Annotated in this window: 64 protein-coding genes and 1 pseudogene (1 of these 65 running past the window's edge); 26 read left to right on the forward strand and 39 right to left on the reverse strand. The window is 46.6% G+C overall.

What is annotated here, in order from left to right; genetic code table 11:
• Positions 1-1,272: 1,272 nt before the first annotated feature.
• The 11 genes from DUL71_RS29005 to DUL71_RS29055 are packed head-to-tail and all read right to left on the reverse strand — an operon-like array spanning position 1,273 to position 10,503.
• Positions 1,273-1,962: a MarR family winged helix-turn-helix transcriptional regulator gene (locus tag DUL71_RS29005; RefSeq protein WP_161964537.1), complete on the reverse strand. Its 690-nt coding sequence runs from the start codon at positions 1,960-1,962 to the stop codon at positions 1,273-1,275.
• Positions 1,963-1,999: 37 nt separating this feature from the next.
• Positions 2,000-3,067, reverse strand: coding sequence for an oxygenase MpaB family protein (locus DUL71_RS29010; RefSeq protein WP_114941324.1), 1,068 nt, complete (start codon positions 3,065-3,067; stop codon positions 2,000-2,002).
• Positions 3,067-4,314: an NAD(P)/FAD-dependent oxidoreductase gene (locus DUL71_RS29015; RefSeq protein ID WP_114941325.1), complete on the reverse strand. Its 1,248-nt coding sequence runs from the start codon at positions 4,312-4,314 to the stop codon at positions 3,067-3,069. Before DUL71_RS29015 ends, DUL71_RS29010 begins: the two co-directional genes overlap by 1 nt.
• Before the next feature lie 3 nt (positions 4,315-4,317).
• Positions 4,318-4,974, reverse strand: a complete 657-nt coding sequence (locus DUL71_RS29020; protein WP_114941326.1) for a flavin reductase family protein — start codon at positions 4,972-4,974, stop codon at positions 4,318-4,320.
• Position 4,975: 1 nt separating this feature from the next.
• The gene (locus DUL71_RS29025; RefSeq protein WP_114941327.1) at positions 4,976-5,692 is read right to left on the reverse strand and encodes an SDR family NAD(P)-dependent oxidoreductase; all 717 of its coding nucleotides are present in this window, start codon (positions 5,690-5,692) and stop codon (positions 4,976-4,978) included.
• Complete coding sequence (gene folE, locus DUL71_RS29030; RefSeq protein WP_114941328.1) at positions 5,689-6,372, reverse strand: GTP cyclohydrolase I FolE; 684 nt, start codon at positions 6,370-6,372, stop codon at positions 5,689-5,691. The genes DUL71_RS29025 and folE overlap by 4 nt, the downstream gene beginning before the upstream one ends.
• A complete protein-coding gene (locus DUL71_RS29035; protein ID WP_114941329.1) occupies positions 6,366-7,124 on the reverse strand; it encodes a lycopene cyclase domain-containing protein in 759 nt (252 codons plus the stop codon). Before DUL71_RS29035 ends, folE begins: the two co-directional genes overlap by 7 nt.
• Positions 7,121-7,591, reverse strand: a complete 471-nt coding sequence (locus DUL71_RS29040) for a sterol desaturase family protein (RefSeq protein WP_091221236.1) — start codon at positions 7,589-7,591, stop codon at positions 7,121-7,123. The genes DUL71_RS29035 and DUL71_RS29040 overlap by 4 nt, the downstream gene beginning before the upstream one ends.
• A gap of 1 nt (position 7,592) precedes the next feature.
• Positions 7,593-8,114 carry an isopentenyl-diphosphate Delta-isomerase gene (gene idi, locus DUL71_RS29045; protein WP_154402507.1) on the reverse strand — a complete coding sequence of 174 codons (522 nt, stop codon included), beginning with the start codon at positions 8,112-8,114 and terminating at the stop codon, positions 7,593-7,595.
• A gap of 38 nt (positions 8,115-8,152) precedes the next feature.
• Positions 8,153-8,989, reverse strand: a complete 837-nt coding sequence (locus DUL71_RS29050; RefSeq protein ID WP_114941330.1) for a phytoene/squalene synthase family protein — start codon at positions 8,987-8,989, stop codon at positions 8,153-8,155.
• Complete coding sequence (locus tag DUL71_RS29055; RefSeq protein ID WP_114941331.1) at positions 8,986-10,503, reverse strand: phytoene desaturase family protein; 1,518 nt, start codon at positions 10,501-10,503, stop codon at positions 8,986-8,988. Before DUL71_RS29055 ends, DUL71_RS29050 begins: the two co-directional genes overlap by 4 nt.
• A 527-nt stretch (positions 10,504-11,030) precedes the next feature.
• On the opposite strand from DUL71_RS29055, the gene DUL71_RS29060 reads away from it, so the two are divergent.
• The 10 genes from DUL71_RS29060 (at position 11,031) to DUL71_RS29105 (ending at position 17,992) form a co-directional block, all read left to right on the forward strand.
• Entirely contained in the window at positions 11,031-11,393 is a 363-nt protein-coding gene (locus DUL71_RS29060; RefSeq protein WP_114941332.1) for a response regulator, read from the forward strand.
• A 21-nt stretch (positions 11,394-11,414) separates the two neighbouring features.
• On the forward strand, positions 11,415-11,939 hold the full coding sequence (locus DUL71_RS29065) for a DUF892 family protein (protein ID WP_114941333.1): 525 nt from the start codon (positions 11,415-11,417) through the stop codon (positions 11,937-11,939).
• A 659-nt stretch (positions 11,940-12,598) separates the two neighbouring features.
• On the forward strand, positions 12,599-13,177 hold the full coding sequence (locus DUL71_RS29075) for a Crp/Fnr family transcriptional regulator (protein WP_114941335.1): 579 nt from the start codon (positions 12,599-12,601) through the stop codon (positions 13,175-13,177).
• 105 nt (positions 13,178-13,282) lie between these two features.
• A complete protein-coding gene (locus tag DUL71_RS29080) occupies positions 13,283-13,879 on the forward strand; it encodes an isochorismatase family protein (protein ID WP_114941336.1) in 597 nt (198 codons plus the stop codon).
• A 49-nt stretch (positions 13,880-13,928) separates the two neighbouring features.
• Entirely contained in the window at positions 13,929-14,666 is a 738-nt protein-coding gene (locus DUL71_RS29085) for a pirin family protein (RefSeq protein WP_114941478.1), read from the forward strand.
• A 5-nt stretch (positions 14,667-14,671) separates the two neighbouring features.
• On the forward strand, positions 14,672-14,989 hold the full coding sequence (locus DUL71_RS32460) for a cupin domain-containing protein (RefSeq protein WP_208645685.1): 318 nt from the start codon (positions 14,672-14,674) through the stop codon (positions 14,987-14,989).
• Positions 14,990-15,001: 12 nt separating this feature from the next.
• Positions 15,002-15,169 (forward strand): hypothetical protein, encoded by a 168-nt coding sequence (locus DUL71_RS32465; protein WP_208645686.1) that lies wholly within the window; start codon positions 15,002-15,004, stop codon positions 15,167-15,169.
• Positions 15,170-15,572: 403 nt separating this feature from the next.
• On the forward strand, positions 15,573-15,875 hold the full coding sequence (locus DUL71_RS29095; protein ID WP_114941337.1) for an ArsR/SmtB family transcription factor: 303 nt from the start codon (positions 15,573-15,575) through the stop codon (positions 15,873-15,875).
• A gap of 15 nt (positions 15,876-15,890) precedes the next feature.
• Positions 15,891-16,997, forward strand: coding sequence for an NADH:flavin oxidoreductase (locus DUL71_RS29100; protein WP_114941338.1), 1,107 nt, complete (start codon positions 15,891-15,893; stop codon positions 16,995-16,997).
• Positions 16,998-17,005: 8 nt separating this feature from the next.
• The gene (locus DUL71_RS29105) at positions 17,006-17,992 is read left to right on the forward strand and encodes an LLM class flavin-dependent oxidoreductase (protein ID WP_114941339.1); all 987 of its coding nucleotides are present in this window, start codon (positions 17,006-17,008) and stop codon (positions 17,990-17,992) included.
• Positions 17,993-19,529: 1,537 nt separating this feature from the next.
• Here DUL71_RS29105 and DUL71_RS29115 read toward each other — a convergent pair.
• Entirely contained in the window at positions 19,530-19,859 is a 330-nt protein-coding gene (locus DUL71_RS29115; RefSeq protein ID WP_114941341.1) for a hypothetical protein, read from the reverse strand.
• 133 nt (positions 19,860-19,992) lie between these two features.
• On the opposite strand from DUL71_RS29115, the gene DUL71_RS29120 reads away from it, so the two are divergent.
• From DUL71_RS29120 to DUL71_RS29135, 4 genes are all read left to right on the forward strand, one after another.
• On the forward strand, positions 19,993-20,151 hold the full coding sequence (locus DUL71_RS29120) for a lmo0937 family membrane protein (RefSeq protein WP_114941342.1): 159 nt from the start codon (positions 19,993-19,995) through the stop codon (positions 20,149-20,151).
• Between the two features lie 57 nt (positions 20,152-20,208).
• On the forward strand, positions 20,209-20,448 hold the full coding sequence (locus DUL71_RS29125) for a hypothetical protein (RefSeq protein ID WP_114941343.1): 240 nt from the start codon (positions 20,209-20,211) through the stop codon (positions 20,446-20,448).
• 193 nt (positions 20,449-20,641) lie between these two features.
• The gene (locus DUL71_RS29130) at positions 20,642-20,869 is read left to right on the forward strand and encodes a hypothetical protein (protein ID WP_114941344.1); all 228 of its coding nucleotides are present in this window, start codon (positions 20,642-20,644) and stop codon (positions 20,867-20,869) included.
• 32 nt (positions 20,870-20,901) lie between these two features.
• On the forward strand, positions 20,902-21,360 hold the full coding sequence (locus DUL71_RS29135; protein ID WP_114941345.1) for a hypothetical protein: 459 nt from the start codon (positions 20,902-20,904) through the stop codon (positions 21,358-21,360).
• Between the two features lie 841 nt (positions 21,361-22,201).
• Here DUL71_RS29135 and DUL71_RS29140 read toward each other — a convergent pair.
• The 4 genes from DUL71_RS29140 to DUL71_RS32220 all read right to left on the reverse strand — a co-directional run bounded on the left by DUL71_RS29140 (position 22,202) and on the right by DUL71_RS32220 (position 23,989).
• A complete protein-coding gene (locus tag DUL71_RS29140; RefSeq protein WP_114941346.1) occupies positions 22,202-22,453 on the reverse strand; it encodes a hypothetical protein in 252 nt (83 codons plus the stop codon).
• 73 nt (positions 22,454-22,526) lie between these two features.
• Positions 22,527-22,790 (reverse strand): helix-turn-helix domain-containing protein, encoded by a 264-nt coding sequence (locus DUL71_RS29145; protein ID WP_114941347.1) that lies wholly within the window; start codon positions 22,788-22,790, stop codon positions 22,527-22,529.
• A 418-nt stretch (positions 22,791-23,208) separates the two neighbouring features.
• Complete coding sequence (locus DUL71_RS29150) at positions 23,209-23,520, reverse strand: hypothetical protein (protein WP_208645687.1); 312 nt, start codon at positions 23,518-23,520, stop codon at positions 23,209-23,211.
• Between the two features lie 304 nt (positions 23,521-23,824).
• Positions 23,825-23,989 (reverse strand): hypothetical protein, encoded by a 165-nt coding sequence (locus DUL71_RS32220; RefSeq protein ID WP_161964538.1) that lies wholly within the window; start codon positions 23,987-23,989, stop codon positions 23,825-23,827.
• Positions 23,990-24,710: 721 nt separating this feature from the next.
• Here DUL71_RS32220 and tal point away from each other — a divergent pair.
• Positions 24,711-25,808: a transaldolase gene (gene tal / locus DUL71_RS29155; protein ID WP_114941348.1), complete on the forward strand. Its 1,098-nt coding sequence runs from the start codon at positions 24,711-24,713 to the stop codon at positions 25,806-25,808.
• Positions 25,809-25,860: 52 nt separating this feature from the next.
• Here tal and DUL71_RS29160 read toward each other — a convergent pair whose 3' ends face one another.
• The gene (locus DUL71_RS29160; RefSeq protein WP_114941349.1) at positions 25,861-26,550 is read right to left on the reverse strand and encodes a peroxiredoxin family protein; all 690 of its coding nucleotides are present in this window, start codon (positions 26,548-26,550) and stop codon (positions 25,861-25,863) included.
• Positions 26,551-26,651: 101 nt separating this feature from the next.
• On the opposite strand from DUL71_RS29160, the gene DUL71_RS29165 reads away from it, so the two are divergent.
• From DUL71_RS29165 to DUL71_RS29175, 3 genes are read left to right on the forward strand one after another with little or no spacing between them, the layout of a single operon-like run.
• Positions 26,652-28,010, forward strand: coding sequence for a sensor histidine kinase (locus DUL71_RS29165; RefSeq protein ID WP_154402508.1), 1,359 nt, complete (start codon positions 26,652-26,654; stop codon positions 28,008-28,010).
• A complete protein-coding gene (locus DUL71_RS29170) occupies positions 27,998-28,702 on the forward strand; it encodes a response regulator transcription factor (RefSeq protein ID WP_114941351.1) in 705 nt (234 codons plus the stop codon). Before DUL71_RS29165 ends, DUL71_RS29170 begins: the two co-directional genes overlap by 13 nt.
• 5 nt (positions 28,703-28,707) lie before the next feature.
• Complete coding sequence (locus DUL71_RS29175) at positions 28,708-29,304, forward strand: NADPH-dependent F420 reductase (RefSeq protein WP_114941352.1); 597 nt, start codon at positions 28,708-28,710, stop codon at positions 29,302-29,304.
• 88 nt (positions 29,305-29,392) lie between these two features.
• Here the strand turns inward: DUL71_RS29175 and DUL71_RS29180 are convergent, their stop codons facing one another.
• Entirely contained in the window at positions 29,393-29,812 is a 420-nt protein-coding gene (locus tag DUL71_RS29180) for a hypothetical protein (protein WP_154402509.1), read from the reverse strand.
• A 19-nt stretch (positions 29,813-29,831) separates the two neighbouring features.
• Between DUL71_RS29180 and DUL71_RS29185 the strand changes: the two genes are divergently transcribed.
• Positions 29,832-30,074: a DUF3253 domain-containing protein gene (locus DUL71_RS29185; protein WP_114941354.1), complete on the forward strand. Its 243-nt coding sequence runs from the start codon at positions 29,832-29,834 to the stop codon at positions 30,072-30,074.
• Between the two features lie 216 nt (positions 30,075-30,290).
• On the opposite strand, the gene DUL71_RS29190 is transcribed toward DUL71_RS29185, so the two are convergent.
• The 4 genes and pseudogenes from DUL71_RS29190 to DUL71_RS32825 all read right to left on the reverse strand — a co-directional run bounded on the left by DUL71_RS29190 (position 30,291) and on the right by DUL71_RS32825 (position 33,391).
• Positions 30,291-31,532 (reverse strand): cation:proton antiporter, encoded by a 1,242-nt coding sequence (locus tag DUL71_RS29190; protein ID WP_114941355.1) that lies wholly within the window; start codon positions 31,530-31,532, stop codon positions 30,291-30,293.
• A gap of 232 nt (positions 31,533-31,764) precedes the next feature.
• Entirely contained in the window at positions 31,765-32,220 is a 456-nt protein-coding gene (locus DUL71_RS29195) for a lipocalin family protein (RefSeq protein ID WP_114941356.1), read from the reverse strand.
• A gap of 555 nt (positions 32,221-32,775) precedes the next feature.
• A pseudogene (locus tag DUL71_RS32820) lies at positions 32,776-32,970 on the reverse strand (hypothetical protein); the annotation flags it as partial.
• A gap of 127 nt (positions 32,971-33,097) precedes the next feature.
• On the reverse strand, positions 33,098-33,391 hold the full coding sequence (locus tag DUL71_RS32825; RefSeq protein WP_114941480.1) for a PAS domain-containing protein: 294 nt from the start codon (positions 33,389-33,391) through the stop codon (positions 33,098-33,100).
• Positions 33,392-33,675: 284 nt separating this feature from the next.
• Between DUL71_RS32825 and DUL71_RS29210 the strand changes: the two genes are divergently transcribed.
• The 3 genes from DUL71_RS29210 to DUL71_RS29220 are packed head-to-tail and all read left to right on the forward strand — an operon-like array spanning position 33,676 to position 36,467.
• Positions 33,676-34,530, forward strand: coding sequence for a COG1470 family protein (locus DUL71_RS29210; RefSeq protein ID WP_114941358.1), 855 nt, complete (start codon positions 33,676-33,678; stop codon positions 34,528-34,530).
• Positions 34,517-35,518, forward strand: coding sequence for an ABC transporter ATP-binding protein (locus DUL71_RS29215; RefSeq protein WP_244228866.1), 1,002 nt, complete (start codon positions 34,517-34,519; stop codon positions 35,516-35,518). Before DUL71_RS29210 ends, DUL71_RS29215 begins: the two co-directional genes overlap by 14 nt.
• Complete coding sequence (locus DUL71_RS29220) at positions 35,463-36,467, forward strand: ABC transporter permease (protein ID WP_208645688.1); 1,005 nt, start codon at positions 35,463-35,465, stop codon at positions 36,465-36,467. The genes DUL71_RS29215 and DUL71_RS29220 overlap by 56 nt, the downstream gene beginning before the upstream one ends.
• Before the next feature lie 255 nt (positions 36,468-36,722).
• On the opposite strand, the gene DUL71_RS29225 is transcribed toward DUL71_RS29220, so the two are convergent.
• Together DUL71_RS29225 and DUL71_RS29230 are read right to left on the reverse strand one after the other, a co-directional pair.
• Positions 36,723-37,049 (reverse strand): single-stranded DNA-binding protein, encoded by a 327-nt coding sequence (locus DUL71_RS29225; RefSeq protein WP_114941359.1) that lies wholly within the window; start codon positions 37,047-37,049, stop codon positions 36,723-36,725.
• A gap of 329 nt (positions 37,050-37,378) precedes the next feature.
• A complete protein-coding gene (locus DUL71_RS29230) occupies positions 37,379-37,750 on the reverse strand; it encodes a response regulator (RefSeq protein ID WP_161964539.1) in 372 nt (123 codons plus the stop codon).
• An 816-nt stretch (positions 37,751-38,566) separates the two neighbouring features.
• Here DUL71_RS29230 and DUL71_RS29235 point away from each other — a divergent pair.
• The 4 genes from DUL71_RS29235 to DUL71_RS29255 all read left to right on the forward strand — a co-directional run bounded on the left by DUL71_RS29235 (position 38,567) and on the right by DUL71_RS29255 (position 41,218).
• A complete protein-coding gene (locus DUL71_RS29235) occupies positions 38,567-38,875 on the forward strand; it encodes a helix-turn-helix domain-containing protein (RefSeq protein ID WP_244228867.1) in 309 nt (102 codons plus the stop codon).
• Positions 38,876-39,868: 993 nt separating this feature from the next.
• Positions 39,869-40,231, forward strand: a complete 363-nt coding sequence (locus DUL71_RS29245) for a helix-turn-helix domain-containing protein (protein ID WP_114941362.1) — start codon at positions 39,869-39,871, stop codon at positions 40,229-40,231.
• Between the two features lie 62 nt (positions 40,232-40,293).
• A complete protein-coding gene (locus tag DUL71_RS29250) occupies positions 40,294-40,596 on the forward strand; it encodes a hypothetical protein (protein WP_114941363.1) in 303 nt (100 codons plus the stop codon).
• 388 nt (positions 40,597-40,984) lie between these two features.
• On the forward strand, positions 40,985-41,218 hold the full coding sequence (locus DUL71_RS29255) for a helix-turn-helix domain-containing protein (RefSeq protein WP_154402510.1): 234 nt from the start codon (positions 40,985-40,987) through the stop codon (positions 41,216-41,218).
• 201 nt (positions 41,219-41,419) lie between these two features.
• On the opposite strand, the gene DUL71_RS29260 is transcribed toward DUL71_RS29255, so the two are convergent.
• The 15 genes from DUL71_RS29260 to DUL71_RS29345 all read right to left on the reverse strand — a co-directional run.
• Positions 41,420-42,277 (reverse strand): phosphatase PAP2 family protein, encoded by an 858-nt coding sequence (locus DUL71_RS29260; RefSeq protein WP_114941365.1) that lies wholly within the window; start codon positions 42,275-42,277, stop codon positions 41,420-41,422.
• A 1,405-nt stretch (positions 42,278-43,682) separates the two neighbouring features.
• Positions 43,683-43,955 (reverse strand): helix-turn-helix domain-containing protein, encoded by a 273-nt coding sequence (locus DUL71_RS29280; protein WP_114941369.1) that lies wholly within the window; start codon positions 43,953-43,955, stop codon positions 43,683-43,685.
• Positions 43,956-44,162: 207 nt separating this feature from the next.
• Entirely contained in the window at positions 44,163-44,471 is a 309-nt protein-coding gene (locus tag DUL71_RS32225) for a hypothetical protein (protein WP_244228868.1), read from the reverse strand.
• A 2-nt stretch (positions 44,472-44,473) separates the two neighbouring features.
• Positions 44,474-46,246: a hypothetical protein gene (locus tag DUL71_RS29290; RefSeq protein WP_114941370.1), complete on the reverse strand. Its 1,773-nt coding sequence runs from the start codon at positions 46,244-46,246 to the stop codon at positions 44,474-44,476.
• Between the two features lie 10 nt (positions 46,247-46,256).
• A complete protein-coding gene (locus DUL71_RS29295; RefSeq protein WP_114941371.1) occupies positions 46,257-47,378 on the reverse strand; it encodes a conjugative transposon protein TraM in 1,122 nt (373 codons plus the stop codon).
• Between the two features lies 1 nt (position 47,379).
• Positions 47,380-47,997, reverse strand: coding sequence for a conjugative transposon protein TraK (gene traK / locus DUL71_RS29300; RefSeq protein ID WP_114941372.1), 618 nt, complete (start codon positions 47,995-47,997; stop codon positions 47,380-47,382).
• A gap of 2 nt (positions 47,998-47,999) precedes the next feature.
• Complete coding sequence (gene traJ, locus DUL71_RS29305) at positions 48,000-49,124, reverse strand: conjugative transposon protein TraJ (RefSeq protein WP_114941373.1); 1,125 nt, start codon at positions 49,122-49,124, stop codon at positions 48,000-48,002.
• 4 nt (positions 49,125-49,128) lie between these two features.
• Positions 49,129-49,776: a TerB family tellurite resistance protein gene (locus DUL71_RS29310; RefSeq protein WP_114941374.1), complete on the reverse strand. Its 648-nt coding sequence runs from the start codon at positions 49,774-49,776 to the stop codon at positions 49,129-49,131.
• A 33-nt stretch (positions 49,777-49,809) separates the two neighbouring features.
• On the reverse strand, positions 49,810-50,481 hold the full coding sequence (locus DUL71_RS29315) for a hypothetical protein (RefSeq protein WP_114941375.1): 672 nt from the start codon (positions 50,479-50,481) through the stop codon (positions 49,810-49,812).
• A gap of 11 nt (positions 50,482-50,492) precedes the next feature.
• The gene (locus DUL71_RS29320; RefSeq protein WP_114941376.1) at positions 50,493-51,167 is read right to left on the reverse strand and encodes a conjugal transfer protein TraI; all 675 of its coding nucleotides are present in this window, start codon (positions 51,165-51,167) and stop codon (positions 50,493-50,495) included.
• A complete protein-coding gene (locus DUL71_RS29325; RefSeq protein ID WP_114941377.1) occupies positions 51,164-53,617 on the reverse strand; it encodes a TraG family conjugative transposon ATPase in 2,454 nt (817 codons plus the stop codon). The genes DUL71_RS29320 and DUL71_RS29325 overlap by 4 nt, the downstream gene beginning before the upstream one ends.
• Positions 53,618-53,665: 48 nt before the next feature.
• The gene (locus tag DUL71_RS29330; protein ID WP_114941378.1) at positions 53,666-54,466 is read right to left on the reverse strand and encodes a hypothetical protein; all 801 of its coding nucleotides are present in this window, start codon (positions 54,464-54,466) and stop codon (positions 53,666-53,668) included.
• Complete coding sequence (locus DUL71_RS29335; RefSeq protein ID WP_341867754.1) at positions 54,456-54,860, reverse strand: DUF4133 domain-containing protein; 405 nt, start codon at positions 54,858-54,860, stop codon at positions 54,456-54,458. The genes DUL71_RS29330 and DUL71_RS29335 overlap by 11 nt, the downstream gene beginning before the upstream one ends.
• A gap of 42 nt (positions 54,861-54,902) precedes the next feature.
• Positions 54,903-55,121, reverse strand: coding sequence for a hypothetical protein (locus tag DUL71_RS29340; protein WP_114941379.1), 219 nt, complete (start codon positions 55,119-55,121; stop codon positions 54,903-54,905).
• 7 nt (positions 55,122-55,128) lie between these two features.
• Positions 55,129-55,274: the final stretch of a hypothetical protein gene (locus DUL71_RS29345; RefSeq protein ID WP_114941380.1), read on the reverse strand. It continues 301 nt past the right edge of the window; the window shows 146 of its 447 coding nt (coding positions 302-447); its start codon lies beyond the right edge, outside the window; its stop codon occupies positions 55,129-55,131.

Here is a 55,274-nt window from a genome sequence, read left to right on the forward strand (position 1 = left end):
ACCAGTCCGAACTAAGGGAGGGTTACACATATAGCACACATATTTGACATGCAAGTCATAGATATTATCAATTATAAGACGATGAAAGCATTTGACGAAGAGGCAGACAATGAAACGCTATTAGTCGGCTAAAGCGCTACTTATACCTTGAATTGTCGAGATCGTTAAAAGGGAGTTCAAGCTCTTTTTTTTAAAGCTTTAAGAAACAAGGATTCATAGTTATAAATAAGATGAAACCTGTCAATGGTCATCAATATGCATACCTTTTACCAGATGTCTTCACATTCAGGATAAGAATAATTTAAGCTTATGAGTACCTTCTGTGATTGTATCCATTTTTTAAGGTCGTAAAGATTGACGATCAGGTGTAATTGGAGGAAAGGATCAGCATTTGCACTAAGTCTGCAATTCAAGGACTAAAGGGTTTAAGGCATTTTAATTCGTCGCTATACTCTTTTGAGCGACGGACGGCGGATATATTAGCGAGAACTCTAAGACTGCCCTATTGTATTAAAGCTAATTGCGTGCAGAAATTACGTGGTAAATATTGATATTTTTAACATGTGCGTATCGAATGGCTTAGCGGATGAAGTCATGGGCTCCCGCTTCAGTGCGTTCCTTTTTCTCTCCCTGCTTGCAGAGATCACAAGCACGGGCGGTCCGTTCGTTTCCGATTTTTATGCTATGCGCGTTGTACCTGGTCACCATATAGACATCTATAAATCAAGAAGTATTGGCGTTGGATGCCGCTTGTCAGTAATCTCATAGAGCTGGAGGCTCTTTTTAGAGGTTTGTTTCAAAACCGTTTTTCTGAGCGGATGAGCTCAAGCGTATCCAGTAATCCGTCATCATCATAGATCAGTATCATTTTGTTAGTCATTGGGGCTCTTTTCATACTTAGGCAAAGTAAGCTAAAAGTTGAACCTTTTTCCCGGCTCGCTTTCAAAGCATTCCTCGGTAGTTTTTAATAGTCTGTTCGCAAACATACATTACGATACTTATTCCCGGGAACCGCTGCTGAACATCGGGCTCGAAAAGATAGTCAATTATAATGGAGTTGGCGGATTCGGCAACGCCGGCTACCAAAGCCTTTTCGGTCTCTCATTCGGGGCCCAGGTTTTCCTCTTCGGAAAACGGAAGCTGGACGAAATAAAAAGTGATCTGAAATAATCCGCCGATACGCTCGGACCGCCGGGTCTGCACTTTAATTTTCCATGAGGACACAAATGTATGATTGTTGCACTGTTATTGAAGTAAAGGTGCTTTGCTCTTTCATGATATGGCACCAACCTCCGCAGCAACCTTTTTGAGGTCTTCTTTATTAATTATTGTTTTTCTTTGGTAATGTTCCAAATGAAAGTTTTCGAGCTTTTGCAACAAATACTGTAATGTGAGTTTCTCAGCAAGGGTTAATTTGCCGGTGATGATCGTACCCACATAGCTGGTGTGCTCAAAGATCTCGAACAGTAAAGACCTGCCCTTTTCGGTTATCGCGATTAGCTTGCTTCTTTTGTCCTTTTCATCGTCCCACTGTTTCACCAGGCCGGAGGCAACGAGACGTCTGATAACTTCTGTACCAGATGCTTTTTCCTGTAAATTATGGCTGATCAATTCACTTTTTGACAGAAATTGGTGGGTTAACAATATCGCTAATGCCGTAAAATCCTCGGCGGTTTGCAGTGGTGTGCCTTCCAGTGCTTTTTTTATATAAGATTTCGCGTAGCGGCTCATAAAAACAAACAAGCGGCCGATATTATTATCGAGCTGATAGGCAATATTCAAAGCGGTGCTGTCATTGTCGCCAAATCTAACTTCAGTACTATGATTATTATCGGCAGGCTCACCAACTTTATTCAACAGAAAACCTGTAAAATCCTGTAAAGACGCTTCCCGTCCCTGGTTTTCTTTTTCCAGTTCGGCTACAAGATCGATCAGTTGGTGAATAAGTTGGTATGATTTCATGTTTTTATAAAATTGAGCAGCCAGACAATTTTCAAATTTAGTTCCTTTTACTGAGTTCCGGGTTTTGGTTTTTGAATGCTGCATAAGCTGCAAGGTAATTTTGCTTAGCATCTCCCTGCGGCTTAAAGCTTCTCAGCAGGTTCAGTATTCTGATCAGCCTCAATTTATAAGCGGGCAATTCAGGAGCATTAATCGCCAGCATATCAGCCATTTCTTTTCCAAGCAGGTAACGCATTAAGCCCAGGATATCGTTGGCAGTCGCCTTACTTTTATTCACCGAAAGAATATGAGCGGTTAGCGATCTGGTTAGTTCCTGTCCATGCGCAGAAACAGTGAATTGCCTTCGTTTAATAATATTATCAAGTTGCTGCGCCTTTTTAGAATTTTCCGGGATCAGATCTTCATCTAAGCCCGATAAGTAACCTACCACTGCCCAGATATGCATAAATGCTGCCTGATCTTCCTCGCTAACGCTGTAACCGAGCATTCGCAACCCGCGAATTACGATCAGCGAAAATGACAGGTTTGTTCCGGCCATGTCTTCCTGGTTGATGGGAAATCCCCAGTTATCCTTCCATTTGCCGCTTTGCAGGGTGTAGTAACGAACGGCCGCATGCATGATCCGCACTTTTAAAATTTCCTCGAAAGCGATTCCGTCCTTACTGAAAGCATCCGGCCCCATTACTTCCCAAACAAAAACAGCGGTATCAAAAAGCCTTTTGGTAGTTTGCTTTCGGATTAGCTCGGACAAGTATAACACCATTGCGCCATTGGCGGCATTATAACAATAGGGCAATGATAGCAACCCGAGCAAACTCAAAATGATCTCAGAATGCCGGGCAAAGAAAACAGCGCCGGTTTTCATCAGCCGTGGCTGTGCCCATGTGGGCAGTTCCGTAGCTTTATCAATAAAGGAAAAACCCGGAAAGGTATCTTGTATTAAATTCAAGTGGAGAGTACCAGAAGCGCCACCCATCCAGTCCTGTAATTGCTTTTTTTTCGCCGGATCCCTAAAAATATAACGTATAAACTCATCCGCCTGCGCGTCGCCCAACAGTCGTTTACGGTCTAAAAGTTCATTGCTATATGAATTATGATTCCTCATTAACACATGGTATTTATCATGGCCTCTGCAGCCAGCCTGCCACTTTTCATAGCCGCATTGATCGAGCCATTCATCAAATAATCACCACAGGTGAAGCATTGGGCATTTACCGACATGGTTGTATAATCAGGTTCATTAATTATGTGGTCGTCATTGGGCAGCGCATAATCAATATGGTAGGTTCTTAAATGCTTCCAGCTGACGGCTTCGGGATACCAGAATTTCAATTCGTTAACTACATTTTCCTGGAGTTCGTTTTGGTTGGCTTTAGAATGATCCTCGATCAGCGACAGTGAAATTAAAGTATCACCGTTTTCAGAATACCGGGTGGAAATACGATCCATTACCGCTATGTTATTTACGATTTTTCCCGGTAACGTATTTAAAGCTATAAGAGGCTTTTCAAACGGTCTTTTTTTAGCGGTGAAATACATATTGCTAACAGAGTGGTGTTCAATTTTCGAATTTCTATTACGTATGGGGGAACGCAAAGGATCGGTAGCGATCAAAACAAAGTTAGCCTGATACCTAACCCCATCCGTTGTTGTTACCGAGCCCCTATTAACAGCGGATACATTTTGATGAAACAGCAGTTCCTGTGAAGAAAGGCATCCGGCAAGTTGTTTAGGTATCATGCCCATTCCTTTGGCTGGGACCGCAGCATTTCCTTCGCTAAACATTTTGAAAACAAACTCAAACATTCTGCTGGAAGTACTTAGCCTGCCTTCGAGAAATATCCCGGTCATAAAGGGCCGGAAAAACTGGTCCATGACCGTTCCGCTAAAACCTTCTTTTTTCAGGTATTCTGTAGTAGTGATCTCCGGTTCTGAAAATATCTCATCTATACTTTTACCAGCCAATTTTAGTTTTAACCGTAGCATGCGTAATTTATCGGCAAATTTCGCCGCTGGAGACAGCAAAGTACTCACTATCGAACCTGGCTGCCTGGCCGGATCTCCCAAAGTAGTGGTGCCCTCCCTGTTCAAAATAATTGCGCCGGAATCAAATTTGCATAATTCCAGGGCCTTGTAATCTAATATTTTTTGGGCTTCGGGATAAGCTGTTAAAAAAACCTGGAAACCCCGGTCGAGCAGGTAGCCGTCTACCTCATCTGTTCGCACTCTGCCACCTACGCCATCGGAGGCCTCCAAAACCAAAACCGATTTGCCGGCAGCCTTTAATAATTTGGCGGCAGTTAAACCGGCAATGCCCGCGCCTATAATAATCACTTCCGCGTCTTTTTTCATCACTTACGTATTGAAGTTGACATATGTATTTAATAGATGGGGTTCAACACCGGGCTTGGCATAGGCGAGTTGCCCAACGGGTTGCGCAAGATAATAAGTATCCAAACCGGCCACGGTCATGGTTCTTGCTTTGCCGTGATCAGCTGTTCCATCCGGCCCGATCAATCCGTCTTCTGTCAGGATATGAACTATTTCACCAATTACAATGGTTGTTCCGTTAACCTCCATATCAATCATCTCACGCAGTTCCAGCCCTATGCGTATGTTGGATGCTGCAACAAAAGGCGCTTTAAAGCCATTCAAATAATGCTTTTTGAAATGGCAGGCATCAAACTCAGAAACGCCCGAAGGATAACTTGCACTGGTTTGATGTGCCTGTATATACCATTCGGGCAGCACGTTATTGAGGGTGTATTGTCCTGTTGATCTGATATTACGCAGCGTATCATTGTGCTCACGTTCAGGCCGGATCACCATTCCGATAAGCGGCGGGTTGGCACCCAAATGGAAAACAGAACTGATGATACACAGGTTGGTGATACCATCGTTACCGGTAGTGCCCAAAAGATTCAAAGCCCGGTAGCCTATCAAACTATTGATCAGGCTTGTCCGGTATTGCTTCTCCATCTGAAAGATCTGTTCGCTTTTTATATCCTGCATCTTAACTTGTTTTTAATTTACCTAAACCACCATCCATGCCGATAACCTGCCCGGTCATCCAGCTGGCATCATCCGATAATAAAAAGGCGATCAGCCGGCTGCTATCTTCGGGTTGTCCTATCTTTCCTAAAGGATGGCGTTTAGCTGAGGCTTCCCGTTTTTCAGCTGTGCTCAACAAGGTTTGAGCGAGTGGCGTATCTGTTAACGACGGTGCAACCACGTTAACCCGGACATGCTGGGCGGCAAGCTCGGCTGCCAAAGACAGGGCCACACCTTCAACCGCACCTTTTGCCGCTGCGATACTGGCATGGTAAGGCATGCCTGTTTTGGCGGCGACAGAACTGATCAACACGATAGATGAACCGGCGGCATTTTTTATAGGTTTAATAGCTTGCCGGATCATACGTGCTGCACCTAAAACATTCAGCTGGAAATCCTTCAAAAAGTCGTCATCAGTTAACCTGCTGAACGGTTTCAGCGTGATGCTGCCAACAGAATAAACCAGGCCATGCAATTGCCCTGGAAGGAACATTTCTACCGCCTCCAAATTTTCTAAAACGTCGGCTTTTAAAAAATGTACCTCTTCCGGCCACTCGGCTGATGCCGATCTTGATATCGTATAAATATTTGCTTGCTGCTGATGAAGCAATTTAATCAGCGACAGGCCAATGCCGGAACTTCCACCGACTACCAGGATATTTTTTCCGTTGAAATTCATGATCCGATATACTTTAAAAATTCATTCTTAGTTTCCATATTTAAAAACTGTCCGCTATATTCAGCGGTAATCGTGGTGCTGCCGGCGTCTCTTATACCACGACTGGATACGCAATGGTGGTGCGCATCTATGATAACCGCGACATCTTTGGTGCCCAATGCTTCTTTGAGCATATTGGCTATTTGCATGGTGAGCCTTTCCTGCACTTGCGGCCTTTGCGAACAGTACTGAACAATTCTGTTCAGCTTTGATAAACCGATCACCTGCCCGTTACTGATATAGGCAACGTGGGCTTTACCCACAATAGGTACAAAGTGGTGCTCACAATTGCTAAATACAGCGATATTCCGTTCCACCAACATCTGGTTATAGTTGAATGGATTTTTGAATAAAGTGGGTTTGGGTTTATGAGCAGGGTTCAAGCCGCTGAAGATCTCCTTCACGTACATTTTAGCCACCCGCTTAGGCGTATCTTTCAAACTGTCATCTTCCATATCCATTCCCAAAGTTTCCATGATCGCTGTAAAATGTTTGGCAATCAGTTCCATTTTGGTATCATCGTCCAGTTCAAAAGCGTCAGGACGGAGTGGGGTGTCGAAGGCAGCATGATAATGATCCTGCTCCAGATCTGTTACCACCCGCGCTAAAGTTAAGTCATTCGGTATTTCGTTTTTTAGCATGAAATTGTTTTAACATAAGTTAAAGAGCTTTTGCTATTTATCGCCTTTCTCTGATTTTTAAACCAAGGGTAAAACCTCGCGCTTAAACCTGAATAGATCATTACATTTAGTAAGATCAAATCCATGCCATAAAAAATATCCTCAACGGGAATGGTCAAAATACGTAAGCCTGTAATATGCGCCGGGTTGTACCAAACTACCGGGTTTTCCAGGCCGGTGCCAGTCAGCAAACCATTCACAATGAGAAAAGGTAGTAACAACAGCAAGTAAGCATTATAAAACATTGACAGCCAGTTTACTTTTAAAATAAACTGTGCGGTAAAAAGTAAGATAGTTAAAGCAGCGAAAGTGTAACACGTGTAATGTTGTTTATGAAACCAGATTGCCATAAATAAAGAAAGGGCTATTAGTAATGAGCTAATGATAATCTGGTAACGGGCAGATATCTTTTTTTTGATCATTACATTTAAACAAGCATAAGTGAACACACATGAGTAAGGGATAAAAAAAAAGAACAACACTTCTTCAACAGGCAAGTTGCCGATGTAGATGCCTGTGAGGTAAACAGGATTAAAGCCCCATATTTTTAAGTGAGTGAAATACATATCCCAGGCAATAAATATTCCTCCTGTTATGAACATTGCCGGAAAAAGTGAACGCCAGTTTCTATAAAACTTCAGGCTGGGATGAAATGAAAAAAGAAAGGGCACCAGCACCGAAAAAAGATTGATTAACAGATATGTAAATCTCATGCCGGGTTGTTTTTTGAAGTATTACGGAAATATTTCCAGGATACCCATAACATACCGAAGCTTTCGCCGTCATATTTACCCGTATGCTTATGGTGCATTTTGTGCGCCCGGCGGATGGCTTTCAGGTAACGGTTCTCTGAATTACGCAGCACTTTTATCCGCTGATGGATAAACAGGTCGTGTACAACAAAGTAACAAGCGCCATAAAGCGTTATGCCTGTGCCGATGCAAGTGCATACCGGCAAATGATACAGCGCTCCTGCCGCAAGGCAAGCCATGCCGGGAAGCGCGAAGATCAGGAAGAACAAGTCGTTACGTTCCAGAAAGCCATCATGTTCTTTCAGGTGGTGATCGCGGTGCAGCGGCCAGAAAATACCATGCATCATATATTTGTGGGTTAACCACGCCACACCTTCCATTCCTGAAAATGCAGTTATTACAATAGCAATGTTAATGAGCAAATTCATTTTAAATAATTTGACGGTAGATTTCCAATACTTGTTCCAGGCATATTTTAAACCAGGCTGTATATTGTTCAGGCTGTTCCAATAATTCAACAATTAACAAATCGGTATCTATATACCTAAAGCCGGCCACTTCCGCAGGATTTGGCAACGGCAACTCATCGCTGATGCCCATAAAAACATGATCGTATTCATTTTCGATTAAGCCGTTCGCAAATTCATGACGATAGCTGAACTGAAATAACTCTGTCAGTTCACAATCCATTCCCATTTCTTCCTGCAAACGTCTATGAGCGGCATTCTGTGTAGTTTCGCCTGCACGCGGATGACTACAGCACGTGTTAGTCCAAAGCCCGCCTGAATGGTATTTATCCAAATCCCTTCGCTGAAGCAGCAACTGGCCTTTGCTGTTGAATACAAAAACGGAGAAGGCGCGGTGCAGCGTTCCTGATATATGAGCATCCATCTTATCTATTTCACCAATAGCGTTACCGGCTGCATCAACTATAATTATGTTATCTTCCAATTTTTATTTATTTAGTTTACCAGATATTTCATCAAACATTAAAGCACATTCAACTTGTACCTTACCAATGAATCGAACATTAAATAAAACTTGTGCCCGTTTGATACCCGTATCCTTTCCAACATTACTTTTTCGGCCGATACCTTCGCTATCTTCCCGAATAGTTTTTTATAATAAACGTAAGCCAGATAAACACCCTTGCGGCATGAACGCGGCAATTCCCTGATCCCTTCCAGGGCTTCGTTAAATTCTGAAAGAATATCCTGTTCTATTGTACGCTTATTCTCATCTGAGAAGGCAGACAGGTTAACATTCGGAAAGTAGGTGCGATTCAGTTGCTGATAGTCGGCGCTTACATCCCTGAGAAAATTCACTTTTTGAAAAGCCGACCCCAATTTCATCGCAGGCATTCTCAAGCGCTCAAATTCGTCTTTATTACCGTTGGTGAATACGTGCAGGCACATCAGCCCCACTACCTGGGCAGAACCCATGATATACTGATCGTATTTCTCTGCATCATACAATTGTTCACCAAGGTCCATTTCCATACTGTTTAAAAACTGCGTAATGAGGTGATGTTCAATTTTGTACTGGTTTACTACCTGTTGAAATGAATTAATTACCGGGTTGATACTTATGCCGCGCTCTATAGCCGTAAAGGTATCCGCCTTCAATTCGGCAAGCATAAGTGATTTCGGGTAATCATGGAAACTATCTACAATCTCATCGGCTAATCTCACAAAGCCGTAAATAGCATGTATAGGATTACGTACTTCCTTGTTAAAAAATAATATCCCCAGGGAAAAGCTGGTACTATAAAGCCGGGTTGTTTCCCTGCTGCACGTAGCAGATAAGGTATCAAATCGTTCTTTCATTTATTGTCGAGATATTGAATAAGCAATTTAGCGGAAACCTTACCTGAAATAATTGAAGGTGGCACCCCCGGCCCCGGGACGGTAAGTTGCCCGGTGTAAAAGAGGTTTTTTACCTTTTTATTTTTGATGGAAGGTTTAAGATGAGCGGTTTGCATTAGCGTGTTGGCCAGGCCATAAGCGTTCCCTTTAAATGAATTATAATCTGTTTTGAAGTCATTCACACAGTAGCTTTTCTTATAGTCAATCGCGCTTCTGATGAACACTCCGGTATAAGCTTCCAGCCGTTCCATAATCAATTCAAAATATTCCGCTCTTAACGCCTCGGTATCTTGTATACCCGGTGCCAGCGGAATCAGGATAAATAAATTTTCATGTCCATCCGGGGCTACGCTGTCATCTGATTTTGAAGGGCAGCAAACATAAAAAAGCGGCTTTGTCGGCCATTTTGGATCTTTGTAAATCTCTGTTGCATGCAACTTTAAATCTGCATCAAAAAACAAAGTGTGGTGTTTCAGCTTTTCTATTTTGAGGTTTACCCCCAAATAAAAGATCAGGCTCGAAGGAGCCATTACCCTTTTTTGCCAATAGTCTGCACTATAGTTCCTGTATTCTTCATCAAGTAGTTGTTGCTCCACATGATGATAATCTGCCGATGCAATGACGCCATCGTAATAATCTTCGCCATATTTGGTGCCAACCTTTTCGATCTTTCCATTTGCAACCTGTAAATGGCTTATCGGTGAGTTGGTATGAAAAACTACTCCCTGTGCTTCGCATACTTTTTGCATAGCTTCGATAACTTTGCCAAAACCGCCTTCAGGATACCATGTACCAAGTTTTAATCCGGCATAATTCATTAAACTGTATAAAGCGGGCGTATCTTGTGGCATTGCGCCGAGGAAAAGCACCGGAAATTCCATTAATGTAATTAAACGAGGATCTTTAAAAAATCGCCTGACATGCTTACTAAATGAAGTAAAAACCTGCAGTTTTAAAGCCCCTTTGATTAGATCCCAATCGGCAAACTCTAATAAAGAAAGCCCTGGTTTGTGAACCAATTTATTCATCCCGGTGCGATATTTATAGGCGGCTTCTTCTAAGAAAAGTTTAAGCTGTATGGCGCTTCCAGGCTCTATCGATTCAAAAAGCGATTCTAAAGCAGCGTAGTCCGCAGGTACGTTTAAGACATCGCTTTTTCCGAATACAATAGTGAACCCGGGATCAAGTTGTTTCAATTCGTAAAAATCGGACGCTTTATAACCGAAATGATTGAAAAAGTCCTCAAACACTTCCGGCATCCAGTACCAGCTCGGCCCCATATCAAAAGTGTAACCTTCCTCAACCATTTGACGGGAGCGGCCTCCTATGTCAATGTTTTTTTCATAAATATTGACACGGTGCCCTGCTTTGGCTAAATAGGCGGCCGCACTTAGGCCGGCATATCCGGAACCTATCACAGCGACAGCAAATTTTTTACCAGGAATAGTATGATCGATATGATTTGGCTTTAACATTAGGTATTTAAGGAAACAGGTTAATTTGAATTGTTGAATCAAATATAATTCAATAATATACTATATTTTGAATAATGGTGTATTTTTGTACTAATTCAGAAAGGTTTTAAATTGCATTTGCACAAACATTTTTTACTGTTGATCTTATTTTTACCTGATAGCTTTGTAAACACTGAGAGCTTGGAGGAAGTAGTTGCCGCAGCATCGCCCGGTGTTAAGCAAGAATGTGAAGCCAGTTGAGAAAGCTTTTAGGAACGAGCATAGTTGGCGAAAAGGGTTTAGGCTTGACAAAATATAACACGGGTTTTATATAAAGAACATATTTTTAGAATATACAAAACATTTACAGCCAATCTGATCAAAAAATCCATTTAATAAAACAGCGTGTATCGAATGTGGAACACTTTGCTATCTTACTATAGGTAAAAGCAATTGTATTTTCCTTAAATCGGCTTCGTAAATTATTTTAGTTTTTTTCTGAGCCTTTGGATACGCTTTTGATATACTTTTCTGAATAAACGCATCATATGTCTAAAAGAATAATGGTAATTGACGACAACGAGGATATCCTTGAAATATTGAACATTGTATTCCAGGATTGCGGATACGATGTCATATTGTCCAATACAGGCGAGGCTGCCCACAACATCGTGGTGATTCACCCGGACCTTATTTTGCTGGATGTGAATATTGTTGGGTCCGAGAAAACGGGGGCGGAAATTTGCCGTGAGATCAAATCTAATTACCTGACCGCTAATCTGCCTGTGATGCTGGTTTCAGCCGAAACCGACCTTGACCTGATAGCAGTTGGTTGTGGCGCTAATTCATTTGTAAGAAAACCATTTGACATCTATGAATTATTGATGCATGTTAAACAATACCTATCTTAGCAGAAAGATTAAACAGCTATCATGGAAAAACAACCCGGCGGATCTGCTCAAAAAATCAGTCTGGCAAAACAAGAACTGAAGTCGTTTTTTATCAGTCACCTTAATAAAATTTACGCTGCCAAGGCTCATTTGGTTTCGAAGCTACCGCAGATTGCCAATGAAGCGCATTTTAGGGATCTTCGACATGCCATAATAGAAACAATTGAGGATGTGGAAAAACAAATGGCGCGGATGGAAATGATATTCGCTTTGCTGGACAGCAACATCGATCCCGGAAATTTTAGCGGATTAGCCGGTTTGGTCGATGACGCGTTTGAGGATATTAAACTGCATGAAAAGAAACATGAGCTCAGAGATATGTCCATACTGTTTTATCTGCACAATATCGAAAGCATGGAAATGGCCTCATTTCAGATTCTACGAATAGCTGCAGTTAAACTGAAAAACAACCAGATTAAACAACTCATCCAGGAAAACTATGATGAAGCCAAGGCTGACAGGACACTAATGCTGCTGATTGCGGCTAAATACATTACTTCGGTTTAGCGTTGTTCCTTAACCATTGGATATGCGTAGCTATATCATTTCTGACACAAGGTAAGATTTAGCCATCTTAAAAATTTCTTCCAATTATAATCTTTAATGTTACTTTATCCGAGCGCTGGGGAAAACCAAATCCCAGCCCCCGCGTTAATTTACCATGCTGGATTAAAATCCAGATCAGTTGCTAAAAAAATTGATGTTCCTGTTTGAGGTACGGATCGTAATGGAAAAAAGGTCCGGTACTTGGCATTTATTCCCGGCCAAGGGCCACAACTTTTGTTACGTCATAACCTGCAAAGAGCATGAATGTGCTTATCTTATGCCTATACTCCCCGATGTGCTAAACGAGGCAACGCATTACATCAAATGTCTCAGAGGTTTTTTTAGGAAAACGAGGTTTCATTTCCAGGTGAATTCCGATTTCTTTTGTAAGATATATCATCGCACTGCATAGCGGTGTCCATGCAATGAGTACCAATTCGACAGTCAGGTGGACAGTCGGTATATTAAGGGAATTTTCAGATAATACAGCCATAACGTCAGGTAGTAACACGCCGGCGAGAGAAAACACAAGAAAATTCTGAATATTACTAATTTTTGGATCAACTACCTGACGCAATGTCCAGTATACGATCTATGATCCAAAATGTTATTTTTGGATTATGTTCGAGCTGCTTTTTGAATACATACAACGTTATGGCAAGCAACGATTGTCGGAAGCGGAAAGGGAAATGATCCGGGGGATAATGCTGCACAAACGCCTTCGCCGTAAACAACTTTTTCTGGAGGAAGGGAAGGTATGCACGTATACGGGCTTTATTGTTCGTGGCGCTACCCGGCAGTTCAGTATAGATGAGCAGGGCAATGAGCACATCCTGCAATTGGCCATAGAAAACTGGTGGATCACGGATCGTGACAGCTACATGAACCGTATTCCGTCGAAGTATTTCATTGAGGCCTGGGAAGATACAGAGCTCCTCCTGATGCCGCGGGAAAAACTGGATAAGCTACTGGAAATACCCGCGATAAAAGGGATGTTCTGGCAGATGAGCGAGAATAATCATATCGCCTCGCAAAAACGGCTGGATGATACCATCAGCCTGCCGGCCATCAAACGCTATGAACATTTTGAACAGCTCTATCCCGAGATCGTGCAGCGTTTTCCAGCTCACCAGATCGCCTCTTACCTGGGCATTGCCCGCGAAACGCTGAGCCGGGCCCGATCACGCTCGCTGCGTTAAGGATCACCGTGACTTTTGTCAACATGCGTTCGTGACAAAGGTCATCGTCCGTGGCCGGTCCTTCCCGGTACTTTTGCTTTGTAAACATAAAAAAATACAAAGCAAATGAAAAAGTTCAAGATCGATGACACTGTCATTTTACTGATCGACCACCAACAAGGAACCATTAATTTTTCAGCCAACCGCCCGCAAGAGGTGATCATCTCTCGTGCCCGCGCACTGGCGCTGCTGGCCAAAGGCCTGAACATCCCGGTCGTACTGACCACCAGCCAGGAAAATATGCAGCAGGGGCCGCTGATCAAAGACCTACAGGAAATATTACCTCAGGAGTACGCTGACCGTGTAAAGCGTCAAGGCATTACCAATGCCTGGGATGATCAAGAGTTTAAGTCAGCGGTACTAAAAGCGGCTGGTGGCCGTAAGAACATGGTGATGGCTGGTCTGACCAATGACGTTTGTATCGTCTGGCCGGCGATCGACATGCGGGAAGAAGGCTTTGACGTTCAGGTTGTTATTGACGGTGGTGGCTCACCGACGCAGATCGCTGAAGACGTAGCCCGGAGTACCTGGGAAGCACAAGGCGTCCGCACGACCACCATCAGCCAGTTCTTTTCTGAACTGATCGGCAGCTGGGCCTCACCGGAAGGCGAGATCGCCAAACCGATCGTTATCGATGAGATCTATTCCATTTTATTTAAATAATTGATCATGACCGCGCCGGCAGACCGGCGCGGTTTTAAAGACAATGCTTATGTTACAGAAAATAAACAGTGATACCTTTCGCGGTAATGGACTGATCAGGGTACTATACCCAGGTTTGGGCTTAGGGGAAGGGGATACGGGGCTGGGAAGTATCGGACGTATCGATTATGCGACCTTCCGGGGCCGGCACCATATCGCCATGCATCCCCATGTGAATGATGAGATTCTTTCTTATTTCAGGTCCGGCAGCGTACAACACCGCGACAGCCAAGGTTTCGAGGAGACACTGAGCTGCGGGCGTATGATGCTGATGAAAGCCGGAACGTTCTTTCAGCATGAAGAGGATATTGATGGTACGACCGAGCCGCATGAGGGACTACAGATCTTTATCCGGCCGGGCGAAAAGGATCTGAAGCCGCAGGTCATCTTTCATGACCTGGAGAATTTATACAGTGATCAGGAATGGCGCTTGCTGGCCTCACCGGATGCAGATGCCGTTTTTCAGTTCAGCAGCCGGACCTGGATCTATGATATCCGGCTGGCTGCCGGAACGTCTGCTAAATTACCGGAGATTCCTGTACCCGGTCTGACCGGTCTTTTGTATATTTATCAGGGCGGTCTCACCCTTCATGGCGATCTGCCGCTGCTGAAACAAGAAGGGCTGATCTTCCGGAATGAAGTCTTCGGGGTGGAGACAACTGCCGGTGCGGAGCTGGTCCTCTTCCTGACCGATGAGCAGGCTCCTGTTTATAAGGGAGGTATGTACAGTGGGAACCAATTGCATTAAATACGATGGAAAATACAGTTCATATATTGCGTAAGGAGGATGGCAGGCACTTGGGTGTGGCCGGCGGAAATTACCGGGTGGTCGTTTCCGGTAAGAATACCGGTGGCACCTACGCCGTGATCGAAATGCTGGTGCCGCCGGGCGGCGGGCCGCCGCCGCACAGCCATCCGCTGACAAAGGAGACCTTTTATGTGCTGGAAGGCGAAGTCACCTTTAAAACGGAAGCCGGGCAGCAAATGGTACAACAGGGTGGTTTCGTAGTCATTCCCTTCGGCGGGGCCATTCATTGTTTTCAAAATAATTCGACGGCCCTTGCCCGTTGACTTTGTACGGTCATGCCGGCCGGACTGGAAAAAGTATTTGAAGCGATCGGCACGCCGGTCGCGCCGGGAGAATTTCTGCCGGGGCCGGAACTGACACCGGAACGCAAAGCTTTATTGCAGCAATTGGACGAGGCCCATCAGCAGCGAACCTATCAGCGTGATCATCTGGACCGGAGCTGACAGGCCTTGGTATTTTTGTAAAACCAAACATCTCTTGCTTTATTGCATATCGCTTAACGACCGGAGCTTGCCACCGGGATGTGCAACGGCTAATCGAACCGTATCCGATGTGCCGGATAATGTCATTTTCAGTACTATCGTTAATGAAGATGATGCCATCAGGCAATTATTTGAGCGTTGAAACGGATTAACAAATCAGTAATCTGCGAAAAAGATCGTTACTGAATCAGAAATCATTGTTCCCTAATAATTTCGAGATCGCCCTTTTTACCCAATTTGTGGGCTACCCAGCCGGGGTTCAGCAATAGTTCATAGTTGCGGCCGGTTATTTACGATAGATCAGCGAAAAGTCATCTCTTAAGTTAAATTGGTATATCGGAAAATTCCGATATATCTTTGCTGCATGGATCAGGTAGAAATATTCAAAGCGCTCTCCAACAAGACCCGGCTGCAGATACTGGCCTGGCTGAAAGAACCCGAGCTGAACTTTCCCGGACAACTGGAACATACCAATTTTCAAGACGGCGTCTGCGTCGGGCAGATCCAGCAAAAATCCGGGCTGACGCAGTCCACCGTTTCTGAATACCTGGCGCTGCTGCAGCGTGCGGGTCTGGTGGAATCGAAGCGTAAAGGGCAGTGGACCTATTACAAAAGGAACGAAGCTGCTTTCGAAAAACTTTCCCAACTGATCCTGTCTAACGTTTAATACAAACATTTACTGATGAATACTGACAGCTTATTCAGGCCTTTCGCCCTGAAAACATTGAATTTAAAGAACCGAATCGTGATGGCGCCGATGACGCGCTCTTTCTCGCCAAATGGCGTACCTACCGAAGCAGTAGCCGCTTATTATAGCAAACGGGCCGAAGGCGATGTAGGCCTGATCCTTTCCGAAGGCACGGTGATTGACCGCCCGGCATCTTCCGCCGATCCCAACATCCCGCATTTTTATGGTGATGCCGCATTGGCAGGCTGGCAAAAGGTGATCGAGGGCGTACACGCCGCTGGCGGCCGTATGGGCCCGCAGATCTGGCACCAGGGCGTTTCGCATAACCACCATTCGGGCTGGCTGCCACCTACACCTTTTGAAGGTCCGTCTGGCTTGAATAGCCCTGGCTTTAAGAACGGCAATACGATGAACGATGCCGATATCGCCGATACAATTGCCGCATTTGGCCGCGCGGCAGCAGAAGCCAAACGCCTTGGCTTTGATACCCTGGAACTCCATGGTGCTCACGGTTACCTGATCGACCAGTTTTTTTGGGAAGGCACCAATGAGCGCACCGACGTTTATGGGGGTAAAAGCCTGGCAGAACGCACCCGTTTTGGCGCGGAAGTGATCAAAGAGGTCCGGAAACAGGTTGGCGAGGTTTTTCCGTTGATCATCCGTCTGTCACAGTTCAAACCCACTGCATATGATAACAAACTGGCCAAAACACCGCAGGAACTGGAAGCCTGGCTGACACCCTTGATCGAAGCGGGTATCGATATTTTTCACTGTTCGCAGCGCCGTTTCTGGGAGCCGGAATTTGAAGGCTCCGACCTTAACTTTGCTGGCTGGGCCAAAAAGATCAGCGGCAAAGCGACCATCAGCGTAGGCTCTGTAGGTCTTTCGGGTGATTTCTTTAGCGCTTTCGCAGGGCAAAGCTCCGAGCCAAGTTCACTGGATGAATTGGTACGCCGGATGGACAAGGACGAATTTGACCTGATCGCTGTTGGCCGCCCGATCCTTGCCGATCCTTTCTGGGTACAAAAGATCCGTGACGGCCGCAATGATGATTTGCGCACCTTTACCAAAGAGGCGCTGGGCCAATTGATCCTCCAATAAATAATCAAATGAACATCAAATATTCAGTTCTCGACCTGGCGACAGTCATCCAGGGACATACCATCGCGGACAGTTTTAATTATAGTGTGGCCAACGCGCAACAGGCAGAAGCTTTGGGCTATACGCGTTACTGGTTTGCCGAGCACCATAACATGGTGAGCGTCGCCAGTTCGGCCACCAGTTTGCTGATCGGGCATATCGCCGGCAAGACATCTACGATCCGGGTCGGTTCGGGCGGCATCATGCTGCCCAACCATTCACCGCTGGTAGTGGCCGAGCAGTTCGGTACGCTGGAAACGCTTTATCCCGGCCGCATCGACCTCGGTTTGGGCCGGGCCCCGGGCAGCGACCAGGCAACGGCATTGGCCATCCGTGGTGAAAATATGAATGCAGCCTTTCATTTTCCGCATGATGTGGCATCTTTGCAGCATTACTTTGCGGGCGATCATCCGAATGGAGTGAGCGCGGTTCCCGGAGAAGGCTTGGATATACCCATCTGGATACTTGGTTCCAGCCTGGACAGCGCCAGGCTGGCGGCCGCCAAAGGCCTGCCTTATGCTTTCGCCAGCCATTTTGCACCGGCCCAGTTTTTACAAGCCATGGAACTTTACAGGAAGACATTTAAGCCCTCCCGGCACTTATCCGAACCCTACGTCATCGCCTGCGTCAACGTAGTAGCGGCTGACACGGACGCAGAAGCGCATAACCTGGCCACTTCCCTGCAACAATTGTTCAAGGGCATCGTCACCGGCAGGAGGCAACCTTTACCGCCGCCGGTGGAAAGCATGGACGGCATCTGGAGCGCTGCCGAACGCGAAGCGGCCATGCAGATGCTGGCTTATTCCTTCTTTGGCAGCAAAGAAACGGTTCAGGCGCAATTAAATGATTTTATCAGCCGCACGGGCATCAATGAATTAATGGCCACATCGCATCTCTACGATCAGCAGGCTAGATTAAAATCCTACCGGTTACTGGCGGAAGCATTAAATGCTTAACTAGGGGGTATGGGAGAACCCAAAAAAACTGGAACTGATCATCGAGGCGCGCGTGAAGCTCAAAGCGCGTTTCGAAGAGCAGATGCAGGCCACGGCTTCAGTGGCCGATGAGCAGCCAAAAGGCTTCGGACCGTCGAACCGGCACAATATGCCTAGCATCCCGATGAATAGTGCAGGCTTTACAGGAGAAGTTTTTTGCTGCTATTCGGCTTTTTTATAAAAGAGTTTAAAGTAATGCGCCCAGTTTTTACCATCTGTCGACTTCTCTCAATTTTCCGATATGATGTCTTGATCATGGTTGACTTCAGCTGTAAAGCGTTGCCTAAATTTGGACACATTACGCCATAGCTTCCAAATATCGTTTTCAACACTCACTTCATATACGCGGGGAGGTTGTTGGTCATCCATATACAAAACGGTGTAATTCTGCGCAACTTTATCATGACCGATAAACCATATCGCCCAAACGCACGGGGGCGGGAGATCCTGGCCAAATATCCCGGCGCTAAACTGATCGAGGTTCGAACCCACAACGAGATTCCTGAGCTGTTCGGGTTTGCCGGTCAAGTCGAAGACTGCTTGTACAACAAAAATTAGACACTGATCCTCGGCAGTAAACATGTGCTCAGCGCCAGACCCAATACGTGAAGCCCGCACTGGGTCGCGCCTCCCCAGTCTAATGGTGGCACAATGTCGTGTTCGTATTGTTATGTACCGCGGCGGAAAGGCTACGCGTCCCCATGACCCTATTCATAAATATTGAAAAGATCATGGGATACCCGGAGCGACATGCAGCCCGTCAGGACAGGAAGCTGCTTCCTGCCCTGACAGACCCGGAATTTTAGGTTTACGAAATCGTTGAAAACGGGGATTGTTCGGCAGACGCCACCATCTGTGATAATGTTAAAGACCTGGTTCATTTGTTCCGGCGGCTCGATAAAGCCAAGCTTACTTTCGCTAACAAATTCGTAAACCGTGAATTGCTGAATTATGATCCGCAGCGCAAAACGCGCATTGGTTTCAGTCTTATGCCACACCAGATGCCGAAACTGGTTGATGTACGCACCACACCGTGTGTGAGCGGATCGCTGTGATGAAAGATTTCTTAATGCAGGTTACGAAGTTAATATATCCTTTGCTCCAGTCATTTTCTATGAAGGCTGGCCGGAAGACTGGCACAGGCTGTTACAGAAACTGGATGACCAGCTTGCTACGCCTGTCAAACAGTAACTGGAGGCAGAGATTATATTTTTAACACATAACCAGCACTTAGCTGAGGTTAATAAGAGCTGGCATCCCAAAGGAGAGGAAGTGCTTTCGCGACCCGATATTCAGCAGGTCAAATACAGCCAAACCGGTCAGCGTAACGTGCGCTGTAAAAATAACATTAAACGTGAACTTGTCAGAGAATTAGTGGGTTTATGCGCGGAAATGATCACTCACTGCACTATCCGTTATGCTTTCTTAAACCATTAGTTTCACTCAATTTATCAGTAAAATACTGTCGAGACTTTAATTTGAGCATAATCAATATGCGTTACCAGGCTGCCGGGTTATTTCGTATCCCGCTTAACAGTTCGATCAATTCGTTTACCTCTTCGGCGTCCAGCCCCGCGGCTCCGGAAGCATAGCTGAATAATTTGTCAGGCAACTCAAATTTCAATGTTCCGAGATAATCGGGATCATTAACTACTTCCAGTAATTCTTCGTTCTGCCGGGATTTTAGCTGTTTTGGGGTAGCAAATCCAGGGTCTCTGAAAATAGTGTAGCTTTTGGTGATCACGGTATGGCCATTCAAATGAGCCAGGGTATCCGGGAGCACCATCACTTTACGGTTGGTATGTAATGTCAGGAATAATGGGGCCATGATGGTAAATTATAAGATCGGTGGACCGAATATTGTGCCAATCGCGCAGCTCAATTGACTTTTTTTACAACCTGTGAGGATTTTTGGAACAGCCTTTGCACGATGAGATGATCATTTACCTAAAAAAAATAAAATGAGATCACTTTTGTACATCATAGCAGTTATCCTGGTTATAGGATGGGCTATCGGAACATTCGCTTATGCAGCCGGCGGGCTGATCCACGTATTGTTGGTTATTGCAATTATTTCGTTGATCCTGGGATTCCTCAGAAGGGATACCACTGTAGTCTAATGTATCAACCCTTGCAGATAGCCCGGCTGAGCAGCCGGGCTATTGGTTTATATATCTTTGGCTAATTATCTCATCAGCATTACTTTAGGTTGGAAATTGTATCACTGTGAGGTAGGGGAATACCCCCATCATGATGAAAACCGCTGCCGTTACCGCGTTTATGAGGATGAGAAATTGGTTGCCAGCTTTGAACCGGACGCTCAGGATGATCTTCAGGTATGCAAGAATACGGCAGGCTTAGTAGATGAGTTGCTTCATTTACTGGCTGACCAGATCGAAGCGAAACTAAAGAATTAGAACTGGAGGTCGACTTGTTTAAAATGCCAATGGAGATTCTGGCCATGGTGATCCGGAAGATATCGTAATGTCGCAAGCGTTACGAAAGGCATTACCAGGCAAGGGCAAAAATGCACTCGTACTGACCTGATTTTTTCTTTTCTTACACAATCAACCTTGAGGTCCGGAATCTGTTATACCTAAAAAAAGCTTTATGAAAAATATATTCAAACACCCCAAAAATGGACTCGTCCTGCCTGCCGTCTTATTCACGGCGACTGCCGCAGGAATAGCCATCTGGTATTACTTCCATCAAAAAAATGCAGCGATAATAGTAAATCTGCCAGCCAGCCAAGAATATCTTGATCGTCGTAACGCAAAAGCTAAAAAGCACAAAACCGATGTCGCCGAATTAAAAAATATCATCCCTGGGCATGCTTGAGCAGCCTTTCATGATCAAACCATTAAACAGGCATGAACCAAACGGAAAAAACGCTGCTCTGCGGCTTCATGGGAACAAATATCATGACGCTGTCCAGCGCAATGATGTCTTTGATATTTAATGAAAACTTTAAGGAGCCCGGGCACCTGGCTACTTTGATCGGTCGGCTCGCGCCTGCGCTCTCAAAAAAAGCGAGGCAGCTGGCAGGCTGGGGAGCGCATTATGCCATGGGAGTAGTTTTCGCAGCGGTGTATGTCGAGTTATGGGAAACCGGCAAAATCAGGCATACGATCAGGAACGGCATTATTCTTGGTGCAGTCAGTGGCATAGCCGGGTTGCTGATCTGGAAAGGGACCTTCAAAGCTCATCCATTTCCTCCCCGGATGAAATATGACCATTATTACCTGCAACGCATTCCGGCACATATCGTTTTCGCGGTTTTTGCAACGATCACCTACCGGCTAATCCAAAAAAAGGAAAGTAGCAATTGAACCATTATCTCAGGTACATCGTCTGGGATGCACACAAATTCACGGTCCTGGATCTGCGGGGTAGATTTTTTGAGCGACGGCTATTCCGCAACGATCAATTCAGGGGGGGATGGAGGACAGCTTTTTTCTTATGTCCGCAAGATTTTGTTCACAACTCAGAAGCCTTGCTCTCAATACTTCGATTTCACTGATCAGTAATTGTTATTCTATGGACAGTAACTCGTATTCATTTGTTGTGGTCATCAGAATTGTATTTTAAAGTTTTAAATCTAATCAAATTACGCCTGTCACCAGTTGGAGCGCAGACAGCGAACGCCCCGGAATTTTTTTGTGGCAGCCATGAAAGAACAACTTGAAAACTTGGGGTCTTGGAATCCTGATCATCCCGGACATATCAGATTTGCCACAGAAGCATAATTTTTGGCTTGGCCGTGAGGTGGTGTCCAATTTGCAAATCATTAAAAAGAATGAATAGGTTCTCTTATCAGATTTAAGCGTCTAATTGGTGAAGACATTAGACAAAAATATTTTTAAATTCCTTCATTAATCAGAAATTGAAGGGTTTTTCCAATGTTGGCTGCAAACCTGCACGCAAACAAATTATTCCTCCAATACCTTACTCAGAAAAAAATGATGAACGAGTCAACAAACAAATTGCCCTAAGAAGAAAAAGCACCGGACATTAAAGAAGGAAATTTCGAAACCGATTCGGTAACTGAGGCTGGTAATGATATTGATAGTATGGCTGTTGGATAAGGGAATATTGACCGGGGAGATGCTTAAGAAACACCGGGTGAGGATAATAAAACTATTGACAGCGAACAGGGTTGCGGGCATAAACTTAAGAACCAGAATACTCCTCGCAAACGCATCCGCAGCTAATATTTAGAATGGTTTTACAAACTTCATCTGATGGCGACAGTTGATTTTCATTGGCGTAATGTTCTAGCAGATTTTGAAGCTCGGATATGTATGCTTGTATCTCAGGAAAATTAAGCCAGGCTGACAAGATTTTTAGTTCATTATTATCTAATGCACCCAGAACATAGGCTTCTAAATAGCCGGATTGTATGATGTCTTCTATATTAGTCATATGGTTTAGCTAAGTAATAAAAATAGATTCATAATATTTTTATAATTCAGCTTTGTTAGTGATTTGCTACAAATTAGCAATTACAGGATTTTGATACAATTGGCAGTTGATGATTATGATGACTCTCTTCATCACACCGGACAAGTTCCGATACTGAGATCTCCAGCACCTTTGCGATTTCTATAAGCCGTGCAAGTGTTAACTTTACATTTCCCAACTCGATTTTGCTGAACGAGTTTTGTGAAATATTGAGTTTGTATGCCACATAATATTGGCTGTAATTTTTTTTTATTCTGATTTCTTTTATGCGCCCGGCAACCACTTGTTCTGTTAGCATTATGTGTTTGTAGATAGTAACTAACTTACGGAGTACTCCATTTAGAGGTTTTCAAATATTATACACCTAATAGTGGTAAATGACATCTAAAACCTATGCCACTGGAGCGCTTACAAATTAAGCTCTGCTAGCAAGAAGCTATCAACATTACACCATACGCTTAATCGTCGGTACAAGTCCAATGATAGTCTCAGTTCCGAACTTGCAAAACTGCTTTCGGCAGCACCGGTCATAAACTCACGTGTCTTCCGCGCAGTTTTTGTTATTTTGTCGTGTTAATCTTCCCATCCCCGCACAGTTTCAATCCCGGGACGGTTATATTTTGTTAAAAGGCAAGCCATAACTTCATAATTATCCGGATCTATTTCTAAACCAAATAACAGCAAAAACTGATGTATAGCAAAGCTTAGGAGACTCCCTAACTTCCTGCTATCGGCGACCCGAAAATACCTACGGCCAGTTCTGCCCAGAGGAGGAACAGGATAATGAGTACCGCGGCGCAAATGATCAGGCGCTGCCTGGCGTTCCGGTATTTTCTCATCACCGCTTCGCAGATAAGCCCGGTTCCGAAAAGTAAGAATGCTGCCACCAGAAAATCTAAGGTTGTCCATTCGATTTCGGTAGTTAAGCACATTGCGATTAATGGAACCATCAGCAGAATAGTTGCTAAAGCTATAATAATAAGCAGTCTTAGGTTTTTGTGGGTTCCAAGGTTTAATTCAGATCTCATACGGAATTTATATTTAAAGTACTTTGATTTACAAAGTAAATTAATTCGTTTTTTATTTACAATGATTTATTTCAAATAAATATAAGCTAGAGATCGGGGATATAAGGACAGGGCGTGATCCAATAGCGCTTGCAACTCGTTGTATAATTGTTAAAAGTTTAACAGTAAAATTATTAACTATTAACAAAGAAACTTAAATGTATTAAACCTGAGAAAGGAAATTATGACGGGATTATTTGTTCTGTCAGTAAGCTGAATAATGGCTTGTAACGGCGACCAATCGGCTAAGGGAGGGGGATACGGCTCAAACTAAACGGGATGCGTCATCAAGCATCGATACTTCCAAAACTACCACTACTACCGGCGATGCCTCTACCATTGATAACCGTGCGTCCGGAGGTACTAAAACAAAAAAAGCTGATACCATCAAAACTAACATTACCCATTGGTGACCATGCCACAGGCTCAATGGGATTAACCAGTAGAACTTAACAGCTTCTGTAACTTATCGCTATTCACTACTGATTCTCGCCATTTGGCGAGGCCTTGTTTAAATGTACTAAGAAGCCAGGCCTTGCGCCCGGCTTTTTATGAAATAAACGAATAAAAAATGGATGTTAGATGTTTCCTATTACTTGGGATCATCTGCAATAATCTTGCCATTCGTAATAGAACACGAATCGTTAACATTCAGGCGGCCAACCTGTTTGCCAACGCTTAAAAACTACCATAATGTTGATGATGTTTTGGACAATAAAGCCCTGCCAGGAGGCATTCAACTGCATTGCACCACGCGTCAACGCTCCGGGTTCCATTTCGCAGCCAGCCTTCCTGCTACTCGCGCAAAAATGTGAGGCGGCAAGCTCCTCACTGTTTTGCTTTTTTCAACCGCGCGATTGGCCGCTTCTTTTTCTATTCCATAAAAGCTCTGAAAAAGCACGGAAACTGTGCATCATAATTCTAATATATTTTCAACGATAACGGATAAAAAGGGCAGCGATGGCATTGCCCGCGATCGGAAAGAATGCCGTCGTATACGCAAAAGCTGGCATGGGATATGAACCATGACCGCCGTCCAGACTTGTTATAAATCGACCGTTTACAAACATAAGTTGTAAAGTCGGGTTGTACTGATAGCATTTGATCCTTCCGGCCCCGGCGGGGAGCTATTCCCATTTGCGACAGCTCCCATGGCAGAAAATAAAGTGAAGCAGATCCACGACCACAAGCAAAGCATTTGGCTGGATTTCATTGACCGTAAGATCATGAATACCGGCAAACTCCGTCAGATGATCGATGAGGATGGCCTTCGTGGCGTGACCTCCAACCCGGCGATTTTTGAGAAGGCCATATCCTCGAGTTCGGACTATGACGCCGATATTAAAGCGAAGGCGGACACTTCGCTCAGCAACGAAGAACTGTTCTTCGAACTGGCTATTGCTGATATTCAGCAGGCAGCCGGCCTGTTCGATCACGTTTACAACGACGATGTGGTGGGCGCCGATGGTTATGTAAGCCTGGAGGTTTCCCCCGCGCTGGCCCTGGACACCGAAGCAACGATCCGCCAGGCCAAGGACCTGTGGCAACGGGTGGACCGTAAAAATGTGATGATCAAGATACCCGGCACCTTGCCTGGCTTGGCGGCAATACGGGAAGTTATTGCTGACGGCATAAACGTCAATGTCACACTGATCTTCGGGCTGGAGCGTTATGAGGCGGTTGTCGAAGCTTACCTTTCCGGTTTGGAAGACCGGCTCGCGAAGGGAGAGCCGCTCAGCCAGATCGCCTCGGTCGCCAGTTTTTTCCTAAGCCGCATCGATGTGCTCATCGATCCGCAACTCGAGGAAAAAGGCTTGAAAGACCTGAAGGGCGAGGTAGCAATCGCTTCGGCAAAAAAGGCTTATGAGATTTATCTACGGATATTCCACTCCGCGCGCTGGCAGAAGCTGGCCGACGCGGGTGCCAAACCGCAGCGTCTGCTGTGGGCCAGCACCGGTAGCAAAGACCCGTCTGCCCGGGATACTAAATATATGGAGGCATTGATCGGACCTGATACGGTCAACACCGCGCCGCTGGAAACCATTGACGCCTTTCGCGATCATGGTGTGGTGAATGATACCCTGGAATCTGGATTGAACTTGGCGGACAATACGCTGAACCAGCTGCACCATGCCGGTATCGATCTGCAGCAAGTCACGGCGCAGCTGGAAGAAGAAGCCATTGAAAAGTTCAACCAGCCTTTCAAAAAAATGCTGGCTGCCATTGCTGAAAAGCGCGCCAGCTGGTGAAACGCTTGACTGACAGGCATGACCGGCAATTTTTGAATGGTTTTTGATAGGTTTACTGGCGATACGCCTTATCGATCACTGCATTTAGCAGATCGAATATATGTTCATCATAGTTTGCCGCGAAAGCAACTTTGCCATCCTTGCCGATCACAAAGCTGGTCGGCCAGGAACTGACCTGGTAAACTTTATCCACTTCGCGGGAGGAGGGCAGGATGGTATAAGCGAAGCGGTGCTCCTTTAAAAATCCGGTGACGGCATTCTGGTCATTGAAGGTCAGTGCCAGGAAGACAATATCCTTACCCTGGTAATTTTCCACCAGCTTATTCAGCTCTGGCATTTCCGCGTTACAGGGCGGACAACTGGTGAACCAAAAATTGAGGACGGCGACTTTGCCTTTGAGCGCGCTCAGCGTCCATGATTTTCCTGTAAGGTCTTTTAAGGTGAAATCAGGCGCCGCCTGACCCCTCATCGCCTGCATGGCCTGGCGTTGCTTTTGGCCCATTTCTTCCAGTTGTTTGGCCATTTCCGGCGTCATCCGCAACAGGTGCATGACATGATTCTTGTCGTCCTCCTCGTTATGCTGGAACAGGATACGTTCGCCGTTCCAGGCTTTTTTCACACTGTCCAGCTTGTCCGGGCCGATCTCCTTGCCATCGGGTAAAATGAACTTATTAACTCTCATTTGCGCTTCTGCGGCTACGGCCAGTAAAAGGCCAGTTAATAAACTGATGGATTTTTTCATACGGCAAATTTAGTTTCTAAGAACACCGCAGGCGTTAACACCAGCAGCTTTAGTGTTAACTAGTGTTAACAGCTGGCGCAGCTAAGCGCAAAGCCTTACCTTTGTATCGTGAAAAAAAGGTCGCGGCATATTTTTGGCTGGCTGGCGGCGCAGCGGCGCTGATCCTTATTTGCCAGTGGTACTGGGTATATTACAACTACCGTACGGCCAAAGCAAATTTCTTAGCGACAGCTAATTATGCCCTTCGGCAAAGTATTGACCGTTACCAGCTGGCACAGAACAAACTGCCCACCTCGCTGGAATATCTTAAACCGAGCCTGACCTTTATGGTGCGAACGCTGCCAAACCAGGATCCGCTGGCGCTGGATACCCCTGGCAGTAAACGCCGTTTTAGTGCAGAATTTTCGACGGTAGCGATCGATCAGTTACATTTGCCCGAGCTGCGGGCGCTGGTGGCGCGGTTGCTGTCCCAGCAACAGCACCGACCGCTCCATTTGGATACGCTCGCCAGGATCTTTCGGCAGGAACTGTTAAAGAACAACATCAGAGAGGAATTCCGTTTAAGGATGGAACACGGAGCGGCTCCTGCAAACGGCGGGATCAACACGCCTGTCAATTTTTACAAAGACCCGGTATTGATCCGGGCTGAATTGGTCCACCCGGTCCGTTTCTTATTGCGGCAAAACGCAGGCGCAGCCGGCGTGTCGACCCTGCTGATCGTGCTTTCGGCCTGCAGCATTTTTTATATGGGACGTGTGATCCGCCGGCAGGAAAAACTGGACGACTTAAAGACCAGTTTTATCAATAATATATCACATGAATTAAAAACGCCGCTCAGCATCCTGCGTACCGCCAATGAGGCGCTTAGTAGTTTTGGCGCGGCGGATAACCCGGAATCGCTGCGACGCTACCTGTCCATCAATGCCGGTGTTATCGACAGTATGGACCGCAATATCGACCGGCTCCTGGAGCTCAACCGCGACAGCCGGCTGCAGCCCCAGTGGCAAGCCATAGACTTGCCGGCGCTGCTCGAAAATCTGATCGGCAGGTTAGCCGCAGACGACCAGCCGCCTGTCCGAATGGACATTCCGCAAGGTATGGCCGAAGTATTCAGCGATCCTTATATGCTGGAAGTGATTCTGTTAAATCTCCTTGACAATGCCCTGAAATATGCGGGGCCAGAGGCGCAGATTATTGTCCGCGCTAAGCAGCAGGTCCAAAGCTGGCAACTTGTTGTAAGCGATGACGGGCCGGGTATCGCAGCTGCATACCTGCCCTATATCTTTGACCGGTTTTATCGCGTGCCCACCGGGAACCTGCATGAAGTGCCCGGTTATGGCATTGGTTTGGCCCATGTCAAAGACCTGGTAAGGGCATTGAACGGCAGGATCAGCGTGAAAAGTAAATCCGGCCGGGGTACGGAATTTATAATAAATTTTGATATAAGATGGAGGGGCTAAAAGTTTTACTTGTCGAAGACGAGCCGACCCTGGCGGCCATCGTGAAGGAATCGCTGGAGAAACGCGGTTTCAGCATCATCCTGGCCGCCAATGGCGTGGAAGGCTGGACGCTTTTTCGCTCGGAAAGACCGGACGTCTGCGTCATCGATGTCATGATGCCTCGTAAGGACGGCTTTTCCCTTGTTGGGGACATCCGTCTTCTCGATGAACAGGTCCCGCTGATCTTTTTGACTGCCAGGGTACTAACAGAGGATGTCTTGAAGGGATTTGAACTCGGTGCCGACGATTATATCAAAAAGCCGTTCAGCATGGAAGAATTGATCTTACGGCTAAAGGCCATTGCGCGCCGGAAGGTCCTGCCACAAGTTCCCGGGCAAAGCGCGTTGCAGTTAGGAAGTTTTCGTTTCAATCCCCAAGTCCATGAGTTGAGCAATCGTGAAACTACGCATACTTTATCCCAGCGTGAATCGGAACTATTATTGCTGCTGGTGCAGCACCGGAACCGTCTGCTTGACCGGCGGCTGGCTTTAATCAAGCTCTGGGGGGAAGATACGGTATTTACGGCGAGGAGCATGGATGTTTACATCAGCCGGTTGCGTAAGTATTTGCGGGACGAGCCCGGTCTGGAGATCGTCAACAGCCGCGGGCAGGGATATTCGCTTATTGATACAACAAATATCAATCATATTTAAATACGATGAGAACAGCCATTATTGGATTTGGAAAACTGGGCGAGGCCATCACCCGTAAACTGATCAGGGCGGGGCACACAGTTCTGCTGACCAACAGCCGCGGTCCGGCTTCTTTACAACAAAAAGCAATACAGCTGGGCGAACTGGCCGTGCCGGCTGAATTGGCGGACGTTGCTGAGGCTGAAGTATTGTTCCTGACTGTGCCCTGGTCGACGATTCCTGCGGTCAGCAAGTCGTTGCCGGAGCTGAGCGGTAAGATATTGGTCGACGTCACCAACCAGTTCCTGCCTGATATGCGACTGGACGACCTGAAAGGCAAGGCCTCCAGTAGGATCGTGCAAGCGCATTTTCCGGATGTCAGCCTTGTTAAGGCGCTGAACCATTATTTCGAAAAATGGGTGGATGCGGAACCCGTGGTCGGCCTTGGCCACCGGCTCGCCTTTATTGCCGGCGATGATGAGCAATCCAAATCGGTCGTGGCTGGCTTATTATCCGAATTTGGTTTCCAGCCGCTGGATATGGGTGATATTGATACGGGCAGCCTGGCGCAGCAAGCCGGCGGCCCGCTCGCCGGGCTGAATGTGGTCAGCTATCCAGCCTGAAAAATGAAATAGCGGGTGTTGGTCATTTAGCCGTGTCGGTACTGAACGCTACCCGCAGTGTCTTGAATGGGTTTGACAAGCTGATGTTTTAAGTACGGAAATCCGTCTTCCAGATCTTGAAGACATGCTCAAAGCGGCTGCCGCTGTCCCGCACCAATACGGAGACATCCTCCGTGCGGACAGGGAACTGTTCATCGATCGCCTGCTGGATACGGTGCAGTACTTCACCGAACCGGTGCTGAAAAACTTCTGCGGTGACCACCACCTTGATCATTGTGTCCTGATAAGTAACAGTTGCTTCCTGCTGCAGGAGCCGTACCAGCAAGGCGGCGATATCCTGGTGCAACCGTTTAGAGGGAGATACTTTTAAGGCCATCTTCAAATATACCAAATGGTTGCATTCATTCCAGGCCGGCAGGGCATCTTCGCCGACTTCGAAGCGATGCTCTTTTTGCCCTTCTTCACCGTTATCGCATAATTTTCCATAAAAAGACAACCGTCTGGACATTGCATTGTTTAGGATAAAGATGCAAAGGAAAGATATTCGTCAAACCATACTCCAAACCGCCGGGGAACGCGGCCCGTTGAAAAGCACTTGCCCCTCCGAGATCGCCCGCATTTTATTTCCGGAAGACTGGCGAAAACAAATGGAGGCGGTCCGGGATGCTGCTATTAGCTTGCATAAAGAAGCCCGGGTGGTGTTATCGCAAAAAGGTAAGGCTGTCGATCCCGATCATTTCAAGGGGCCGATCCGGATCAAAATCTGTTGAGTTGCTAGCGAAAGTATACCTCGTTCAATAGTACGCGGGTCATGGACCTAAATTCCGTGCTAAAAAATTTTCGATGATGCTGTAGAACGCTTCCGGCTGTTCGATCTCCGGCTAATGCCCGCAGCTCTCCCGTAGGCAAGGCCGTCATAAAAATCAATCTGTAAGAGCGCTGATTCTTTCCGGCTTCTTGCCCCTACGCGAAATATTTGCCTTAAACTATTTTTTACTCAAGCTGTGCCGGATCACCCGGTTCAGGGAGAGCCCCTGAACGATAATGGAAAAGATTACCACGAAATAACAGGCTGACAATATGATATGGCGGTAGTGACTAGCCGGCAGCGACAGGGCCAGGGCAATGGAGATACCGCCGCGAACACCCGCCCAGGTCAGGATATTGATATTGCTGTAATTGACCTGCAGGGAACGGCGCAAGAAGATCAAAGGGACAAAGATACTGAACCAGCGCGCGACGAGGATCAAAACGATCGATAAACTCCCTGTGATCCAGTAATTGGTCAGGTAAGGCAGGTTCACCATCTGCAACCCGATCAGTACGAATAATACGGTATTGAGCATTTCGTCCACGAGGTGCCAGAACTTTTCCAACGCCTCATGCGAGCGTTCGGAATCATTCAAGTTGATCGAATTATCACCGACGAATAAACCAGCCGAAACTGCCGCCAGCGGAATGGACAGTTCCAGCCAGGCCCCGATTAGGGAAATGCTCATCACCAGGGAAAGTGATACCAGTACGATGGTCTGGAAGTCGGTGATGGTTTTCATCAGCCGGTGTCCGATCATGCCCAGGATCACGCCCATTGCTATGCCGCCAAAAACCTCCCGCAGAAACAAAAGTCCCGTTTTGGCCAGGTCGACATTATCCGCCCCGGAACGGATCGCTTCCAGGATCGTAATGAACAGTACCAGACCAACCCCGTCATTGAACAAGGACTCCCCGGCGATAATGGTCGACAGGTTGACCGGCAGCTTGGAATTTTTGATGATATTGCCCACGGAAACCGGATCGGTGGGGGAGATCAGTGCCCCGAACAAAAAACAATAAATCAGCGGGATGCGAATATGGAGCCAATCGCCAAGGTAATGAAACAGGAGTCCAAAGATCCCGGCCGAGAGCAAAACGCTCAGGGTGCTCAGTATGACTACCGGGCGCATTTCCTTTTTCAGTCTTTTCGTATTGGCATTAAAGGAGCCGGCAAAAAGCAGAAAGCCCAGGAGAATATTCAGGACGATGGTTGAAAAATTGATCTCTTTGGCCACGCTCATCAACCGCTGGCCAATATCCGGATCCAATTGATCGGCAATGACAGTCAGGACCGAACCGATGATCGCAATGGTTATAATACCGATCGTACCCGGTAGTTTCACGAACCGGGCGTTAATGTAAGAATAAATGGCACTGACAATTACGAGCAGCGCGATTAGTACAAAAAGTTGCATCGTCGAAATACATATAAAAAGCGTGTTCAGCGCTGATTGTTTGTTTCGGTTCAGCCAAAGCGCCAGTTTATGTTTGATTGGGAATCAAAAATTGTGGTGCCTGTTTTTTATTATTTTAGTTCCTGCATGAAATTTCTTACGGCGACTGTGCTGCTCGGCTTCCTGGTCCTGTTTTTCAAAACGGATCGGCCGGCTTTTACCAAACATAATCAATTTAATCACTTATACATCGTCATAAACGATTCAACCTACGCGCATTTGTTTGACAACCTGAAATTCTCAGACGGTTTCGCCAAAACAAGCGAAGAAAAGCTTCGTCCGGTAGTACGTCCCGCGAAAGCAGCCACAAGTAGCCCATGCTGCTGCCGGATACCAGCGCGTACCGGTAATCTTCATCAATATCCAGCACATTGTAATCCAGGTAGATCGGCAGGTAATAAGCCTCTTCCAACAGGCCGCGTGTTTCGGGGCCTTTTAATTTGATAGTGCCGTTGGCTTCTACCGCTTTGTTTTTAACCGGATTAAATGCGCGGGTTCCCACCGGGATCGCGCCGTCGTCATTCCGGGAATATTCTTCCGTCAGGTCGCGCAGATCTTTCTTGATCAGATTAGGCAGCCGGGCGACTTCGTGCCAGGTGCCCAGATACCGCTCTTTATTAAACGGATCAACGATTGCGCCGGGCGGCACCTATTTCTTAGCCCAAAGCGCATACGCGATGCCCGCAAGTCCTGCAGCTGCCGCAACGTCCATCGATGCTTTTGCTTTTTTCATAGGGAATACGCTTTAAATTGCAATGGCCTTTATATCAACGCTCTCCGCGTTCGTAATATCAATGGCGCCCTAACAGGTCACCGTCAAACTAAAACAAAATCACATAAACTTATTATGTTAAGTGATGACTATTTTGTTGAAATAACATAAATGGCTCACGTTTTTGTCTTTTGGGTTTATCACAAGGATACTTCAACGTCCCATGGCTGGTGAAGAAAAGAAAAGAGTATACTGTGCGGTATTCCATATATTTGAATAAGCACTTTAAAGATCGGCGATATAGGAATGAGGGAATCCTAAGCGGTTAGCCGGTCAAAAAAGATGATACCTACGTTATTCCTTACATCTAACAATCCCGTTCCATTTTCGCGCATCAAGCGCAAGCCATAACCGTTGAACTTTTACGCTCGCTTATTTTCCATTAATATGTTAGTTTCGAATTAATCGGCATATTTATCCTATTGCTATCTGTCATAGTTTTCCTCTGACAAATGGGGAACATACTAAAGCATTATTTAGTCTGGTCAATCTTTTTGCGAATTGCTCAAGCCGCTCGACGGCTTGAAGCGCGGACGAGAGGCTTTTGTGCAAGAAAACTGGATCTAAGGACAAGCCCTGGCATTGTAAAATTTGAAGTGTTCCTTTGATCGTGGTTAAAGGAGTCCGCCACTCATGGCTGCTCCATGACCGCTGTCCGTAGACGAGCCGTCAAAAGGCGAGGGGGGCCTCTCTCTGTATTCCCACCAGGTGTAATAGTTTTCCATCATTGTCAAAGACTGGTGATAAGGATAGCTCATTCAAAAATGACACGCCATCTTTTCTGTAATTTTTTAAGCGCCACAGTACAATTTTTACTTTCCCTTCTGGCTTCGCGAACAAGGCTAAGGGCATTTTGCGACCGGTCGGGACCTTGAAGGAAACGACAGTTCTGACCGATGACTTCCTCTTTCGTGTAGCCTGTAAGTCTCTCAAAAGCAGGGTTACAAAATATAATGGGCTTATCAGGTTTGGAATGATCGGTGATTATAACGCTATTGCTTGAAGCGTTGACCGCTTCAGCTAAAGTCGATAGATCCGTAGATGAAATTCCAGCTTACATGATAATTCGTTTTACAAATGTATCACGATGGTTTATTTTAAAGATGAGCAGGAAGTATTAACATTTAAATGTGGTCGTTTGTGCTCCCAGTATTATAAAAATTAGCCATGCATCGGCTTTGTTACTTCTCGTGTTTATTTGTTAAAAAATGTTAAAACTATTGCAGGATTTTCAAGAGGTTTTTTTATTTGAACCATCAATTTTTAATCCTTAAACAAATTTTTTAGAAGCATTTTTTGAAAGCTATCACTAATCATTTTAGTCGTTGAATTATGTTAATTAAATTATCTACAACACCATCACGCGTCTTACGCCGGACCACCCTTTTCCTTTTTCTAATTCTTATTTGTTCTATCAGTGATGCGCAGCAGTCTTCCGCTCAGTCAATTTCCGGTTCAGGGTTTAGTGCCAAACTCGTGAACATCGAAGCGGCGACCAACGAAACATTCCGCTACAGCACGACGTTGCGAAACGGATCTTCCGCAACGCACTTGTATGACTTGCAGACCGTGCTTCCTCCGGGTTGGACCATTGCTTTCAAAGCCGAAAGCAGCCAGGTGACTTCGATCAGTATAGATGCAGGCAAATCGCAGGATATCGCCGTCGAGATCAATGCTTCACCGGAAGCGAAGCCAGGAAAATATAAAATTCCGATTAATGCCATATCCGGGAAAGATACGATGGCTTTGACACTTGAAGCAGTGGTCAAGGGTACCTTTGCTTTGACCCTAACCACACCGACAGGCAGGTTAAGTGAGGATGTTACATCCGGAAGCCAAAAGCAGCTTCAACTGGTTGTCAAAAATTCCGGTACCCTGCCCCTCAACAATATCAGCTTCTCCAATCAGTTGCCGCCCGGCTGGGAAGCCAGTTTCGAACCGGCCAATATCACCGTACTGGAGCCGGCGAAATCTCAAGACATAACGTTAACGCTCAAAGTGCCGGATAAGACGCTTGCCGGGGACTATGCCGCTACCATCACCGCATCGAACATCAATACAAATTCCCAGGCGGCTTTCAGGCTTAGTGTTAAAACATCGCTACTGGCTGGTTGGCTCGGTATAACCGTCATTCTCGTTGCTATCGGTATCGTTTATTACCTTATTCGTAAATATGGCCGAAGATAATTGTTATATGCAGATGGAAGTTCCTATCATACAACTAACTGGCCTGACTAAACGTTACGGCAGTCACCTGGCTGTCGATAATTTAAATTTGCAGGTAAATAAAGGAGAGATCTTCGGCTTGCTCGGGCCTAACGGAGCGGGTAAAACCACCAGTATACTCATGATGCTGGGCCTCACCGAACCGACCGAAGGATCAGCAATCGTGTGTGGATATAATGCTACAAGTGATCCCATTAAAGTAAAGACGAAAGTCGGTTATATGCCGGATAGTGTTGGTTTTTATGATCACATGACCGCGTTGGACAACCTGCTGTATATCGGTAGGCTTAATGGCCTGCAAGAGCTCCAGCTTAAGCCTAAAGCAGCTCGGGTGCTTGAACTTGTCGGGCTGAGCGAGGCGGGGCTTAAAAAAACAGCGACATTTTCCAGGGGCATGAAGCAACGTCTGGGCCTGGCGGAAGTGCTCATCAAGGACCCGGAGGTGATCATCTTGGATGAACCTACGCTTGGGATCGATCCCACCGGCGTTAAAGAATTTTTAGTGTTGATCAGGAAGCTGAGCCGGGAACAGGGCCTGACCGTTTTACTATCCTCGCACCATTTGCATCATGTACAGCAGGTCTGTGATCGGGTAGGCATATTTGTAGCAGGGCGGCTTCTGGCCGAAGGAGACCTGCCCCGGCTCGCCGAGCAATTATTTGGAAAGAACAGCTATGTTACCTCAATTGCCCTCGACGAGTGTTTGCGCCATCCCTGGCCACCGGAACGGGTGCTGCAGGCCTGGGACGCCATCGATGATATTTCATATCAGGGTGAAACGATAGTATTCAATTGCAACAGTAATATTACGCCGTCCCTGGTACGTTTCTTAGTTGAAAATGATTGCAACATCATCAGTGTAAATCAAAAGAATTATGGACTTGACGATATTTATGAAAGATATTTTGAAACCCAAACCGGAAAAAGTGATTACAAAAAGCCAGCCTGAAAGGGGCGCGTTCGCTGTGATGCTTCGTAAGGAAACAACCGACCATATACGTAGCTGGCGATTCATTGTCCTGGTAGCACTGATTGTCCTGACATTTATAGCGGCTATATATACGTCGCTTTCAAACATCAGGCCACCTGGCGCCATGTCCCATAATCCGGAGCAGAATTTTCTTTATCTTAAGTTGCTGACGGTAACGGATAACACCATTCCTCCTTTTCACATTTTTTTAAGCTTTTTAGCACCCTTGCTGGGTATCGGTTTGGGCTTTGATGCGATCAATTCTGAAAAGAACAACGGTACACTTATACGGCTCATGGCCCAGCCGGTCTACCGCGATAACCTTCTGCTCGCGAAATTCAGCAGCGCCCTGCTGATCATAAGCAGTCTATTTATTGTTCTTGCGTTACTGATGATCGGTGCAGGCCTAATCTTAACGGGCGTAAGGATGGAACCGGACGAGGCACTTCGAATTACAGGTTTTGTTTTCGTCACAGTCATTTATGTCGCGTTTTGGCTGGCCTTGTCCTTGATGCTTTCCATTGTATTCAAACAAGCTGCCACTTCGGCTATCGCCAGTATAGGGCTTTGGCTTTTTTTTACGGTGTTTTACCAGATATTGGTTAGCCTGGCGCTGAAATCGCTGTTGCCGGACCCTGCCCAACTTACCCCGGAGCAGGCGATTGCCTATAATGATGTTGTGCTGAACATTCTGCGCATATCTCCAAACCAGCTTTACACGGATGCGGTTACAACACTGCTCATGCCATCTGTTCGGAGTCTCGGGCCGCTGACGATGGAACAAATGGCGGGTGCAATTCCTTCGCCATTGCCGTTTACCCAGAGCCTGCTGGTGGTGTGGCCACAATTCAGCGGCATGTTAGCCTCGGTGACCTGTTGTTTTGGTTTGGCTTATTATCTATTCATGCGCCGGGAAATTCGAAGCTAACGCCAGGTATTTTCGAGCATAAGCGGATGTGCGGTGGGTATCAAGTGATGAGGCAAGTCCTTGTTAGCTAAGGTGTTTAAACACATAGACTTATCGGTATATAAGCCGGATAGTATTGACGCCTATTCGTTACAAAACCTATAGCGACCTAAAGTGAGAGCAAGCACTCCACTTTAGGTTACTAAGATCCAGTATCAGCCGATCTGGTAATTTGAGAAAAGCAACGCTTGTTTAACAGGATTGATGGACTTAGGATCATTGTGCGCCGAGGACTTCAAAGTGGTCAGCAGATATTTCCGTTACATATTTCTTAAGACCAGTTCGATCTGTAAAGTTTCGGGTACGTATCTTCCCTTCGATATAAACAAGTTGGCCTTTTTTTAGCTGTACTGACCTTTCCGCCAAAGATCGCCACATGACTATGTTATGCCATTCGGTGAAAGCTTTTTGCTGCTCCCCTCTGCCGGTCATCTCCGAGGTTGCCAGCGGGAAGGATGAAACGGCGACGCCGTTATCGAGATAACGTAAATCCGGGTCTTTGCCTAAATGACCGGCCAAAAATACCTTGTTAATACCAGCCATAGTTCAGTAATTAAGATTTAAATGCAAATTAGCTTTCAAAGTTTGATTTTATTAACAAGAAACTGTAAAAAGGTATCAACCGGTTAATTCATGCGCTCAATACCAATATCAGATCACTGTCCGACAAGGTTTCCATTCATATCGCACCTATTAGCTCCGAAATTACATAAGGTTATGAACGCATGTCGCCGCATGTTTACAAATTTGATCATTCCAGGACCTGTCCTGCCAACATACTCAGCCATAAGCGCAATCGTTTATTCAGTAGTTTGTTTTATCACCAATGTTGTCTGTTTTTTGATAAATCCCTGGCTAAAGGCTTGGAATGTTTAAGATAACACTTTTTCGTACAGCCAGAAATCAACTTTGGTTAAAAGATCTTCTATGTCAAAGGGTTTTGAAAGAAAATCGTCCGCACCGCTTTCTTTAGCAGATGCTGCTAAGTTGTTTGCCGCAGAGATAAGTATTATAGGAACATTTGCTGTATGCGCATTGTTTTTTAGGTTTTTACAAAGCTGGCTGCCGAGACCATCATTAAGCCAGTCATCCAGCAGGATCAAATCCATGGTATTTTGACATAACTTTTGAAAAGCAACAATATCGCTAACTGCCTCCACGGTCATGCCATGTTCTTCCAGGACATAGCGAATAATTTGTAGTATGTCATCATCGTCATCAACGACAATTATTTTTTTTTTCATACGGGTCTTCATAAGGTTGGGAATGTTATTGATAGAAGATTGATTCCAGGCGGGATAAATTTAACTAAATATAAATTATTAAAACATATATGCTGTCTATTTTTCTTAGAATGAAATATTTCTTTGGTCTAAACGCTCGGGTTCCAGGGCTTTCCGTTTTTTGATTGAAATCAGGTCATTGCCTGTGTAACTGTCATTTGCAAAAAAACAAGCCCGAGCCAAAAGGCACGGGCGCAAAATTAGTGTATCGGAAAATATAATGCCGGTGGACACTGATGAGTTGTAACAACAATATGTTTAAAAATGTGGGCCTTTAAAGCGGGTAGTGTTCTACTATCTTTTACGGTGAAATATATAATAAGGTTGCCGGTAAAAGAAAGGAAATTTCAGACTACGGAGGATTGCTGTTTTTTCTTATAGCACTCTGTTCCTGCAGTTCACAAAATGCTGTATAATTTTCATGCCCACAAAACATGGCAAGCACATCCTTGGTAAAAAGGGAGGATGGGAATTTTGATGGCAGACACCCGTAAAGCCTAAGGATCGTCTTTTCTGAAAGCTAGTACGTCGTCAAAGCCAAGACGGAAGCCGAGACGTGACCTGCGTGAGCAGGCGTCATCGTCGTAAGCGCGCATTTGGCGAGCACCGACAACCTCAGCACTTCCAGGCAGTTTGACAGAGGAGGCATTTAGGTTTATGTTAAAGAACATACAAAACGTTGGCGCTGCTGGTTTTCGTAGATAGCGCTAAATTTCATTTTAGGAGAAGTTTTATAATAATAAAATAATTACAAAACAATTATCATTACGGCAGGTTATGTTTCCTGATTTAGAGCAGTCGGCTCTATTTGCCTTGGCTACTATGGAACAACCAAAAGATCAAATTACTCCAATCCTCGAACATATAAGACAACTACGGGAAAGCAAACATTATTCACAAGATTACCTGGCATATCGACTTGACATCGGCCAAAACGCATACAGCAAACTTGAACTCGGATACAGCAAGCTCTCTGTTCAACGCCTGATCGATATAGCGTCGGTGCTCGAAGTCGATGTCATAGAGCTGATAAAGCATCGGAGTGATTCCAGTAAAATAAGCCTTATCGATGAATTGATACAATGAGGTAGGTTCCAAAAACAGGTAAGATTTACAATGCAAAAACAGCCAGGCATTCTTTAAACAGGGGCAGCGCGACGCTCTGGACTTATATAGGCAAAACGACTTCTGCTTGTTGTTTTAAACGAATACAAGGAAGGCCAAAGCTGTTGTGCGCAATCACCATCTCAAAGCAATCAGCAAGGGTAGTATCGTGATATAAGTTTAAAAGAGACTGGTAAACAATATCATACGCTGCACGCGATGAAACAAATTGTTATTTTCTTGCGTTAAATTCCGTCGTACCTGATCTGCTGCCCATCATTCATTCCCGTTGCACTTTATAAGCTGAGCATCACAAATGTTAGAGCAATATAATATTGGTTATAATAATGAGGGAATTGCAGGTGAAAAATAACTTTAATTTATCTTCTATGTTCGGACAATGGAACAGTCTTTGCATACCATATTTTATGGAAACAAGTACCTACCATCTAGTAGCAAGCCATGGGATGGATGTCATCATAGTTCCTGAACTGGATTGCCGGCTTGTCGTGATAGAGAAATACGATTATTCCCCTATGGACGACGATCTGGTACTTTTCGCGGTAATCGGAGTGCGTTCGCTCGTGTTTCGGGCGATCCGTTATGAGTATGAAGATATGTCACCATTACACGCAGCAATACGCTGGTATGCCAACCGTCTTCATTATCCTTTAATAAGTCTCTCCGCTTAAGTTTTTTCTCAACTTCGATTCTAATTTCGACCGAAATTACCCGCAATAAATAACCTTGCCGGAGTGACCGCAACCTTTTTTTAATTCGATGCGTACAATAAATATCAAAAGTCCGTATATGAATAATCAGAAGTTCAAGGTATTGATTTATATGATTCACTTTTTGAGCGTCATTACGTTAGCAAAGCATTGGCAAAACGGCATTAAGCTGGTGTTCAGGAAGCCCATGAATAAATCATGAATTGATTTTTACGTTTTGTAAGTGTGTAATAGGCTCCTCACAATGCGTAAAATAATCGCGCTTTACTTTTCGTTAGCATTATTCCTTATAGGGGTAAACCAGGCCTTAAATTGTATACGTTGGATTACACTTCATATTGATATTAGGAAAATCAGTAATTCAATAACACAGGGAACAGTCAGTACAAGAACGGGTAAAATAATAATTAAGAATATGCGCATCATTCGCGAACAAAAAGGGTATTCGCAGGGATTCTTGGCCGCGAAGCTTGGAGTTAGCCAAAATGCGTACAGTAAGGTGGGGCTGGGTCAGGGTATATTAACTATTGAACGCTTCTTTCAAAATGCAATGATACTTGAAACGGATATTTCTAAACTTTGCCAGCAAGGGATGTTGGAAAATTAAAACAGCGATAAGTCAAAGTGAGCCCATGAATTTTGATAACCAATTCATCGGATGGGTGATGGTTGAAAGTTAAAGATTTTTTATCTTTCGGCATGATTTCCGACTTGCAACGCGCATTCCTTACGGCCCGGACTATTTTACCTTCGGACCATGATAAACTTATTGATGTTATTGTCATAGCAACTGGTAGAGAACCAGGGCTGTGGACACCTCATTTCGTATACCTGCCGGACGAAACACGCTATTTTATCTTTATACGTGATGCGGCGGGTTCTAATTGGGTATGTACCGATAAACGACTACAGGATTGGCTTGATGTCAGTAATATTCTTGCATTACGTCTGCTGGAAGAAGTTTGGCAATAAGATACATTTCGCTGAAATTTCATCAAATAAAACGTTATATACAGCGTTTCAAATCTGTTGCGTAGACAACATCTAACAAATAGAAGATAGGTTACAAAAGGCCGGAATTTCCGGCCTTTTGTAAGGTTGCTGATCTTATAACTGCTGAGGTACTATTTTTTAATAGATAAAACATTTCATAATTTAGGATGTATTACTGATGGTTTATGGCATTGCCATTACGCCTAATCTTCATTCAGTAAATCAAATGTTAAGCCGGGTTAATCCCCGGCTTTTGTTTTAACCTGAATTAAAAGAGTCCGCTTTTCGCCATGTGGCGGTTATTTTTCTACAACCATTCGTTGTAGAATGGCGGATCGGCGTATCTTTATCCAAAACCTTTGACCTTATGGATGATAAAGCCAGGGCGCGCGAACTTAGAATCAAAACCGGGCGTAAATTTGCACTTGAGCGGGCATATCGCTCGCTTACGGTAGCGCAGCTTGCTGAACGAACCGGCATCCCGATTGAAACAATTATCGTTATAGAGGACGGGGTATCAGATTTTCTTTTAGAAGATATGTTGGTGCTGCTTAATGTGCTTGATATCGATATCAAGGAATTCTTTGCCGATTTAATTTAACAAGCCTGCCTTCAAAATAAGATTGTAAATGTATGCAGAAGAAGCGTTGTAGAAATTCGTATCCTCTAAAATAACATGTCATTGAATAGATGGGACTTTTCAAAGTCCGTATCAAATTTTACAATGCCGGGAAGATTCGTTTAATAAGTTAAGAAAACATGTTGAAAGCTTACTGAACCATTTTTGGTTTTTAATCTTCAGCTACAAAGACATAGCAAAATGCAGGCCTAATGCTCCATTGTTGAGTGATGGCAATAATACAGAACTGCTGCCTTCGTTTTTCTTTTTTTGGAATTCTTTAGGAAGATTTCTGTTTTTCTCCTTTTCGCGACCTGCTTTAAATAGGTTATTTCGGATATAAGGATATAACAGGTATGCTGCTTTTGTAGATAAGATGCCAAAGCCTGCCCCCGCTATCACGTCACTAAACCAATGATCTTTATGATAGATCCTGAAAACCCCTGTAGTGGTCGCGAATGCATATCCAATGACACTATAGGCAGCTGAATTATCACCCAGTTCCTGCGACATAAATTCGGCCCCGGCAAAGGCATTGCCGGTATGGCCAGAGGGGAATGAGTTATAATCACTATTATCTGGCCGTAACCTATGCGTTACTTTTTTCAATGTAAAGGTGCTGATATTTAACATACCCTGGGCCATGACGTAAATCAAAGTGCGATCTATAAAAGTGTTTTTGCCATGGATTCCCGCTATATTCAACCCATACACTAAAATCGGGGGAGCATATTGCAGGTAATTCTCAATATGGCTCCTGGTTGCGAAATTATGCTCGCCTGCTTCCTTGTATATGTAACGATCCAATCGTCGCAATGGATGGATGGCGAATGAACTTGCGCCATAAGCAATCAATACAGCAGGTGGAATTAGCGCTATAGATTTACTGTGCAGGTGCCTTACGGTATCCGGTGCTGTCAAAATATCTTTCTTAAGGGTGTCCGCAATATTGATTTTCCGCGAAGTATCAGGTGTGCTTTCCTGAGCAAACACCGTAAAGGTCGAACAAGAAAATAAGAGTAAATAGAAAATTCTTCTCATAAAATAATCTAAAGGATTCTTGTGTCAAAATGTTTGCAATATAAAAACCAAATGTTTGTCGAATCACATTACAACCATGATTCGATACGCGTATGTTGTGAGTTATGCCGACAAAAATAAGTTTCTTTTGACCAACGGGATCGAGTTCCGCAGGCATCCCCTATTTCCTTTAGATACCTATTCATCTTTCGATTGCTCAATACTGGAAGCAATAAATCATCATTTACGCATTGCGGATTATCTTCATATTTTGCCATTAATTCCATTGCTCGGGGAAGTAAAGGGATTCGGGAAAAAGTATCTGTTTTCTGACGGCTTGCGTAAACCAATTCCTGTCCGTCGATCCCCCGGTTACGATTTCTGAACGTTTTAACTTCTTCACGTCTGCATCAGCTAAGCCTGTGTAGCAGCTGAAAAGAAAAATATCCCTTACTTGTGATACCCAGTCGCTGACAAGTTTCTTATTTGCCATCAACTCCAGTTCTTCGGCATTTAAGAAATCGAGTTTAACCTCTTTAACTTCGGGTTGGTATTTGACAAACGGATCTTTGTCAAGCCTTCCGTTTGCTTTAAAAATGAGTATTATCTTTTAAACTTCTTTAGATATTTAACCCTTTAATTATTAATACAATTCCTTTCCGAACGTAGATAAAAATCATCGGCCATGTTAAACTCGTGGTCGATTGCCCGGATATCAATATCCGAGGAGTTATATTCCATTGCAGAAACGCCTGTGTATGTTTCAAACTTGTCTCATACCCATCAATTGTCCCTTTTGCATATTCTTTGCCAATAAGGGCAACATTCTGACGATTATGTTCCTGGAATGTCGGCACCAGCATTTTTCCAGGCAAGGGTCGTCCGCCGAGTAACCAGTCTTTAAGTTAGGAGCAATGATCAGTTATTTGCGCTTTATCATATCCCGGTGAATATCGTAGACCTGGTGTTTAATGTTTTCAGGTACGCATTGACACTAACAGGTTTATGCGTGCAAATCAATGCGGATCAAAGTCTTAAAACGTTACCAACAAAATAACGGCGAATGGAATAACCGTCACGGCGATCGCATGGCGGATAAAGTTTAACAGGTTGAGTCAGCGGACAAGTTCATGGTTATGGAATGAGCAACAGTTCCACGCGGCTGCCGAGGAGCGGGTGGTAAGATGGTGTGTACCTGATATAACCATACTCCTGAAGCTGGCTAATACATTTGTGATAAGTAATATTACTTTGAATACGAGATAACTTCATAAGTTTCCTTCGGGAAATATTTACAGATTTTTTGATACCGTTGGACTGCCATAAAAAGTACATCGCCATATAGAGACTCAGGTGCCAGGCGGTAATCCGGGTGTCTTCGCTGAAGCAGTGAAATAAACGGGATAAATGTTGAGTAGCAGACATACTAGCGAAATGCCTCCCTGCTGCTTTCCAATAATTTGATGATGTCCTGATGACGATAATAATAAGTTCCCCCAACCTTGGAGTAAGATAATCTGCCTCCCGTCCGGAGATTTTGCAATGTGCCGGGTGATACTTTTAACAGTTGCCTGACTTCAGCACCTTTGAGCCATTCTTTTTGTATATCTTTTTTTGTGTTTAACAAAGCATTGATATCATGAAGTAATTGCAGCCTGAAAGCCTGCAGATCTTCTTTGGTAATAATCTCTACATTCATGGTCTATGTAATATTTAATCTTGTTGCATCAATTTCTTTTGAATGATGGTATTGATAAGGTATATCCGGCGTCAAATAGATACAGGATATGTTTACGATAACTCATACTACCTGAAATCTTTGCGATGTTTAATAATTTGATGTGCCATGGTTCTCATCATGGTGTATATTCTGACATTATGATTTTTAATTTCCTACAGTTACTGTTTATCTTTTGCAAACAGGCAGATCCCGGGGAACAAGAATGATTTTACTGCGCCTCTTCTTATTGAAAGAGGGGAAATACTGTAAATAACCAAAGTCATGCAGGTCACGGATACAGCGATGATAGGTAGCCCGCGAGGAAATCCGGGCCACCTCCATCACCTCGTAACTATAAGCCTCGATATGATCCGGAAAGCCACCGCTTTGCCACAACTGCAAGAGCGTAGCAAAAAGGCCGATATGGGCAATACAGATCCGGGGATCGTTGCCGACCCGTTCAAAGAATACCCATAAAGGCCTGTACAACTCCATACTCAAATTTTTACAGCTTGCTTGCGCTGCGGAGCAGGTTCCTGTTTTTGTTCAGCTGCCGCTTGCTGAGCAGCCGGTATTCCCTGGTCCGCAGCCGGCGCGCCATCTTTGGCTTGTGTTACTTTAGCCATAGCTGCCCGTTGAACTTCCTGCGGTGATAAATCAGATTTCTGGCTTTGCTCAAAGCCCTGCCTGTTCACCGGTTTGATATCCAGCTTTTGGCCGTTCTCATCATAAAAGTCGATGCGCATCATCGGGGCATTCGCGACCATTTTAGCTTTTGTCTCCAGCCCGTCCTGCAATACGTTAACTTCGACCTGGTTGCCTTTTTGCAATTGCGCCAGTAAACGCTCCTGCATGTATTTTTCTTCCGCACCGACAATCGGGAATTTTTCCAATACCTTCCCCTGGTCATGCCAGCGGATCATTTTTGGTAGAAAGTTCCCGTGCTGATCCGCTTCCTTGAAGTTAAGCGCCCGCCAGGCCCAGTAGGTGTCACCGGTCGGCACCATTTTCAATTTACCATCGATTTCTTTCTTTTCCAAAACTGGTTGTTCCCGGTAAACCGCACGACCGTCCATCATATTGTAGCGTTCCTGGAGTGTGTAGTTAAATTTGGGCCCGATAAAGAAAGTCTGTGAGAGGTCTTCCATGCCCTCTTTCTTCAGCGTCGAAGTAAAACGGTTAAAAAAGGTAAGGTCTTTAGCAGCATCATCGCCTTTCGAAAAATACAGCACCGAATGCAGTTCATCTTTTCCGAACTTGCGTGTATGGTCCAGTGTAAACTCCGTCAGGTTCTGTTCCATTTTGGTATTTAAAACCTTAGCGATGTCTTCGCCGAAACCCATGTAATGGAGTTGATCCCTGTTGTATTCAAAACTTGCCTGATTCATAATACTTATATTTTTAATGGTTAATATTTCTTTGATAAAATAGGTCGGATAGGTTGAGGTAGCTAAAAGTCTCGGGTCTGTCCGTTTGAGCTGGTCATCATGCAGCCAAATGGTACAACTGCGACGGTCGAACCGTGCATAGAGCGTTTGCTCGATGGTCAGCGGACGGTAGAGTGAGTGGGGCGTTGAGAATTGCAGCCTGCCATCCCGGTTGGAATGAACACTGAGCAGGCCGATACCGCAGTGTTGTTCCGGGTAACCATCCAGATCCAGCTTTAGGAAGCGCCCGCGGTATTCCCTCGCCAGGATCAGATCGGCCGGCTTTTTATCCACCGCCAGTGTTTTGGCTTTTTCGCGCAGGAAATTTTCTCCGTCTTCCTGGCGCTCGAAATATTTTAAAATATTCACTTTGTGCCCGATCTCATAAATATGGTGCCCCGGATGGGTATGTTCGATCACCAGAAAGCGCTTCACTTCTTTATCCGGCTCGATATCCTGTCGCCATTGCACGGGGAAGAACAATTCCTGTTGCAGGTAAAGCCTGAGGTCGTCCATTTTCCAAAAAGGTTGCAGCTCCACTTGAAGCCCGGATAGTTGCTGCACAACATCCGGCAGGTTTACCTCGGTGGATACCGGTTTTTGCACAAAACTTGCCGCCAGATTGGCCACCGGAAGAAAGGCATAATCGGCCTCGATAAAATCCTGCATGACATAATCAAATACATTATTCGATGCTGCACAGAATGCTGAGGCTTCACCGGCGGAAACATAACCACGAAATACAGGTTGATCCTGAACCCGGTCAAAGGCCACCCAGTTCCATTGTTGCTCCGCTGCCTCGGATAAAAAATGGGCAACCGCTTCGTGATCCGTTAATTCCATAGTCAAAAGATTAATGCCCGCCCCGAACGGTCTTGTTATCGCGCAGCAGCAGTTCGTGCCCGTCCTTTAGTTTTCCTTTCACGCGTTTGACCTTTTTGGAGAAAAGCCCTTTGGCGGTATTGATCCCCGCCGTCGTCAGCTGCGCCGTCACTGATGGGTCGAGGCTCATCATATCCATGGACTGCAGCCCACTGACGGCACCGTCGCGTAGTGCTTCAGCGGTTACGGCTTCCGGCACACTGATGCCTTCCAGGCCATCCGTCCGGTCATACACCGTCAGGTCGACCGGGATAATGTTTAGCCCTGCATGGATCAGTTTGATATTGATCTTTACCCGCTGGTTGTAGAGGTCGCCGCTGCCATAGATCAGCTGCCCTTTGGCGAAGAGTTGCCCGTTCAGCCTTACCGAGTCCAGCAGGCGCATGCGGATCACTGTTCCCTGCACGATCTTTTGGTTGCCCTCGACCACCGCGGGGATCGCCTGGAATTGTTCCGGTGCAGTATTTACGGCTACCTCCGGTGTTTTTTCCTTCAGGCGCTCCGGATGCTGGATATCCAGGATTTTTTCCAGCAGGCCGTTCATTTGTTTCAGTTCAGGGTCTTCGCTTACGGTCGCAGGATACCCCATGGAATCCTGATGGCTGTAAACCGTTCGTTCAGGTATGGCGGCAGCCGCCGGCGCAGGCGGTTTGTTGATCACCGATTGTAACCGGCTTAGGCGCTGGCTGATCCTGGCGGCATTGGCCGCAGGGTCATCGTTATTCCCGGCAGCCTGGTCGACAAAATAAGTGGCTTGGCGGGGGGGAAAAGAAAAGCTGTTATCCGGCGGCGCTAAAGTTCCGCTGTCCGCGCCGCGTTTGAAAAAAGGGTCTGTCTTGCGCAGTTGGGCTTGTTTATCGGAGTCGGCGCGGGCGCGGTCGTAAAAGCTCATTTTGTCGCCGTCCGGATCGCCGCCCAGTAAGGCGGATGGTATTTTGTACTGGAGGTTGTGCCGGGCCCCGGTTTGCGGCTCCGGGCCTTTGCCGCCGCCGAAGGCCCAGAAGCATACGGTGCTCAGGCAAAAAATAACAAGCGGCATGACCAGCAGCGCTTTGCGCTGGCGTTGCAGTTTTAAAGGGTTTTTGGTTTCCATGTTAATGATTGCTGATGGTTAAAACTTTGTTTTCTATGGTGGTCCAGTGCTCGATGAGGAAGCCAAGGAGGTTATTGTCGCTGCGTTCGACTTCGCGAAGGTCGCCTTCGGTGATGAGGCTTTGCGCGACTTGGCTGGTAGACCGTATGATGCGCAGGGTGGCGTAGCACCGGAAATGGTAAGGACTGGCGCGGGTATCGACCTGTACGCTGTCGACGTTGAGGCGCTGGCTGATGTTGCCGGCGATGATATTGGCGTAATAGCCGCTGACCGAAAGGCTGTCGTAGACTTTGCGGGCGGAGTTATCCGCGAGGTAGAGGGCGCGGGAAAGGTTCCGCTTGTTGACCTTTTCGTCGGGGTCGAGCGTAAAGAACAGCTCGTGGAAGGCACGGACATGGCCGCGGGCGGTGAGGGGCAGGTACTCGCTGCGTTCGACGGCTTTGGCTGACCAGGCGGTATTGCCGGAAAGGACGTAAACCTTTTTTTGCAGGTCGACGGATTCGGATTTCAGGAGCCAGGCCATCAAGCAGACGGTGGCAAAGGCCAGCAGGACGATGACGATGCTGAAAATACGCACGTGCTGGAAGGCCGTTTCCAGGTTTTTGAGTTTCTTGAACATGGCTATTGGGATTTTGGGGACGAGCCTTTCAGCTTTTCCGTGTTGTAATTATTGTCTTGAGTTTGTTTGCTGTTGCTTTGCTGGTTGTTGACCTGGCTGTTGCCGGCAAAAGCGTTCCGCATGATGGAGCCGCTGAACCAGGAAACGGCCATCGAAGCCATCGCGGAGGTTTTGTTGAAGAGGGCGTGCCCGCCGACGTTCATGATGTAGTTGGCAATGCCGGGTACGGTGAAGTAACCGAGGATACCGATCAGCAGGAAGATCAGGTATGCCGTGCTGGTATTACCGAATTCGTTACCGCCGAGGTTCCCGCTTTGGATGGCCAGCAGCATATTGACCTGGATTTTGGCAATGATGGCGCCGAAGATGTTGGCGACGGGCAGCCACATGAATACGTTGACGTAACGTGCGATCCATTGCTTCAGGGTATGCTGGAAGCCGTCGAAGATGCTCAGCCCGAAGCAGAGCGGGCCGAGGATGGCCAGTACGATGAGTTTAAATGTGCGGATCGTGTCAAGGCAAAGGGCGGCTGACTGGAAGAGGACATTCAGGACTTCGTAGAGGAATTTACGTGCCCAGTTCTTCATGCTCCAGCCGGAAAAGGCATCCGAAATGGGGTTGCCCGCGCTTGCATCGGTGCCGTCGGGGTGGCTGTACTGGTACCATTTGTCCGGGTCGGAATTGAGTTCGTCGGGCGTTTGCTCATTGTCGGCCTGCGGTTGTTCGCTGAGCATCTGCCCGATGGCCTGGTTGGAATTGGTGACCATATTTTCCGTCGCGGTCACTACCGGTTGCAGTACGCCGTTCATCAGGCGGAGCACCAGCGGGAAAAAGGCGACGCAAAAGCCGATGGCGAATGGGCGCAGCAGGGGGTAATAATCGACGGGTTCGGCTGCGGCGAGGTGTTTCCAGACACGCGCGGCGATATACCACAGGGCGGCGAAACCGCCGATGGCGCGGGCGACGCCGATCATATCGCTGCAAAGCGGAATCATCTGGTCGTAAAGCTGGCTGAGCATGCCCTGCAGGCTGTGCAGCTCGTCGGCGACGCCTTCGGCATGGGAACGTAATGGGCAAAGCGCAGCCAGCGTTGCCAATGCGGCAACCGTTAATAGTTTCTTTTTCATGGGATCAGGGTTTAAAGCCGTAAATAGATTGGAGCGCCTGTCTGTCCTGTTCGGTCAACGCCCGTTGTTTCGCCATGGCGGATGCCTGGTCGTTGAACCGCCGCAGGTACGTGAGCTGGTTATGGCTTTCGAGGTATAGCCGGTCGATGGCCCTGAGCCGTTCGGCATCGCTCATCCGCAGCTGGCTGTCCGTGACGATCATGGCCAGGTTATCGAGGTTTTGCAGGCTGGCGCTGATGAGGTTATTGTAGACTTTCATCATATAAGCCAGTTCAGCGGGCTTGAAGCGGCCGCTCCGGCTGAATGAGCCGGAAACCTGCCGGTACACGCCGACGAGCCTGGTTTGATCGCTGATGATATCCGTAATGCGGGGGTACTTGCGCACGGTTGGGCTGACCAGGTAAAGGCCGTCCAGGAATACCTGGTGCAGGCTGAAGTTGCCCTGCGCAACGCCTTTTACGGCGTTATAACCTTTGGACAAAACCGCGTAGCCTTGGTACATCTGGCTGAGGATATTTTTCAGGCTGGCCAGTTTTTCATAGTCGAGTATGAGTTGCTGGATGCAATCTTCGACGGATTGCGCTTTGCTTGGCTGCGGCAGCATACCGCAGAGCCCTGCCGTCAGCAGGATGGTAAAAATTAACTTTTTCATCGCTTTCAAGATCTCCTTTCACCTTTGTTTTGGTTATTGTAGGCCGTAAAGCCTTTTCATTTGTTCGCGTTCTTTTTGCTGCTGCTGTCGATGGAGCGCCAGTTTGCGGCATTTGGCCGTGAAGTAAGCTGCAAAGTCATGTTTGTCCTTCATGCGTTCATAGCTTTTATCCAGCCGGTCCAGTCGTTGGGCATCGTTCAATTGCAATTTGCCGGGTGTGAGCACATCGGTCAGTTCGTCCATATCCGTTTTACATTTGGCAAGCAGTCCGGTGCTCACCTGATCGAGATATTGCAGTTCTTTTGGATTAAGCAGTTTTTGTTTGGCCTGCCATTGTTTTTCGTTCGCAAAAAGCGAACGGATCTGCTGGTACAGGCTGTCGGTGGCGCGGCTTTTTTGGTCGTTTTTCACCACGGGCGCAACCTGCTGCAAAGCATTGAAATAAGTAGTATGCAGGACAAATGTGCCGTTCTTCAGGTCATGCGCTGCCGTCAGGCCTTTATCGGTGATGGTGTAACCGGTTTTAATCGCGCCCAGGTAGAGCTGGTAAGCGGCGAGTTGTTCTGCCATCAGTTTTTTCTTCGTGACCTGCTGGCTGAAGAAGCCGCCGAGAAATTGGGCTTTGGCCGGCGTGGTGCAGAGGCAGGCGAGGGAAAAAATAAAGATGGCGGCTAAGCGCGCGGCTTTGCTGAATGGATTTTTCATATGGGTTGGTTTTATTGTATCCCGTAAAATTGTTTCACCGCCGCGCGGTCGCGGCCGTCTTTGGCACGCTGAAAGCTCAGCGCGGCGTTCTGCCGGTTGAACTGTCGCAGGTGGTCGAGGTTCGTTTGCATGGCTTTGGCCGCCAGGCTGATCCGCTCCAACCGTTCGGCATCGTCCATCTGCGCGGCGAGGTCGCTGATGACCGTAATGGTTTCGTCGAGGTTGCGCAGGCTTTCCTGTAAGATGCCGCTATAGATATTGCCCATGTATTTCAGTTCTGTTGGGCTGAAATGCGGGTCGCGCCGGAACAGCGCATTGGCGTTCCGGTATTCGCTGAGGACCTGGCTTTGCTGGCTGATAATACGCTTAACCGCGTCGTAATCCACGATGAGCCTCCGCACTTTGGACAGTTCCCGGTAATAACCGGCATAGAGGTCTTTTTCCTTGGTGAGCCAATCGGCGATCCCGTTCAGGCTGTTGAGGTGCAGGGTGTTTTCGACCTGTTGTTCGGCGTTTTGCAGCGCGATGGTCTGGTTTTGCAGGCGCTGCACTTTGATGTCGATAGCGACGATCACCTTTTTGATCAGGCCGGTAAAAGCGCTGGCGGCAGGTACCTGCGCTTTGGCTTCAGGCGTGGCCGTCAGATACAACATGCCGGCAACCAGGATGATGATATGTCTTTTCATGATGCTGCTGAATTAAGTTTCCCGGCCACCAGCGCGGCGATGCCCGCCTCGATGCCGCCGTGTTTTTCCGCGTATTCCCGGACTTGCACCCGCTCTTTGCCCTCCGTAGTAAAGGCGTAATATTCTTCCGGGCAAAGTTCATTCTTGTAGACTTTCATGATCTGCCCGCCGATATCCACGAAAATCTCCCGGTTATCCTTGTTGACCGACAGCAGGATGGTTTTGCCTTTATCCGAGAGGCCGAGGGCGTTTTGCAGTTTGTCGAACTTGCCCTGGAACTTGCGCATATCCATTAAGATTTTGATATCGGCGTTATTGATAATAGCATCCTTAATGACCGGCGAGGAGATCAGGTCGTCCAGTTCCTGGGTGATGACGATAGGTACCCCGTTAAACTTACGGATGGTTTTGAAGGCGTAGCGCAGGAATTCGGCCATACCCGATTTGGCGATGGCCTTCCAGGCTTCGTCTATCGTGAGGACTTTACGGATGCCGGCCAGCTTCCGCATTTTCGATATGAACAATTCCATAATGATGAGCGTCACGACCGGGAAAAGGATCGGGTGGTCTTTGATCTGGTCGAGTTCGAACACAATGAAGGGCTGGCTGAGCAGGTCGAGGTTTTCCCTGGCGTTCAGCAGGTAATCGAATTCCCCGCCTTTATAATAAGGCCTTAGTACGTACAGAAAATTGTCCATATCAAACGCGCTTTCTTTTACCCGGTGGCTTTTCAGCACTTCACGATAGTCGCGTTCCAGGTATTCATAGAAAGAATCGAAGCCTGGGAATACCGTGGCGTTTTGTGCTAAATACACATAATAGCCCTGCAAGGCATTGGAGAGGGCCACGTATTCCGCCCGGTTGAACGTTTCGTTTTCCCCTTTCCAAAGTGATACCAGCAAAGCTTTGAGGCTCTCCTTTTTTTCCGTATCCAGCACTTCTCCCTTGGATAAATAAAATGGGTTGAAGCGGATGGGATCATTTTCGGTATAAGTGAAATAATACCCTTTTAGCGCCTCGCAGAGCCCGAGGTAACTGCCGCCGATATCGACGGTCACACAATGCGCGCCCTGGTCGTAAAGTGAGCGCAGGATGTGGTTGACCGTCATCGATTTGCCGCCACCTGAAGTGCCGCAAACCAGTGTGCCCATATTGGAGGTGATCCCTTCCTTTCGGGGGGCGTCGAACAGGTCGGCATAGACCGGTTTGCCGGATAAGCGGTCGCAGAAGCGGATGCCGTCCAAGGGGTTGGCGCTTTTATAATTGCTTTCGAGATTGAGAAAGCAGGCGGCTTGTTCGGCAAACGTATCGAAGGTGTCGTTGACCGGGAAATCGCCCGCATTGCCGGGGATACCTGCCCACCAGATCTGCGCGGCGCCGTCGGTTTCCGGTTTAGCGGAGGCATCCATCGCGGCCATCGCCGATAAGACCTGGTTGCCTTTGCTCAACAGTTGTTCCCGGTCATCCGACCAGACCATCACGTTAAAATGTGCTTTCACCGGCAGTCGCTGGCTGCCGATGGCCTCGTTGAGGTAATCGTTCGTGGCCTCCAGCGAGATGGCGTTCTCGCGGGAATAAGCCGAGAGCGATTGCAGGCGCAGCCTTTTCTTTTCCAGTTTTTTGAGCGTGGCCTGTGCATCGCCGACAAAAATGTATTGGTTATAGATATGGCTGGTTTGAAGTAAAAGCCCGAGCCGGGCGGCAAAGCTCACCGGGAATTTGGTCTGGTCGGTGGAATAGGGCTCGTAGGTCAGGCGGGAACCGCAATATGGCGGCAGGCTTTCGGTATCGCCCAAAGTATAGATGGCCAGCCGCCGGTTGCCGATACGCACCGTTTCGTCAAAAGTGATATCCTGGTACAAGGCCTGGTCATCGCTTTCGGCCAGGAAACAATAACGTTCGATCAGCCCGGTTTTCCTCAGCTGGCTTTGCAGCTTGGCGGCGGTCAGGGGCGTAACTTTGAGCAGGCGGGTGTCTTCTAGCAGGCGTTTGAACTGGGCGGCCACATCCCGGAATTCGCGGACGGCTTGCGGGCCTAACATTTCGCGGGGTATCAGGGTCGGCCGGATCAGGCTGGAAAATAGCGAGCCGCTGGGTTTACTGCCCTTCGGTTTTTTGGTCAGGTAAACGATGCAGTCGTGCGCGAGGTAGGGCCTGCCTTCAAAGTAACGACTGCTGGCTTGGTTCAGAAAAGTAGGATGGCCTGCGGTTTCGCCCACTTTTGTTTTTTGCTTAAAAAACCAATCCTGTTTATGTAGCACGCTGTCTTTGGGCAATGCCCGGATAGCTTTTACCCAGGCCTGGTGCAGGTTTTCGTAATCCTCATCCGAGAGCGTGAACACTTCCGGCAGGCTGATGCGGAAGGCCAGCGTAAACTCGCCCTGTTTGGATAAGATGGCGTCGTTTTCGATCCCCAGGATGGGCAGTATGTTTTTCAGTTGTTTTTCCATGTCACGTATCTCTTTCACATTTTCAATTGGGCTGGCGAGGGGAATAAATCAAAAGCGGTGGCGGTTGCGCGGCCTGACCTTTTGCATGTTTTCCTGGTGGTCAAGCTGCAATTGTTCCTTGTTCTGGCGGATCAGCCTCGGAATTTCCGTTTCACTCAGCGGGATGACTTCCGCTTTCAGTTCTTTTTGGATCGGGTGGCGGCGTAGCAGCCCGCGTTCGTCCATGCCGTAGATCTGCGCAATACCCACCGGGTCGAGCCCGATCTCATTGGGTAGTTTGAGCTTGATCACACCAGGCGGGAATTCCAGCAGTTTCGGGTCGATGGATACGGTTTGTTTCATCAGCGGTTCATAAAATGCCTCGTAATTCCAGCCGTCATTGGTCAGTTCAAAAGATTTGAGGCTGATGACCGGGAAGAAGTGCTGCACGTGGCGGAGTTCGTGCAGCCGCAGGTCGACGATGAACTGCTCACCGGCTATGTCGATGGCCGGCAGGATACCCGCACGTCGCGCTTCGAGCGCATAAGGATCTACGATGATATCGAAATCCGTTTTACCGCGTAGTTGTTCGACGGGCAGCTTGTACTTTTCGGCCATCCCATGCGGGTCAAGTTCGGCCAGGGTCGGAACGGTGACGCGTTTGATGGGCCGGTCAGGGTCCAGGTTGGTCGTAGCGCAGCAGTACACCGTATCGTAATGAAACTGATAATGGTTACCCTTGTCCTGCATGTCGCTGATGAACGAGATCTTATTGTGCGGCCTGTCCGTTTGTCTTAATTCCTGTTGATGGATATCCACCTCAAAGGACGTGCCTTCTATGGTGAATATCACGGGCTCTTTAAATTTCATACATCTGTCCTCCTGTAGTTATTTGTTGGAAAAAGCGGCGGCCGTAGGATTTCAGGACGCGGGGCACCTGCTTGCGGGCCATGGCTTTCATCAGGCCGTGCTCGCCATATTTGCGGCTTAGCGCGAAGATTTTCATGGAGCCGAATACTGCCGCGGGGCCGCAAATAATGAAGCAGATGATGGTCCCGGCGCCGATAATGTACAATGCGGCGAACAGGGTCATCAAAGCGGCCATCAGCCCGGCGAAATACCAGATGTATTGTGCCCTTAACCCGTGGAACTCGATGCTTTTGTTAATGCCTTTATTAATGGTATAGATGCTGTTGTTCATGGTATCTTTTTTGAGCTTCCTTTGCAGATTGTCTTTTCGTGCCGGTGCTGTTCCGCCCGGCATTGCTGTAAAAGCGGGGCGGGCGAGGGGGAAAAAACGAAAGGGTCAGGGGGGAAAAGCCTCAGGCCAGTTGGAAGCATGGCGTTTCTCCCATTCCTGTTTTTCGCCTGCGGGGTACAATACGGCCTTGATGCTGCCGAAACTAGCGTATTTGCGCAGGGCGGCGGTACCGTGCGCGGATAATACATCGCCGGGTTTGTAGACCAGCGCGATGTGGATCGCTTCGATGTTATCGCGTAGTTGATGGAATGGGTTAAATGACATGAGGGTTTTAATTTTCGGTTTGCTGGTTTTCGAGGTATTCAGCGATCATGCCGGTGATAGCTGCGCGCAGGCCGCGATGGTCTTCATGTTCTTCGCCGAAACCGAAGACTTCGAAGATGGGTTCGCAGCCACCGATGAGGTTGATGAGTTCAT

The organism is Mucilaginibacter endophyticus (assembly GCF_003351025.1).
Taxonomy (GTDB): Bacteria; Bacteroidota; Bacteroidia; order Sphingobacteriales; family Sphingobacteriaceae; genus Mucilaginibacter; species Mucilaginibacter endophyticus.

Excerpts from the sequence above, each read along its gene's own strand:
- DUL71_RS29005 (WP_161964537.1), bottom strand. The coding sequence starts at position 1,962 with ATGAAATCATACCAACTTATTCACCAACTGATCGATCTTGTAGCCGAA.
- DUL71_RS29010 (WP_114941324.1), bottom strand. The coding sequence starts at position 3,067 with ATGAGGAATCATAATTCATATAGCAATGAACTTTTAGACCGTAAACGA.
- DUL71_RS29015 (WP_114941325.1), bottom strand. The coding sequence starts at position 4,314 with ATGAAAAAAGACGCGGAAGTGATTATTATAGGCGCGGGCATTGCCGGT.
- DUL71_RS29020 (WP_114941326.1), bottom strand. The coding sequence starts at position 4,974 with ATGCAGGATATAAAAAGCGAACAGATCTTTCAGATGGAGAAGCAATAC.
- DUL71_RS29025 (WP_114941327.1), bottom strand. The coding sequence starts at position 5,692 with ATGAATTTCAACGGAAAAAATATCCTGGTAGTCGGTGGAAGTTCCGGC.
- folE (WP_114941328.1), bottom strand. The coding sequence starts at position 6,372 with ATGCTAAAAAACGAAATACCGAATGACTTAACTTTAGCGCGGGTGGTA.
- DUL71_RS29035 (WP_114941329.1), bottom strand. The coding sequence starts at position 7,124 with ATGAGATTTACATATCTGTTAATCAATCTTTTTTCGGTGCTGGTGCCC.
- DUL71_RS29040 (WP_091221236.1), bottom strand. The coding sequence starts at position 7,591 with ATGAATTTGCTCATTAACATTGCTATTGTAATAACTGCATTTTCAGGA.
- DUL71_RS29050 (WP_114941330.1), bottom strand. The coding sequence starts at position 8,989 with ATGAAAGAACGATTTGATACCTTATCTGCTACGTGCAGCAGGGAAACA.
- DUL71_RS29055 (WP_114941331.1), bottom strand. The coding sequence starts at position 10,503 with ATGTTAAAGCCAAATCATATCGATCATACTATTCCTGGTAAAAAATTT.
- DUL71_RS29060 (WP_114941332.1), top strand. The coding sequence starts at position 11,031 with ATGTCTAAAAGAATAATGGTAATTGACGACAACGAGGATATCCTTGAA.
- DUL71_RS29065 (WP_114941333.1), top strand. The coding sequence starts at position 11,415 with ATGGAAAAACAACCCGGCGGATCTGCTCAAAAAATCAGTCTGGCAAAA.
- DUL71_RS29075 (WP_114941335.1), top strand. The coding sequence starts at position 12,599 with ATGTTCGAGCTGCTTTTTGAATACATACAACGTTATGGCAAGCAACGA.
- DUL71_RS29080 (WP_114941336.1), top strand. The coding sequence starts at position 13,283 with ATGAAAAAGTTCAAGATCGATGACACTGTCATTTTACTGATCGACCAC.
- DUL71_RS29085 (WP_114941478.1), top strand. The coding sequence starts at position 13,929 with ATGTTACAGAAAATAAACAGTGATACCTTTCGCGGTAATGGACTGATC.
- DUL71_RS32460 (WP_208645685.1), top strand. The coding sequence starts at position 14,672 with ATGGAAAATACAGTTCATATATTGCGTAAGGAGGATGGCAGGCACTTG.
- DUL71_RS32465 (WP_208645686.1), top strand. The coding sequence starts at position 15,002 with ATGCCGGCCGGACTGGAAAAAGTATTTGAAGCGATCGGCACGCCGGTC.
- DUL71_RS29095 (WP_114941337.1), top strand. The coding sequence starts at position 15,573 with ATGGATCAGGTAGAAATATTCAAAGCGCTCTCCAACAAGACCCGGCTG.
- DUL71_RS29100 (WP_114941338.1), top strand. The coding sequence starts at position 15,891 with ATGAATACTGACAGCTTATTCAGGCCTTTCGCCCTGAAAACATTGAAT.
- DUL71_RS29105 (WP_114941339.1), top strand. The coding sequence starts at position 17,006 with ATGAACATCAAATATTCAGTTCTCGACCTGGCGACAGTCATCCAGGGA.
- DUL71_RS29115 (WP_114941341.1), bottom strand. The coding sequence starts at position 19,859 with ATGGCCCCATTATTCCTGACATTACATACCAACCGTAAAGTGATGGTG.
- DUL71_RS29120 (WP_114941342.1), top strand. The coding sequence starts at position 19,993 with ATGAGATCACTTTTGTACATCATAGCAGTTATCCTGGTTATAGGATGG.
- DUL71_RS29130 (WP_114941344.1), top strand. The coding sequence starts at position 20,642 with ATGAAAAATATATTCAAACACCCCAAAAATGGACTCGTCCTGCCTGCC.
- DUL71_RS29135 (WP_114941345.1), top strand. The coding sequence starts at position 20,902 with ATGAACCAAACGGAAAAAACGCTGCTCTGCGGCTTCATGGGAACAAAT.
- DUL71_RS29140 (WP_114941346.1), bottom strand. The coding sequence starts at position 22,453 with ATGACTAATATAGAAGACATCATACAATCCGGCTATTTAGAAGCCTAT.
- DUL71_RS29145 (WP_114941347.1), bottom strand. The coding sequence starts at position 22,790 with ATGCTAACAGAACAAGTGGTTGCCGGGCGCATAAAAGAAATCAGAATA.
- DUL71_RS29150 (WP_208645687.1), bottom strand. The coding sequence starts at position 23,520 with ATGAGATCTGAATTAAACCTTGGAACCCACAAAAACCTAAGACTGCTT.
- tal (WP_114941348.1), top strand. The coding sequence starts at position 24,711 with ATGGCAGAAAATAAAGTGAAGCAGATCCACGACCACAAGCAAAGCATT.
- DUL71_RS29160 (WP_114941349.1), bottom strand. The coding sequence starts at position 26,550 with ATGAAAAAATCCATCAGTTTATTAACTGGCCTTTTACTGGCCGTAGCC.
- DUL71_RS29170 (WP_114941351.1), top strand. The coding sequence starts at position 27,998 with ATGGAGGGGCTAAAAGTTTTACTTGTCGAAGACGAGCCGACCCTGGCG.
- DUL71_RS29175 (WP_114941352.1), top strand. The coding sequence starts at position 28,708 with ATGAGAACAGCCATTATTGGATTTGGAAAACTGGGCGAGGCCATCACC.
- DUL71_RS29180 (WP_154402509.1), bottom strand. The coding sequence starts at position 29,812 with ATGTCCAGACGGTTGTCTTTTTATGGAAAATTATGCGATAACGGTGAA.
- DUL71_RS29185 (WP_114941354.1), top strand. The coding sequence starts at position 29,832 with ATGCAAAGGAAAGATATTCGTCAAACCATACTCCAAACCGCCGGGGAA.
- DUL71_RS29190 (WP_114941355.1), bottom strand. The coding sequence starts at position 31,532 with ATGCAACTTTTTGTACTAATCGCGCTGCTCGTAATTGTCAGTGCCATT.
- DUL71_RS29210 (WP_114941358.1), top strand. The coding sequence starts at position 33,676 with ATGTTAATTAAATTATCTACAACACCATCACGCGTCTTACGCCGGACC.
- DUL71_RS29215 (WP_244228866.1), top strand. The coding sequence starts at position 34,517 with ATGGCCGAAGATAATTGTTATATGCAGATGGAAGTTCCTATCATACAA.
- DUL71_RS29220 (WP_208645688.1), top strand. The coding sequence starts at position 35,463 with ATGAAAGATATTTTGAAACCCAAACCGGAAAAAGTGATTACAAAAAGC.
- DUL71_RS29225 (WP_114941359.1), bottom strand. The coding sequence starts at position 37,049 with ATGGCTGGTATTAACAAGGTATTTTTGGCCGGTCATTTAGGCAAAGAC.
- DUL71_RS29230 (WP_161964539.1), bottom strand. The coding sequence starts at position 37,750 with ATGAAAAAAAAAATAATTGTCGTTGATGACGATGATGACATACTACAA.
- DUL71_RS29235 (WP_244228867.1), top strand. The coding sequence starts at position 38,567 with ATGTTTCCTGATTTAGAGCAGTCGGCTCTATTTGCCTTGGCTACTATG.
- DUL71_RS29245 (WP_114941362.1), top strand. The coding sequence starts at position 39,869 with ATGCGTAAAATAATCGCGCTTTACTTTTCGTTAGCATTATTCCTTATA.
- DUL71_RS29255 (WP_154402510.1), top strand. The coding sequence starts at position 40,985 with ATGGATGATAAAGCCAGGGCGCGCGAACTTAGAATCAAAACCGGGCGT.
- DUL71_RS29260 (WP_114941365.1), bottom strand. The coding sequence starts at position 42,277 with ATGAGAAGAATTTTCTATTTACTCTTATTTTCTTGTTCGACCTTTACG.
- DUL71_RS29280 (WP_114941369.1), bottom strand. The coding sequence starts at position 43,955 with ATGAATGTAGAGATTATTACCAAAGAAGATCTGCAGGCTTTCAGGCTG.
- DUL71_RS32225 (WP_244228868.1), bottom strand. The coding sequence starts at position 44,471 with ATGGAGTTGTACAGGCCTTTATGGGTATTCTTTGAACGGGTCGGCAAC.
- DUL71_RS29290 (WP_114941370.1), bottom strand. The coding sequence starts at position 46,246 with ATGGAATTAACGGATCACGAAGCGGTTGCCCATTTTTTATCCGAGGCA.
- DUL71_RS29295 (WP_114941371.1), bottom strand. The coding sequence starts at position 47,378 with ATGGAAACCAAAAACCCTTTAAAACTGCAACGCCAGCGCAAAGCGCTG.
- traK (WP_114941372.1), bottom strand. The coding sequence starts at position 47,997 with ATGTTCAAGAAACTCAAAAACCTGGAAACGGCCTTCCAGCACGTGCGT.
- traJ (WP_114941373.1), bottom strand. The coding sequence starts at position 49,124 with ATGAAAAAGAAACTATTAACGGTTGCCGCATTGGCAACGCTGGCTGCG.
- DUL71_RS29310 (WP_114941374.1), bottom strand. The coding sequence starts at position 49,776 with ATGAAAAAGTTAATTTTTACCATCCTGCTGACGGCAGGGCTCTGCGGT.
- DUL71_RS29315 (WP_114941375.1), bottom strand. The coding sequence starts at position 50,481 with ATGAAAAATCCATTCAGCAAAGCCGCGCGCTTAGCCGCCATCTTTATT.
- DUL71_RS29320 (WP_114941376.1), bottom strand. The coding sequence starts at position 51,167 with ATGAAAAGACATATCATCATCCTGGTTGCCGGCATGTTGTATCTGACG.
- DUL71_RS29325 (WP_114941377.1), bottom strand. The coding sequence starts at position 53,617 with ATGGAAAAACAACTGAAAAACATACTGCCCATCCTGGGGATCGAAAAC.
- DUL71_RS29330 (WP_114941378.1), bottom strand. The coding sequence starts at position 54,466 with ATGAAATTTAAAGAGCCCGTGATATTCACCATAGAAGGCACGTCCTTT.
- DUL71_RS29335 (WP_341867754.1), bottom strand. The coding sequence starts at position 54,860 with ATGCCGGGCGGAACAGCACCGGCACGAAAAGACAATCTGCAAAGGAAG.
- DUL71_RS29340 (WP_114941379.1), bottom strand. The coding sequence starts at position 55,121 with ATGTCATTTAACCCATTCCATCAACTACGCGATAACATCGAAGCGATC.